Raw genomic sequence first — 55,537 nt, forward strand, 5'->3', positions numbered from 1 at the left:
GTGGCACCGAATTCCGGCGACATGTTGGCGATGGTGGCGCGGTCGGCCAGGGGCAGGTCCTTGAGGCCGTCGCCGTAGAACTCGACGAACTTGCCCACCACGCCGTGGCTACGCAGCATCTGGGTCACCGTCAGCACCAGGTCGGTGGCGGTGATCCCCTCGCGCAGCTTGCCGGTGAGCTTGAAGCCCACCACCTCGGGAATCAGCATCGACACGGGCTGGCCGAGCATGGCGGCCTCGGCCTCGATGCCGCCGACCCCCCAGCCGAGCACGCCCAGGCCGTTGATCATGGTGGTGTGGGAGTCGGTGCCGACCAGGGTGTCGGGGTAGGCCAGGGTCTTGCCGTCCTCCTCCCGGGTCCACACCGTCTTGCCCAGGTACTCCAGGTTGACCTGGTGGCAGATGCCGGTGCCCGGGGGCACCACCCGGAAGTTGTCGAAGGCCTGCTGGCCCCAGCGCAGGAACTCGTAGCGCTCCCGGTTGCGCTCCATCTCGATGGCGACGTTGTCCTTGAAGGCGCTGGGGTTGCCGAACTTGTCGACCATCACCGAGTGGTCGATGACCAGGTCCACCGGTGACAGCGGGTTGATGCGCGACGGGTCCTCGCCCAGGGACTCCACGGCCGCCCGCATCGAGGCGAGGTCCACCACCCCGGGGACGCCGGTGAAGTCCTGCATCAGTACCCGGGCCGGCCGATAGCCGATCTCCCGGGTGGAGGCGGCGTCCTGCTGCCAGTCGACCAGGGCCTGCATGTCGTCGCGGGAGACACCCTCCTGGTCGGCGAAGCGCAGCTGGTTCTCCAGCAGGATCTTCAGCGTCATCGGCAGGCGGTCGATGTCACCGAGCGCCTCGGCGGCCTTCGCCAGGCTGTGGTAGTGGTAGGTCGTGCCGTCGGCCTCGAGGGTCTGCAGGGTATCCGGTGTGGATTCGGTACTCATGGTGTCCTCCTGTCGCGGGGGAGTGAGCGAACCATCCTGGTCCTGATGAGATTACATGGTCATGATAGAAGCCGTTTTCAACGGCTGCGTGACCGGGGCGCGCGGCCGTCCCCTTGAAATGCCGACCGTCACGCCTCATATTCCCAGGCTGTGACACCAGGCCCGGGAGGTCCCGTGCACGAGGAAGAGCTCGACAGCCATACGGTCCGCTGCCCCTACTGCGATACGGCCTTCGACCTGCAGGTCGATGCCTCCCAGGGCAGTCACGCGACCTGGGAGGATTGTCCGCGCTGCTGTGCGCCGATCCAGTTGCGTATCGAGGTCTCGCCGGTCAGCGGCGAACTCGAGTCGGTGACCCTGGGCCGCGACGACGACGTGCTGTGAGCGCCCCTCACCGGGCCATCATCTATCACGATAGTTTTTCACTATCCGCGCCATTGAGTAGTCCTAGTGGCGTGGCGGGTCGACCTATCCTAGCGTAGGTGGCCCTCTTCCCTTCACCATCGGGTATCATCAACCCTCATAGGAGATCTGCATGAGCGTACTGGTTGGACGTCAAGCCCCTGAATTCGAAGCCGCCGCCGTCCTCGGCAACGGCGAGATCGTCGACAACTTCAAGCTCGCCGACAGCAACGGCAAGCTCCGCGTGCTGTTCTTCTGGCCGCTGGACTTCACCTTCGTCTGCCCGTCCGAGATCATCGCCCACGACAATCGTCTGGCGCAGTTCAAGGAGCTCGGTGTCGAGGTGATCGGTGTGTCCATCGATTCCCAGTTCACCCACCACGCCTGGCGCCTGACCGCACCGGAGAAGGGCGGCATCGGCGAGGTCGGCTTCCCGATCGTGGCCGACGTCAAGCACGAGATCACCCAGGCCTACGGCATCGAGCACCCGGAGGCCGGCGTCGCCATGCGCGGTTCCTTCCTGATCGACGAGAACGGCGTCGTCCAGCACCAGGTGGTCAACAACCTGCCGCTGGGCCGCAACGTCGACGAGATGCTGCGCATGGTCAAGGCTCTCAAGTTCCACCAGCAGCACGGCGAAGTCTGCCCGGCCGGCTGGAACGAAGGCCAGGAAGGCATGAAGGACACCGCCGAGGGTGTCGCCAAGTACCTGGGCAGCCACGCCGAGGCGCTCTAAGCGCGGCGCCGGCGTCATGGAGGGCGGCCTGCGGGCCGCCCTCTTCGTCGCTTCACCGCCCAGCGGACTGGGCGATGCCGACCCGGCCGTCGCCATCGCCGAGCCCGTTGCCCCGTTTTCCCCTTCCAGAGTTGTGAGGTCCCCATGAGCGAAGCGCGCCACGAACGCCTGATCATCCTCGGTTCCGGACCGGCCGGCTACACGGCCGCCGTCTATGCGGCCCGGGCCAACCTCAAGCCGCTGCTGATCACCGGTATGCAGGCCGGTGGCCAGCTGACCACCACCACCGACGTGGACAACTGGCCCGGTGACGATATCGGCGTGCAGGGCCCTGAGCTGATGGAGCGCATGAAGCGCCATGCCGAACGCTTCGATACCGAGGTGCTGTTCGACCATATCCACGAGGTCGAGCTGCGCGACAAGCCCTTCACCCTGAAGGGCGACAACGGCACCTATACCTGTGATGCGCTGATCATCGCCACCGGCGCCAGCGCCCGCTACCTGGGGCTGGACTCCGAGCAGAAGTTCATGGGCCAGGGGGTCTCGGCCTGCGCCACCTGTGACGGCTTCTTCTACCGCAACCAGGAGGTCGTGGTGGTGGGGGGCGGCAACACCGCCGTGGAAGAGGCGCTGTACCTCTCCAACATCGCCTCCAAGGTGACCCTGGTGCATCGCCGTGACAGCCTGCGTGCCGAGAAGATCCTGCAGGACAAGCTGTTCGAGAAGGCGGAGAACGGCAACATCGAACTGATCTGGAGCCACACCCTCGACGAGGTGCTGGGCGACAACACCGGCGTGACCGGGGCGCGGCTCAAGTCCACCCGGGACGGCAGTACCCGGGAGCTCGATGCCCCGGGGGTGTTCATCGCCATCGGCCACAGCCCCAATACCGGCATCTTCGAGGGCCAGCTGGATATGGCCGGCGGCTACATCAAGGTGAAGTCCGGCCTCGAGGGCAATGCCACGGCCACCAGCGTGCCCGGCGTCTTCGCCGCCGGCGACGTCATGGATCACGTCTATCGCCAGGCGGTGACCTCGGCGGGCAGCGGCTGCATGGCGGCCCTGGATGCCGAGCGCTATCTGGATGAAATGAGCTAGAAGCGGGAAGAGCGCCGCTTCGCGGCTGGAAGCAGGAAGTCACCCCGGGAAGCGGTAGTGGCTTCCAGCTTCCAGCTGTCGCGAAGCGACTAGTAATGCGGCGGCACCTCATCCTGCGGACGAGGTGCCGCCGCTTCGTCGTCCTGGCGGGCCAGTTGCTGCTCGCGGATCTTCTCCTGCATCAGCGCGCTGAGGTGCTCGAGATGCATCAGGCGGCGCTCCTGCTGGGCGACCGCCCGGTCCAGGGTGTCGAGCCAGTCTTCCTGGTGGGCGATGCGGCTCTCCAGAGCCTCCAGCCGGCTGTCAAGGGTGGAGGGCGTGTCATCTTTGCGCATGATAGAATCCTTATGCTGTGTGCCACCGTTCATCGTGGTACCGGCCTGTCCCGTGCAGTCGGGTCGAGGGCGACGCCAGGCGTCGTCAGGTACCTCGGCCCCGAGACTTCCTTTACTTACTATGACAAGAGAGCATCCAAGGTTTATGAATCGAAAGGTCGTGTTTCGCTGCAGTATCATCAGCCTGCTGCTGGCCGCGCCGGCGCCGCTGCTGATCGCCCTGGGCATCCATCTCACCGGTGGCCAGCTGTCCCGGGAGCTGTTCGCCAGCCTCGAGGTGGGCGGCGTGGCCGTGGTCTATGTCGCCGTGGCGGTGGCCGTCTTCCTGCTGTTGCTGGTCGCTACCCTGGCGGTCAACGCCCTGACTCCGCAACTGGTCAACCTGGCGGAGGTCGAGGACGACGACCGCGAGATCGGCGAGGTCAAGTGGTTCAACGTCAACAAGGGCTACGGCTTCATCACCCGCGACAGCGGCGAGGACGTCTTCGTCCATTTCCGGGCCATCCGCGGCCGTGGTCACCGCACCCTGGCCGAGGGGCAGAAGGTGAAGTACCACGTGTCGCGTAACGAGCGGGGGCTTCAGGCCGACGACGTCACCGTCATTACTTGAAAACCGGCCTGCGCTCGATCATACGGCGTTGGAAGGTCGTCTCGAGGTGCTCATTTAGCAGCCAGTAAACTCCGCTCTCTCGACGACCTTCCGCCTGTGACCCACACGGAAGTGGGAAATGCGAAAGCCCGTAGGGAACGGGCTTAGCCCTGATCTTCGCTCGGCACGGTTTTCCGGCTTGCGTTTGATGATTTGGCAGCAGGCTGCCACCCAACACCGACGCCCCGCTCCGTGCGGGGCGTCGGCGTTTCCGGGACTAGCGGCCCGAGTCCGGCCAGTCGATGGCGCTCTCGCTGCCGTCCGGCAGGACGCGCAGGAAGCGGTCGGGGTCGTCGCCGGGCTGCCAGCCGCCCAGCGAGCAGCGCACCTCGCAGCCCAGGGTCGCGGCGGCCGCGCGGGCGAAGTCGGCGTCGGTAGGCCAGGGGGTGTGGGGGCTGTCGAGCCACAGGCTGGCGAAGCCGTCGGCGGCCTGGGCCACCAGCAGCACCGGGATGTCGTCGTCCCCGCCGTGCCCGCGGGTGCGCCAGCGCTGCTTGCCGGCGGGGGCCAGGGGCTCGGCGCCGAGGGTCTCGCCGAGCCAGCGGCTCAGCGCCTCGAGGTCGGCGGTGGCCAGGTAGATCTCGATGTCGGGGTAGCGTTCCATGGCGACCTCAGGGGCGCGGCGAATCGGCGGCGAACAGTCGCGCCAGGATGGCCTCGTAGACCCGCGAGAGGTCATCGAGGTCGGTGGCGCGGACGCGCTCGTTGATCTTGTGGATGGTGGCGTTGACCGGGCCGAGCTCGACCACCTGGGTGCCCAGGGTGGCGATGAAGCGACCATCGGACGTGCCCCCCGCCGTGGAGAGCGCCGGCCGCCGGCCGAGCACGTCCTCCACGCCGCCCAGGGCGGCGTCCACCAGCTCGCCCTCGGCGGTCAGGAAGGGTTCGCCATTGAGGGTCCAGTCGATGTGGAAGTCCAGGTCATGGGCCGCGAGGATGGCCTCGGTGCGGCTTCGCAGCGTCTCGTGGCTGAGCTCGGTGGAATAGCGGAAGTTGAATACCACCTCCACGTCGCCGGGAATCACGTTGGTGGCGCCGGTGCCCGAGCGCAGGTTGGAGATCTGGAAGCTGGTGGCCGGGAAGAAGGTGTTGCCGCCGTCCCAGTGCTCGCGCACCAGGGCATCTAGGGCGGGGGCGACCTGATGGATGGGGTTGCGCGCCAGGTGCGGGTAGGCCACATGGCCCTGAATGCCCTTGACGTGCAATACCCCGCCCAGCGAGCCGCGGCGACCGTTCTTGATCACGTCGCCGAGGGCCTCGGTGGAGGAGGGCTCGCCGACGATGCAGTAGTCCAGGCGGTCGTGGGCCTCGCGCAGGTGCTCGACCACCGCGCGGGTGCCATCCACCGCCGGGCCCTCCTCGTCGGAGGTGATCAAGAAGGCGATGCGTCCCGGGTGGTCGGGGTGGGCGGCCACGAAGCGTTCCACCGCGGTGAGCATGGCGGCCAGGCTGCCCTTCATGTCCGCGGCGCCACGGCCGCAGAGCATGCCTGCCGCGTCGATGCGGGGCTCGAAGGGCGGGTATTCCCAGTGCACGTCGGGGCCGCTGGGGACCACGTCGGTGTGACCGGCGAAGGCCAGCACCGGGCCGTGGTGGCCATGGACGGCCCAGAAGTTCTCCACGTCGCCGAAGGGCAGGCGTTCCACCTGGAAGCCGAGGCGCTCGAGGCGCTCGATCATCAGTGCCTGGCACCCCAGGTCATCGGGGGTGACCGAGGGGCGGCGCATGAGCTCCATGGCGAGCTCGAGGGTCGGGGACAGGGCGGTAGCGGTCTCGGGTGAGGTCATGCGGGCGTCCGGCAGGCCGGTCCCCGGCGCCCGCAGGCGCCGGGAACGGGGCTCAGTTGTTGGCGTGCAGCGCTTCGTTCAGGGCGATGGCGCTCTTGTTGGTCAGGCACTCGATGCGGCCGTTCTGGGAATTGCGACGCAGCAGCAGGTCGTCCTGGCCGGCCAGCTCCCGGGCGGCCACGGTATCGGCGACCTGGCCCTGATCGTCGAGCACGGTGACCTTGGCCCCGGCGGTGATGTAGAGGCCGGCCTCCACGGTGCAGCGATCCCCCAGCGGGATGCCGATGCCGGCATTGGCGCCGATCAGGCAGCCCTCGCCGACCTTGATGATGATGTTGCCGCCGCCGGAGAGCGTGCCCATGGTGGAGCAGCCGCCGCCCAGGTCGGAACCCTTGCCGACCATGACGCCGGCGGAGATGCGGCCCTCGATCATGCCCGGCCCTTCGGTGCCGGCATTGAAGTTGACGAAGCCCTCGTGCATCACGGTGGTGCCCTCGCCGAGGTGGGCGCCCAGGCGGACCCGGGCGGTGTCGCCGATGCGCACGCCGGTCGGCACCACGTAGTCGGTCATCTTGGGGAACTTGTCGACGCAGTCCACCGACAGGGTGCGCCCCTCCAGGCGGGCCTTGAGGCGCCGCGCCGGCAGTTCCTCGATATCGATCGGTCCCTCGCTGGACCAGGCGATGTTGCGCAGCAGGCCGAACATGCCGGTCAGGTCGACGCCGTGGGGCTTGACCAGGCGGTGGGACAGCAGGTGCAGCTTGAGGTAGACCTCGGGGGCGCTCTGGGGCGGCAGGTCCTCGCTGAGGAAGGTGGCCACCAGGGGGCGCTGGCTCGCGGCCAGGGACTCGGCGAGCTCGGCCTGGGCCTCGTGGCCGGCGGCCTTGAGGGCGGCGGCCAGCGCGTCGCACTGTTCCGGCAGGAAGCTCACGGCGGCGTTGCCGGCGGGGGCGTCGAGGACCCTGGCGGCGGCCTCGACCAGGGCCTCGTCCGGGTTCAGCAGCGGGGCGGGGTAGTAGATCTCCAGCCAGTCGCCCTGGGTGTTCTGGGAGCCGATTCCGAGTGCAAAGCTGAGCATGGGGGTGTGTCCTCTTGCGTGATGGGGAAGGTCGGGCCCGGTGGGCCGCCTAGAGGGTGTCGTAGTGGTCGTCACGGTAGCCGACGAGGATCTCCTCGCCGGTGTCCAGCAACGGGCGCTTGAGCAGGGTGGGGTGGGCGAGCATCAGCGCCCGGGCCCGATTGGCATCGATGTCCGCCTTGTCGGCCTCGTCGAGATGGCGCCAGGTGGTGCTGCGCTTGTTGAGCAGGGTCATCATCGGCACCCGCTCGAGGAAGTGCTCGAGCAGCGGGGCGGACAGGCCGTCGTCGCGCAGGTCATGGGTCTGGAAGGGCAGGCCCCTGGCCTCCAGGGCCTGGCGGGCGCGACGGCAGGTATCGCAGCTCTTGATCACGAACAGCGTCATCATGGGGTCGACCTCCTGGTCAGGCGTGGCGTTCGACGTGGCGCCGCAGCCGGCGGGCCGCCTCGGTGGTGGCCTCCAGCTCGTCCACCAGCGCCAGGCGGATCCGGCCGGCGCCGGGGTTCACGCCGCCGTCCCCGGGGCGGCCCATGTAGCTGCCAGGGAGCACGCTGACGTGCTGCTCGGCATAGAGGTCACGGGCGAAGGCCTCGTCGTCGCCGCCGGGTACCGCCGGCCACAGGTAGAAGCTGGCCTCCGGGGCGGGGAAGTCCAGCACCGGGGCGAGGATCTCGGTCACCGCGGCGAACTTGTCGCGATAGGCGTCGCGGTTGGCGCGCACATGGGCCTCGTCGTTCCAGGCGGCGATGGAGGCATGCTGCAGCGGCAGGGACATGGCGCAGCCGTGGTAGGTGCGATAGCGCCGGAAGGCCGCGATCAGCTCGGCGTCGCCGGCCACGAAGCCGGAGCGCAGCCCCGGCAGGTTGGAGCGCTTGGACAGCGAGTGGAAGACCAGGCAGCGCCGGTAGTCGTGTCGGCCGAGCTCGGCGCAGGCCTGCAGCAGCCCCGCGGGCGGCGCGGCCTCGTCCAGGTAGAGCTCCGAGTAGCACTCGTCGGCGGCGATGATGAAGTCGAATTCATCCGCCAATCGAATCAATTGCTTGAGTTCTTCGGGCGGGGTCACCGCCCCGGTGGGGTTGCCCGGCGAGCAGGTGAAGACGATCTGCACGTCGCGCCAGGTCTCCACCGGCACGGCGTCGAGGTCGGGGCGGAAGTCGTGCCCGGCGTGGCAGTCCAGGGTCAGCGGCGTGCCGCCGGCCAGCAGCGTCGCCCCCTCGTAGATCTGGTAGAAGGGGTTGGGCACCGCCACCCGCGCCGGGCGGGTGCGGTCCAGGGCGGCCTGCACGAAGGCGAAGATCGCCTCCCGGGTGCCGTTCACCGGCAGCACCTGGCGCTCGGCGTCGAGCCCTTCGAGGGCGAAGCGTCGGGCGGCCCAGGCGGCGATGGCGCCACGCAGCTCAGGCGTGCCCGCCGTGGCGGGATAGCGGGCCATCTCGCCGAGGTGGGCCGACAGCGCCTCCAGGGCGCCGGCATAGGGCGCATGGCGCGGCTCGCCGATGGTCAGCGGGAGATGCGTCAGCCCGGCGGGCGGCGTCACGCCGGCCTTGAGGGCGGCGAGCTTCTCGAAGGGGTAGGGCTTCAGAGCGTCGAGATCGGGGTTCATGGGTGTCCAGTAGCGCCGTGCTCGGCGTCGTTGTCGTGCGGTGTCCCGGGCGGGGCAGGACGCCGATTATAGGGAAGCGCCGGGGGAGCCTCAAACGAGGGCCTCAGCCGGTGACGCTGAGGACCTCGATCAGCCGCTCGCGCAGCCGCTGCTGGCGGTCGGGGTCGGTGAGCGGCCGGCCGGCCTTGTCGGTGATGAAGAAGACGTCCTCCACCCGCTCGCCGAGGGTGGCGATCTTGGCCGCCGAGAGCGCGATATCCTGCTCCATGAAGATGCGCCCGACTCGTGCCAGCAGGCCCGGCCGGTCGGGGGCGGTGAGCTCCAGCATGGTCCGCCCGCCCGCGGTGTCCTGCTCGATGGATACCTCGGTAGGCACCCGGAAGTGCTTGAGCTGGCGCGGGGTGTGGCGGGTGACGATCTGCGGGTAGTCGTCGGGATCGTCGAGCTCCTCCACCAGGTGGCGGCGGATCTCCTCCAGGCGTCCCGGATCGCGGATGGCCCGGCCGTGGTCGTCGAGCACGATGAAGGTGTTGAGGGTCCAGTCGTTGCTGGAGGTGGCGATGCGGGCATCGTGGATCGACAGCCCGAGTTGCTCCATGGCCGCCGAGGTGGCGGCGAACAGGTCCTCCACCGAGCGGGTGTGGATGAACACCTTGGTGCCGCCCTCGGCCATGTCGTCGGTGGGCGCGTTGAGCAGGATCAGCGGCAGGGAGCTGCCGTCATGGGCCAGGATGCCCTGGGTCTGCCAGGCGATCTCGCTGGGGGCGTATTGCAGGAAGTAGTCTTCGCCCAGCGATTCCCACAGCCGGTCGACGCGGTCCATGTCGGTGCCCACCGTGGCCAGCAGGGAGTACGCCTCGCTGCGGGTCTCGCGCACCGAATCGTCGCGCTCCAGGGGGTTCTCGAGGCCACGGCGCAGGGCGCGCTTGGTCTCGGCGTGGAGCTGGCGCAGCAGGGCGGCCCGCCAGCCGTTCCACAGGGTGGGGTTGGTGGCGGTGATGTCGGCCACGGTCAGCACGTAGAGGTAGTCCAGTCGGGTTTCATCGCCCACCGTGCGGGCGAACTCGCTGATCACGTCCGGGTCGCTGATGTCGCGTTTCTGGGCGACCATCGACATCAGCAGGTGGTGTTCCACCAGCCAGGCCACCAGGCGGGTGTCGCGCTGCGTGAGGCCATGGCGTGCGGCGAAGGCCTCGACGTCCCGGGCGCCGATCAGCGAGTGGTCGCCGCCGCGGCCCTTGCCGATGTCGTGGAACAGGCCGGCGATCCACAGCAGGTCCAGCTTGGGCAGTTGGTGGATCAGCGAGGCGGCCACGGGGAAGGCCTCCCGGGCCTCGGGCTTGCGAAAGCCGTGGATGCACTTGAGCAGGCGCAGGGTATGGGCGTCCACGGTGTAGATGTGGAAGAGGTCGTGCTGCATCAGGCCGACGGCCTGGCCGAAGACCGGCAGGTACTTGCCCAGCACCCCGTAGCGGTTCATGCGCTGCAGCTGGCGGGCGACGTTGCCGCCGGAGCGCAGCAGCGCCATGAACAGCCGCTGGTGGCGCGGGTCGTCGCGGTAGAGATCGTCGATCAGGTGGCGATGGTCGCGGATCAGGCGGATGGTGTCGGCGCGCACCCCCTCGATCTCCGGGTGTTCCGCCATCAGCAGGAAGAGTTCCAGCAGCGCCGAGGGCGACTCGCGGAACACCGCCCGGGAGCGGGCCTGGATGTAGCCGCCCTTGATCTCGAAGCGCTCGTTGAGCGGCACCCGTTCCAGGGCCTCGCCGCCGCGCAGGATGACCTCGTCGAAGTGCTGCAGCAGCATGTCGTTAAGGCCGGCGAGCGCCGTCACATGCCGGTAGTAGCGCTTCATGAACTGCTCGACGGCCAGCCGCTCCGGGGTGTCGTGGTAGCCGAACAGCTCGGCGATGGTGGCCTGGTGGTCGAACAGCAGGCGATCCTCGGCACGGCCGGTGAGCATGTGCAGGGCGTAGCGGACCTGCCACAGGAAGGCCTGACCCTGGCTGAGGATGCGCAGCTCGGCGTCGTTCATGAAGCCGTTGTCGACGATGTCCTCGTAGCGCTGGGTGTCGAAGTGGCGCTTGGCCACCCAGCCGATCATCTGGATGTCGCGCAGGCCGCCCGGCGAGCTCTTGATGTTGGGCTCGAGGTGGTACTCGGAGTTGTTGAAGCGGTAGTGGCGGGCGATCTGCTCCTGCCACTTGGCCTCGAAGAAGTGGTCCGCGGGCCACAGCCGCTCCGGGGCGACGCGCGCCTGCATGGCCTCGCGCAGCCGCTCGGCCCCGGCCAGGGTGCGCGACTCGATGAGGTTGGTGATCACCGTGACGTCGGCGGCCGCCTCCCGCTCGCAGTCGGACAGCGAGCGCACGCTGTGGCCGATCTCCAGGCCGATGTCCCAGAGGAAGGTGATGAAGGCGCTGAGCGGCTCCCGGTAGGGCGTGTCGTCGTCATGCTCGAGCAGCAGCAGCAGGTCGACGTCGGAGCGGGGGTGCAGCTCGCCGCGGCCGTAGCCGCCCACCGCCAGCAGGGCGATGCCGTCGTCGGGCCAGTCATGCTGCCGCCAGGCGACCCTCAGCAGCTGGTCCAGGCACCAGGCCCGGCCGTGCACCAGGTCGCGGATGTCGGTGCCGGCCCGGAAGCGCTCGTCGAGACGGGCCTGGATCTCGGCCAGCGCCGCCTTGAACGGGGCGATGGGCGAGCGACTGCCGGTCAGCTCGGCCTGGAACGCCTCGACGTCGAACAGTGTCGGGTCGGGCTCGAAACGGTAATGGTGCAGCAGCATGATGGTCGACTCAGCGGTCGAGGAAGGAGAAGTCTTCGTCGCTGCGCGCGGTGAGCACCTCCACCCCGTTGGCGGTGACCAGCAGGGTATGCTCCCACTGGGCGGAGAGGCCCCTGTCCTTGGTCACGGCGGTCCAGCCATCGCGCAGCACCTTGGTGCGATGGTCGCCGACGTTGATCATCGGTTCGATGGTGAAGCACATGCCTTCCTCGAGAGCGATGTCGGCCTCCGGGGCATAGCCGTCGTAGTGCAGCACCTGGGGATCCTCGTGGAAGCCGGCGCCGATGCCGTGGCCGCAGAAGTCGCGGACCACCGCATAGCCGCTGGCCTCGGCGTGCTGCTGGATGGCCCGGGCCAGCTCCGAGAGGCGCGTGCCGGGGCGCACCAGGGCGATGCTCCGGTAGAGGCACTCCTGGGTGACGCGGCACAGGCGCTCGCCCTGGATGGTCTCGCCGACGATGAACATCACGCTGGAGTCGCCATGGTAGCCGTCGGCGGTCTTCACCGTGACGTCCAGGTTCATGATGTCGCCCTTCTTGAGCTTCTTGCCGTCATCGGGGATGCCGTGACACACCACGTGGTTGATCGAGGTGCAGACCGACTTGGGGAAGCCGTGGTAGTTCAGCGGGGCGGGGGTCGAGCCCAGTTCGTCGACGATGTAATCGTGGCAGAGCCGGTCGAGTTCGCCGGTGCTGACGCCGGCCTGGACATGGGGGGCGATCATTTCCAGCACGCTGGCGGCCTGGCGGCCCGCCTCGCGCATCTTCTCGATCTCGTCGGGCGTCTTGATGGGTACGTTCATGGAGTCTCGGAATCAGGGGTGGTGTCGCCGGAACCGGCAGGGAAGGGCGTCGGGCGACTTCATCTCGGAGGGGATCCATGGTATAAAGCTGCGCGCTTTCCTGCAATCGCCGATCCCGTCTCCGCCCGTGCGGCTCGGTGGCGGTGCCGTCAGGAAGCGTCAATGCTAACGCAACGCCTTGAAAACACACATGCACCGGCACATGGTCCCGGGTGCTGCCGGCGCGTCCGGCGGTCGGATCCATGGGGTGCATGGAGGCCTAACCCGATTTTCCAGGAGTCATCCATGGCACACGTCAATATGCGTGACCTGCTGAAGGCAGGCGCTCACTTCGGTCACCAGACCCGCTACTGGAACCCGAAGATGAGCAAGTTCATCTTCGGCGCCCGTAACAAGATTCACATCATCAACCTCGAGCATACCCTTCCGGCCTTGAACGAGGCCATCGATGTGGTCGAGAAGATGGCGGCCGCGAACAACAAGATCCTGTTCGTGGGTACCAAGCGCAGCGCCAGCAAGATCGTCAAGGAAGAGGCCAACCGCGTCGGCCAGCCCTTCGTCAACCATCGTTGGCTCGGCGGCATGCTGACCAACTACAAGACCATCCGCGTCTCCATCAAGCGCCTGGGTGAGCTCGAGGCGATGCACCAGGACGGCACCTTCGAGAAGCTGACCAAGAAGGAAGTGCTGATGGCGACCCGCGAGCAGGAGAAGCTCGAGCGGTCCGTGGGCGGCATCAAGGAGATGGGCGGCCTGCCCGATGCGCTGTTCGTGATCGACGTCGACCACGAGCGCATCGCCATCAACGAGGCGAACAAGCTGGGCATCCCGGTCATCGGCGTGGTGGACACCAACTCCGATCCGGACGGCGTCGATTACGTGATCCCGGGCAACGATGACTCCATCCGCGCCATCCAGATCTACGTCAAGGCCGTTGCCGACGCCTGCGCCCGCGCGAAGGAAGGTCGTCCCGACGAGTTCGTCGAGGTCACCGAAGAGAACCAGAGCGACGCCGCCGCCGAGTGATCGTCGGCCCGTCCGGGATGGCGGTCGTGCCGCGCCTTGGCGCCGGCCGGTCGCCGGGCCGGCATAAGGGGGCCCCGGCCCCCTTCTTGCCCCTCCGGGGCGGGCAAGGTCTCGCCGGGCTGCGGCCCGGCCCCATATTCCAGGTCGAACCATTCAGAGGTAACTACCATGGCAGCTATCAGCGCCTCCCAGGTCAAGGAACTGCGTGAGCGTACCGGGCTCGGCATGATGGAGTGCAAGAAGGCACTCACCGAAGCCGGTGGCGACATCGAGACCGCCATCGAGAACCTGCGCAAGAATTCCGGCCTCAAGGCCGCCAAGAAGGCCGGCCGCACCGCCGCCGAGGGCGCCGTCGTCACTCGCGTCGCCGAGGACGGCCGCTACGGCGTGATGGTCGAGGTCAACTCCGAGACCGACTTCGTCGCCCGTGACGACAACTTCAAGGCCTTCGCCGACAAGGTCGCCGACGCCTTCTTTGCCGCCAAGAGCGAGGACGTCGCCGCCATCATGGAAGGCGAGCTGGAGTCCGCCCGCGAGCAGCTGGTGCAGAAGATCGGCGAGAACATCGGCGTGCGTCGCAGTGTCGTCGTCGAGGCGCCGGAAGGCGCCCGCGTGGGCGAATACGTCCACGGCGGCCGCATCGGCGTGCTGACCGTGCTCAAGGGCGCCACCGCCGAGGCCGCCAAGGACGTGGCCATGCACGTCGCCGCCATCAACCCGGCCGTCGCGCGTCCCGAGGACATGCCCCAGGACAAGCTGGACGCCGAGAAGGCGATCATCCTGGCCCAGCCGGACATGGCCGGCAAGCCCGAGCAGATCGCCGAGAAGATGGTCCAGGGCCGCCTGAAGAAGTACCTGGCCGAGAACAGCCTGACCGAGCAGGCCTTCGTCAAGAACCCGGACCAGACCGTCGCCGAGTTCGTCAAGGCCGCCGGCGGCGAGGTGCTCGGCTTCACCCGCTTCGAAGTGGGCGAGGGCATCGAGAAGGAAGAGGTCGACTTCGCTCAGGAAGTGATGGAACAGGCCAAGCGCAGCTGAGGTCGCAGGTTCCAGTGTGAAGATGGCGTGCGCGAGAGCGCACGCCTTCGCGTATCCGGCCGGTGCATCCGGCCACCCCACGTCGCATTCGTCGAGTTCCCGGGAGACACACCATGAGCAGTGCCGAGCACGCCCCCCTCAAGTCCGACAAGTCCCGCGCCGAGGTGTCGAAGTACAAGCGCATCCTGCTCAAGCTCTCCGGCGAGGCCCTGACCGGGGATGCCGAGTTCGGCATCGACCCCAAGGTGCTGGACCGCATGGCGCTGGAGATCGGTCAGCTGGTCGGCATCGGGGTGCAGGTCGGGATCGTGGTCGGCGGCGGCAACCTGTTCCGCGGGGCCGCCCTGCACGAGGCCGGCATGGAGCGGGTCACCGGTGACCACATGGGCATGCTGGCCACGGTGATGAACGCCCTGGCCATGCGCGACGCCCTGGAGCGCTCCAACATCCGCTCGCGGGTGATGTCGGCGATTCCGATGAGTGGCGTGGTGGAGCACTACGACCGCCGCACCGCCATCCGCTACCTGACCTCCGGGGACGTGGTACTGTTCTCCGCCGGCACCGGCAACCCCTTCTTCACCACCGACTCGGCGGCCTGCCTGCGCGGCATCGAGATCGATGCCGACGTGGTGGTCAAGGCCACCAAGGTGGACGGGGTCTACGACAAGGACCCGGTCAAGCACGCCGATGCGGTCAAGTACGAGCAGCTGTCCTATGATGATGCGCTCGACCAGAAGCTCGGCGTCATGGATTTGACCGCCATCTGCCTGGTGCGGGACCATGACATGCCGGTTCGCGTGTTCAACATGAACAAGCCTGGCGCACTGCTGAACCTGGTGGTGGGCGGCAGGGAAGGCACGCTGATTGATAGAGGGTGAGACAGTGATTGACGACATCAAGAAGGATGCGGAAAGCCGCATGAAGAAGAGCCTCGAGTCTCTTCACCACAACTTCAACAAGATCCGCACCGGCCGGGCGCATTCCAGCATCCTGGACTCGGTGACCGTGGACTACTACGGCGGCCAGGTGCCGATCAACCAGGTGGCCTCGGTCAACGTCGAGGACGCACGCACCCTGTCGGTGGTGCCCTGGGAGCAGAGCATGGTGCCCAAGGTGGAGAAGGCCATCATGACCGCCGAGCTGGGCCTCAATCCGGCCAGTGCCGGCAACGTGATCCGGGTGCCGATGCCGATGCTCACCGAGGAGACCCGCAAGGGCTACATCAAGCAGGCGCGTGGCGAGGCCGAGAATGCCCGCGTGGCGGTCCGCAATGTGCGTCGCGACGCCAACGGTGATATCAAGGCCCTGCTCAAGCAGAAGGACATCACCGAGGACGAGCAGCACCAGGCCGAGGATGCCATCCAGAAGCTCACCGACAAGTTCATCGGCGAGATCGACAAGGCCCTGGAATCCAAGGAACACGACCTGATGCAGGTCTAAGGACGGGCCGGCGGCATCGCCCGCGATGCCGCCGATCATGGAGTGATTCCGCCCCACCCGCCATGCGAGACACCATGACGTCACCGCAGTCTCCCCAGCCCCGTTCCGACGGGGATACCCTGCCACGTCACGTGGCCATCATCATGGACGGCAACAACCGCTGGGCCAAGGCCCGGGGCATGTCCGGCGTGCGCGGCCATCATGCCGGCGTCGAGGCCGTTCGCGCGGTCATCCGGCGCGCCGCCGAGCGGGGCGTCGAGACCCTGACGCTGTTCGCCTTCTCCAGCGAGAACTGGAAGCGCCCGGCCGCCGAGGTGAATGCCCTGATGGAGCTCTTCCTGATGGCGCTCAAGCGCGAGGTCAAGAAGCTCCACCAGCACGATATCCGCCTCTCGGTGATCGGCGATCGCGAGGGATTCTCCGCCTCGATCCAGAAGTACATCGCCCAGGCGGAGGCGTTGACCGGTGACAACCGTGGCCTGCACCTGGTGATCGCCGCCAACTACGGCGGCCGCTGGGACATCGCCCAGGCCACACGGCGCCTGGCGGAGCGCGTCGCGGCCGGCGAGCTCGCCCCCTCGGCCATCGACGAGAACGCCCTGGGCGCCGAGCTCAGCCTCGCCGGCGACGCCCCGGTTGACCTGTGCATTCGCACCAGCGGCGAGCGGCGCATCTCCAATTTCCTGCTCTGGCAGATGGCCTATGCCGAGCTCTATTTCACGCCGACCCTGTGGCCCGACTTCGGGACGGAGGCCTTCGACGAGGCCCTGGCCGACTTCGCCGGTCGCAAGCGACGCTTCGGGATGACCGACGAGCAGGTCGAGGCGCGGGGTGCTTAAGCAGCGCATCCTCACTGCCGCCTGGTTGGCGCCGCTGGCGCTGGCGGGGCTGTTCGGCCTGTCCGGCGATGCCTTCGTCGTCTTCACCGCGATGGTCATGCTGCTGGCGGCCTGGGAGTGGGCCAACCTGGCCGGGCTGAGCGAGGGTACCCGGCGCCTGGCGCCGGTCGCCGGCCTGGCCCTGGTGATGGCGGGGCTCCACGCCGCCGGCATGACCCTCTCGCCCTGGCTGCTGTGGCTGGCGGTCCCGGGCTGGCTGGTCAATCTCTACTGGGTCGTCGGCTATCCCGAGCGGGCCGGCCAGTGGCACGGCACCGGGATGCGCCTGGCCATGGGGCTGTGGGTGCTGCTGCCCGCCTGGGTCGGCTTCAACGTGCTGCGCGAGGCCGGGGCGGCCTGGCTGCTGTTCGTGCTGCTGCTGGTGTGGGGCGCCGATATCGGCGCCTACTTCGTCGGCCGGGCCCTGGGCCGGCGCAAGCTGGCCCCGAGGGTCAGCCCCGGCAAGACCTGGGAAGGGGTCGCCGGCGGCGTCGCCGTGACCGCGCTGCTGGCGGTGGGCTTCGCCACCTGGCAGGGCCTCGGCCTGGTCGCGGGCCTGATGCTGGTGGCGGCCACGGTCGTGGTGACCCTGGCCTCGGTGGTCGGCGATCTGTTCGAGAGCATGCTCAAGCGCCATCGCGGCCTCAAGGATTCCAGCCGGCTGCTGCCCGGGCATGGCGGGGTGCTGGATCGCGTCGACAGCCTCACCGCCGCGGTGCCGCTGTTCGCGCTGCTGCAGGCGGGAGTGCTATGGCCATGAGCGATGCCGCCCCGCGGCGCGTCAGCGTGCTGGGAGCCACCGGTTCCATCGGGTCCAGCACCCTGGACGTGATCGCCCGTCACCCCGACCGCTACCGGGTCCATGCGCTGACCGCCCATCGCTCCCGGGAGGCCCTGCTGGCCCTGTGTCGGCGCCATGCGCCGGCCCTGGCGGTGCTCGACCGGGAACGCGATGCGGCCTGGCTGCGCGAGCGGCTCGGCGAGGCGGGGGTGGCGACCGAGGTGCGTTGCGGCCCCGAGGCGCTGCTCGAGGTCAGCGAGGCGCCCGAGGTCGATGTCGTCATGGCGGCGATCGTCGGGGCCGCGGGCCTGCTGCCGACGCTGGCCGCGGTGCGCGCCGGCAAGCGGGTGCTGCTGGCCAACAAGGAGGCCCTGGTGATGTCCGGGGCGCTGTTCATGGAGGCCGTGGGCCGTTCGGGGGCGACCCTGCTGCCCATCGATTCCGAACATAATGCCATCTACCAGTGTCTACCCGTCGAACATCGCGGCGGGCTCTCCCGTCACGGCGTGACCCAGCTGCTGCTGACCGCCTCCGGCGGCCCCTTCCGCGGCTGGACGGCGAAGGACCTGGCGGCGGTGACCCCGGAGCAGGCCTGCGCCCACCCCAACTGGTCGATGGGGCGCAAGATCTCGGTGGACAGCGCCACCCTGATGAACAAGGGCCTCGAGCTGATCGAGGCCTGCTGGTTGTTCGATGCACGTCCCGACCAGGTCCAGGTGGTGGTGCATCCGCAGAGCGTGATCCATTCCATGGCCGCCTACAGCGATGGTTCGGTGCTGGCCCAGCTGGGCAATCCGGACATGCGTACCCCCATCGCCTATGGCCTGGCCTGGCCGGAGCGCATCGATGCCGGGGTGGCCGCCCTCGACCTGTTCGAGGTGGCCCGCCTGGACTTCGAGCCGCCGGACGAGGTCGCCTTCCCCTGCCTGCGCCTGGCCCGGGAGGCCATGGCCGAGGGCGGCACGGCGCCGGCGGTGCTCAATGCCGCCAACGAGGTGGCCGTCGAGGCCTTCCTCGCCGGCCGGCTGGGCTTCGCCGGCATCGGCGAGCTGGTGGCCCGGGTGCGCGATGCCTGCCCGGTGGAGCCGGCCGGCGAGCTGACAGGCATTCTCGATGCCGATGCCCGGGCCCGGAAGGAGGCAGTCGCCTGCCTGACGCGCCACTGACGCACCCCCTGTCGCCATTCACGAGGAGACTGCCGTGGACCTGATCCAGAACGTGCTGGCCGTGATCGTGGTTCTCGGCCTGTTGATCACCTTCCATGAGTTCGGCCATTTCTGGGTCGCCCGGCGCTGTGGTGTCAAGGTGCTGCGCTTCTCGGTGGGCTTCGGCAAGCCGCTGTGGTCGCGCCATGACCGCCACGGCACCGAGTTCGCCGTGGCGGCGATCCCGCTGGGCGGCTACGTCAAGATGCTCGATGAGCGCGAGGGGCCGGTCGACCCGGCCGAGCGGCATCTCGCCTTCAATCGCAAGTCGGTCTGGTCGCGCATCGCCATCGTGGTGGCGGGGCCGCTGGCCAACTTCCTGCTGGCCCTGGTCGCCTACTGGGCGCTGTTCGTCGCCGGCACCTCCACCGTCGTGCCGGTGATCGGCGAGGTGGCTCCCGACTCGCCGGCGGCCCGGGGCGGCCTCGCCGCCGGTCAGGAGATCACCGCCGTCCAGGGCGAGGCGGTGCGCTCCTGGGAGGAGATCAACCTCAAGCTGGTGGCGGCCATCGGCGTCAGCGGCGAGCTGACGCTGAGCGCCCGGGACGAGAGCACCCCCCGGGCCCGGGAACACCGCCTGCCGGTGGAGGACTGGCTGGTGCGCCAGGATCCCCCGCAGCCCCTGGCGAGCCTCGGCATCACGCCCTGGCGCCCGCCCATGCCGGCGGTGCTCGACCAGGTGGCCGAGGGCGAGGCCGCCGCGGCCGCCGGGCTCGTCCCCGGCGACGAGGTGCTGGCGGTGGGCGGCACAGCGGTGGAGGACTGGTCGCACTTCGTCACGCTGGTGCGGGGCCGCCCCGGGGAGCGCCTGACCCTGACGGTGGCCCGCGATGGCGAGACCCGCGAGGTATCGCTCACTCCCCGGGCCAATACCCTCCAGGACGGCACCACCGTCGGCTACATCGGGGCCGGCGTCGAGCCGGTGGCCTGGCCCGACGCCTATCGCCGCGAGATCCGCTACGGCCCCCTGGCGGCCATGGGGCAGGCCGTCTCCCGCACCGGGGAGATGACCGTGCTGACCCTCGACGCCATCCGCAAGATGATCGTCGGGCTGATCTCGCCCTCCAACCTCTCCGGCCCCATCACCATCGCCCGCATCGCCGGGGATACGGCGCGCTCCGGGCTGGAGAGCTTCGTCAGCTTCATGGCCTACCTGTCGATCAGCCTGGGGGTGCTCAACCTGTTGCCGATCCCGGTACTCGACGGGGGGCACCTGCTCTATTACCTGGTCGAGGCGGCGCGTGGCCGGCCGGTCTCGGAGCGCACCCAGGCCCTGGGGCTGCGCATCGGCCTGGCCCTGGTCGGGACCCTGATGCTGATGGCGCTGTATTTCGACCTGATGCGGCTCTGGTAGCCGGGCCTCGGCTTGTCAGTTACCCGTGCAAATGTATAAGGTGCCTGTCTGGACAGGACGGCAGATCAACGCGAGCGAATCGACTGCATGAAGATCAAGACCATCGGACTGGCGGCGTTGCTGCTCGCCAGTGCCAGTACGGCACAGGCGGAACCCTTCGACGTAACGGACATACGAGTGGAAGGCTTGCAGCGGGTCTCGGCGGCCTCCGTGTTCAATGCCTTTCCTGTCAGCGCCCGCGACCGGGTCGACGATCGTGAACTGGCCGCCGCGGCGCGCCAGCTGTTCGACACCGGGCTCTTCGAGGACATCCGCCTGTCCCGGCAGGGGGGCGTGCTGATCATCGAGGTGGTCGAGCGCCCGACCATCACCCGCCTCAATATCGAGGGCAACAGCCAGATCCCCGACGAGGACCTGCGTGAAGGGCTGCGCGAGGCCGGCCTCGACGAGGGCCAGGTGCTGCAGCTCTCCACCCTCGAGGAGATCGAACGCGAGCTGTCCGGGCTCTACCAGTCCCAGGGACGCTACAGCGCCAGCATCGCGACCGAGGTCGAGGAACTCGGCGAGGGGCGCGTCCAGGTCAATGTCGACATCGACGAGGGCGCGGTCGCCAAGATCCGCCAGATCAACATCGTCGGCAACCAGGCCTTCGCCGACGAGACCCTGCGTGACGTCTTCGAGCTGGAGGACCGCCCGGGCTGGTTCTTCGGCTGGTTCTCCAGCGACGAGTACTCCCGCCAGGCCCTGGCCGGCGACCTCGAGCGGCTGCGGTCCTTCTATCTCGACCGCGGCTACGTCAACTTCAATATCGATTCCACCCAGGTCTCCATCGGTCCGGACAAGTCGAAGATCTTCGTCACCGTCAACGTCACCGAGGGCGAGCGCTATCGCCTCGGCGACATCACCTTCGCCGGGGACCTGCGCATCCCCGAGCGGGAGGCCCGGGAGCTGCTCGAGGTGGAGCCCGGCGAGATCTTCTCGCGCAGCGAGGTCACCGCCTCGTCCGAGGCGCTGCGTTCACGGCTCGGCGCCGAGGGCTTCGCCTTCGCCAACGTCGACGGCATCCCCGAGGTGCGCCAGGGCGGCGATACCGTCGATCTGACCTTCCGGGTCGAGGCCGGGCGCCGGGCCTACGTGCGGCGCATCGAGTTCGTCGGCAACACCACCACCCAGGACGAGGTGCTGCGCCGCGAGATGATCCAGATGGAGGGGGCGCCGGCCTCCACCGAATCGATCAGCCAGTCCCGCCAGCGCCTCGAGCGCCTGGGCTTCTTCAAACAGGTCGAGGTGCAGACCGAGCCGGTCCCCGGGGCGCCGGACCAGCTCGACGTGACCTATACCGTGGAGGAGCAGCCATCCGGGTCGATCTCGGCGAGCATCGGCTTCTCCCAGAGCGCCGGGGTCATCTACGGCGCCTCGCTGTCCCAGAACAACTTCCTCGGCACCGGCAACCGGGTGAACATCGGCGCCCAGCGCAGCGACACCTACACCAGCCTCAACTTCGGCTTCACCGATCCCTACTGGACCCTCGACGGCATCTCCCGCGGCTACAACCTCTTCTACCGCGAGACCGACTACGAGGACTCCGATATCTCGACCTACTCGACGGACGCCTTCGGCGGCGGCATCAACTTCGGCTACCCGATCAATGAGCTGACCCGCCTGAACTTCGGCGCCGACGTCGAGGACCTTACCATCGAGACCTACAGCGACACGGCGTCCGAGATCCAGCGCTACGTCGACGAGCAGGGCGACAGTGCCCAGTCGCTGAAGCTGACCGCCAGCTGGACCCGCAACGACCTCAATCGCGGCGTCATGCCCACTGCCGGCAACTACCAGCGGCTCTCGCTGGAGACCGCGGTGCCGGGCAGCGATGCCGAGTACTACAAGCTGCGGGCGCGGGCCCGCCAGCTCTTCCCGTTCAACGAGGAGCAGACCTGGTCGCTGAAGTTCAGCGGCGAGCTCGGCTACGCCGACAGCGTCGGCGACGATCCCTACCCCTTCTACGAGAACTTCTTCTCCGGGGGGCTCGGCTCGGTGCGCGGCTTCACCGGCAATACCCTGGGGCCCGCCACCACGCCCCGCGGCGACGGCGACGACAAGACCCTGGGCGGTAACGTGCTGGTCGAGGGCAGCGCCGAGCTGATCTTCCCCATGCCCTTCGTCGAGGACAAGCGGTCGGTCCAGCCCTCGCTGTTCCTCGACGCCGGCAACACCTTCCTGACCGACTGCTATCCCGTGCTGGACGAGGATGCCGGCCGCGCCAACTGCGAGTCGGGCGTGGATCTCGGCGAGCTGCGCTACAGCGTGGGGCTGGGGGTGTCCTGGCTGACGGCGGTGGGCCCGCTGACCTTCAGCATCGCCGAGCCGATCAATGCCGAGGACGGCGACGACACCCAGTTCTTCCAGTTCTCGCTGGGTCAGACCTTCTGATCCCCGACACGGAGTCGATGACCATGCGCCAGCTCACAGCCGTCCTCCTGCTGGGCCTCGCCGGGGCCGTCGCCCTGCCGGCCCAGGCCACCGAGGTGGCCATGCTCGACTGAGCGGGCCCTAGACCTTTTCGATACCGGGTTCCCATGACACAAGATTCTCCAACCCTGACGCTCGCCGAGATCGCCGCGCACCTGGGAGCTGGCCTCCAGGGCGACGGCAATCGGCGGGTCCGTGGCCTGGCCACCCTGCGGGACGCCGGGCCGGAGCAGGTGAGTTTCCTGGCCAATCGCGCCTACCTCAAGGACCTGCCGGGCACCCGGGCCGCCGCCGTGCTGCTGCACCCGGACCATGCCGGGGAATGCCCGACCGCCTGCCTGACCCTGGGCAACCCCTACCTCGGCTATGCCGAGCTGTCGCGGTTGTTCGATCCTCTCGCCGGCCGAGAGACCGCCGGCGTCCACCCCTCGGCGGTGGTCGGCGAGGGCGTGAGCCTGGGCGAGGGCGTGGCCATCGGCCCCCAGGCGGTGGTCGAGGCCGGCGTCGTGCTCGGCGGTGACGTCGTCATCGGCCCCGGCTGTGTGGTCGGGGCCGATACCCGGATCGGGGCCGGGTCGCGGCTGCATGCCAACGTCACCGTCTACCATGGGGTGGTGATCGGCGAGCGGGGCATCCTGCACAGCGGCTGCGTGATCGGTGCCGACGGCTTCGGCTTCGCCCACGACGGCGGCGGCTGGCACAAGATCGCCCAGCTCGGCGGCGTGATCCTGGGCGACGACGTCGAGGTCGGCAGCTGCTCGAGCATCGACCGGGGGGCGCTGGGCGACACCGTGATCGGCAATGACGTCAAGATCGACAGCCAGGTGCAGATCGCCCACAACGTACAGATCGGCGATCACTGCGCGCTGGCCGGCTGTGTCGGTATCGCCGGCTCCACCCGGGTCGGCCGTCACTGCATGCTGGGCGGCGGCGTGGGCCTGTCGGGCCACCTGACGATCTGCGACGGGGTCCAGGTCACCGGCATGAGCCTGGTCACCAACTCGATTCACGAGCCGGGAGTCTACTCCTCCGGCACCGGCGCCATGGACAATGCCCAGTGGCGTCGCAACGCGGTGCGCTTCAAGCAGCTCGACGAGATCGCCCGTCGCCTGAGCCGGCTCGAGAAAGCCGGACGCGGCGGTTGAGGCCACCCGCCGGGGCGGTATAATCCCCCGCCCATCCGTCGACCCGGTGTCGACGGCCATGCTCGCCGTGCGGGGCGGGCATCCTGTCATTTCAGAGGTCGCTACGATGGTAATGGACATCAACGAGATTCGTGAGTATCTGCCCCACCGCTATCCCTTCCTGCTGGTGGACCGGGTAACGGAGCTTGCCCTTGGCGAATCCATCGTTGCCTACAAGAATGTCAGCATCAACGAGCCGTTCTTCAATGGCCACTTCCCGCACCATCCGATCATGCCGGGCGTGCTGGTCATCGAGGCGCTGGCCCAGGCCTGCGGCATCCTCGGCTTCAAGACCGTCAACAAGCTGCCCGCCGACGGCTATGTCTACTACCTGGTCGGCAGCGACAACGTGCGCTTCAAGCGTCCGGTGATGCCCGGTGACCGGCTGGAGCTGAGGGCCGACGTCATCCGCGAGAAGCGCGGCATCTGGAAGTTCCGTTGCAAGGCCACCGTGGCCGGCGAGGTGGCCTGCGAGGCCGACATCATCTGTGCCGAGAGGAAGGTCGCTTGATTCATTCCACCGCCATCGTAGACCCCGGGGCGCGCCTGGCCGATGACGTCGAGGTGGGGCCCTTCACGGTGATCGGCGCCGACGTCGAGATCGGCGCCGGCTCGCGCATCGGGCCACACGTGGTGGTCAAGGGGCCCACCGTGCTCGGCGCGCGCACGCGCATCTTCCAGTTCGCCTCGGTGGGAGAAGACTGCCAGGACAAGAAGTACGCCGGCGAACCGACCCGCCTGGTGATGGGCGACGACAACGTCATCCGCGAGGGCGTCACCCTGCACCGCGGCACCGCCCAGGACCGCGGCGAGACCACCATCGGCTCGCGCAACCTGTTCATGGCCTATGTCCATGTCGGCCACGACTGCCTGATCGGCGACGACTGCATCCTGGCCAACCAGGTGACCCTGGCCGGCCATGTCCAGCTGGGCGACTTCGTGATCCTCGGCGGCCTCTCCGCCATCCACCAGTTCTGCCGGTTCGGCGACCACGCCATGGCCGGGGGCGGCTCGATCATCACCAAGGACACCCCGGCCTACGTGATGATCAACGGCAACCCCGCCCAGGTGCACGGCCTGAACCTGGTCGGCCTGCGCCGCCGCGGCTTCGCCAACGAGGCCGTACGGGCCCTGAACGAGGCCTACAAGCTGGTCTATCGCCAGGGGCTGACCGTCGAGCAGGCGCTCACCGAGATCCGCACGCGCTACTCGCTGCCCGAGACCGAGGCCTTCGCCGCCTCCATCGAGGCCTCGACGCGCGGCATCGTGCGCTGAGCCCGGCATCGTGAGCACGGGCATGCGTGTCTATCTCGTGGCCGGCGAGCTGTCCGGCGACATCCTCGGCGCCGGCCTGATGCGAGCCCTGAAGGCGCGTCACCCGGATATCGCCTTTCGCGGCATCGGCGGGCCGCGCATGATCGACGAGGGCATGGACAGCCGCTTCCCGCTGGAGATCCTGTCGGTGATGGGGCTGGTCGAGGTGGTCAGGCACCTGCCCGAGCTGCTGCGGGTGCGCCGCACCCTGAAGCGCGACGCCCTCGACTGGCGGCCCGACATCATGGTCGGCATCGACGCCCCGGACTTCAATCTCGGCCTGGAGCGGGCGCTGCGCGAGGCCGGCATCACCACCGCCCACTATGTCAGCCCCTCCGTGTGGGCCTGGCGCCAGGGGCGCGTCAAGGGCATCGCCCGCTCGGTGGACGCCATGCTCACCTTCCTGCCCTTCGAGGCGGCCTTCTATGCCCGCCACCGCGTGCCCGTGGCCTTCGTCGGCCACCCGCTCGCCGACGAGCTGCCGCTGGTCAACGACCGGCAGGGTGCCCGGGATGCCCTGGGGCTGCCGACGACGGGACCGCTGCTGGCGGTGCTGCCGGGCTCCCGGGCCAACGAGATCCGCTTCCTCGGCGCGACCTTCCTCGACACCGCGGAGCGACTGTGCCGCGAGCGCGAGGCGCTGCGGGTGGTCATCCCCGCCGCCACCCCGGCTCGGCGGGCCGAGCTCGAGGCCCTGCTCGAGGGCCGCGAGGCGCTGCGCGGGCGGGTGACCCTGGTCGCTGGTCGCGCGCGGGAGGCGATGGTGGCCAGCGACCTGGTGCTGCTGGCCTCGGGCACCGCGGCGCTGGAGGCGATGCTCTGCCACCGTCCCATGCTGGTCGCCTACCGCATGGCGCCCGTGACCCACTGGCTGGCCAGGCGCCTGGTCAAGACCGAGTGGATCTCGCTGCCCAACCTGATCGCCCGCGAGACCCTGGTGCCGGAACTGATCCAGGACGCGGCCAGCCCCGTGGCCATCGCCGCCCGGCTCGCCGCGCTGCTCGACGACGCCGAGGGCCGGGCCGCCCTGGAGGCGCGTTTCGCCGAGATGCATGCCGGCCTGCAGCGCGATGCCAGCCGGCGGGCCAGCGAGGCCCTCGAGGCCCTGGTGGCGGGCCGGGCGCTGCCCGCCAGCGTCGCCCCCGAGCCGGTCGGGGGGGAGAGCGCATGAGGGCCGAGGACTTCCCCCCGCTGGTCATCGACTACCGGGGGCGCCTGCTGGCCGGGGTCGACGAGGTCGGGCGCGGCCCCCTGGTCGGCCCGGTGGTGGCCGCCGCGGTGATCCTCGACCCGGCCGCGCCCATCAACGGGCTCACCGACTCCAAGACGCTGAGCGCCGGCCGGCGCGAGGCGCTGGACGCCGAGATCCGCGCCCGGGCGCTGGCCTTCGCGGTGGCCGAGGCCAGCGCCGCCGAGGTCGACGAGCACAACATCTACCATGCGACACACCTGGCCATGCGCCGCGCCATCGATGCCCTCGCGCCCGCGGCGGAGTACCTGCTGGTGGACGGCAATCGGCTCCCGGGGCATCATGTGCCCGGCCAGGCCGTGGTCAAGGGCGACGCCCGCCATCCGGCGATCGCGGCGGCCTCGATACTGGCCAAGGTGGCCCGGGACGCCGGCATGCGGGCCCTGGATGCCCGCCATCCCGGCTACGGCTTCGCTCGCCACAAGGGCTACCCGACCCGCGAGCACCTGGCCGCCCTGGAGCGCCTGGGTGCCTTGCCCGAGCACCGCCGCTCCTTCGCGCCCGTGAAACGCCAGCTGGCCCTGTTCTGACAACTTGCACTCCATCGCGGGGCGCCGGGGGCAGGCCGTAGAGGAGGTCCTACGCCAGGATGGCGTCGGTAGCGCCCAGGGAGGGGTTCACAGCGCCTCCTCGTAGGCCTGCCCCCGGATCAGCTCCGAGCGACAGTGCTGAAGACGGTACTCTGTAGACCCTTCTAGCATCGCCCCACTCACTACCGAACCTCGAGTCCGCCATGACCGCTCCCTTCGTTCATCTCCGCGTGCACAGCGAATTCTCCCTGGTCGACGGCCTGGTGCGTCTCAAGCCGCTGGTCAAGGCGGCGGTGGCCCAGGGCACCCCGGCCCTGGCCCTCACCGACGAGGCCAACCTCTTCGCCCTGGTCAAGTTCTATACCGGCGCCCAGGGTGCAGGCCTCAAGCCGATCATCGGCAGCGACCTGTGGCTGGCCAACCCTCACGACGAGGCCCACCCCTACCGGCTCACCCTGCTGGCGATGAACGACGTCGGCTACCGCAACCTCACCGAGCTGATCTCCCGCGGCTGGGTGGAGGGGCAGCGGCACGGCCAGGCGTTGCTCGACAAGGCCTGGGTGCTCGCCCAGAGCGAGGGACTGATCGCCCTCTCCGGTGGCCGCGAGGGCGAGATCGGCCGGCACCTGCTCACCGATCACCATGACGAGGCCCGGGCCCTGCTCGAGGAGTGGCTGGCCGCCTTCCCCGGGCGGTTCTACCTGGAGCTCACCCGGACCGGCCGGCCACTGGAGGAGGAGTGCGTGCACCTCTCGGTGGACCTGGCCGTGGAGACCGGCACCCCGGTGGTGGCCACCAACGACGTGCGCTTCCTCGCACGCGAGGACTTCTGGGCCCACGAGACCCGGGTGGCCATCGGCGAGGGCAAGGCGCTGGACGACAAGCGCCGCGAGCGCCGCTATACCGAGGAGCAGTACCTCAAGAGCCCCGGGGAGATGGCCGAGCTGTTCGCGGACATTCCCGAGGCGCTCGAGAACAGCGTGATGATCGCCGCGCGCTGCAATGTCGAGGTGCGCCTGGGCGAGATCTTCCTGCCGGAATACGCGATCCCCGAGGGCATGACCCAGGAGGAGTTCTTCCGCAAGATCTCCCACGACGGCCTCACCGAGCGCCTGGACTTCCTCTACCCCGCCGAGCGCTACCCGCGTGACGGGGCCGAGTACGCCGAGATCGACGTCCGCTACCGCCAGCGGCTCGACTTCGAACTCGACATCATCCTGCAGATGGGCTTTCCGGGTTACTTCCTGATCGTGATGGACTTCATCCAGTGGGCCAAGGACAACGACGTCCCGGTGGGGCCGGGGCGCGGCTCCGGCGCCGGCTCGCTGGTGGCCTATGCCCAGAAGATCACCGACCTGGACCCCATCAAGCACGATCTGCTGTTCGAGCGCTTCCTCAACCCCGAGCGGGTCTCGATGCCCGACTTCGACGTCGACTTCTGCATGGAGAAGCGCGACCGGGTGATCGACTACGTCGCCGAGCGCTACGGCCGTGACGCCGTCTCGCAGATCGTCACCTTCGGCACCATGGCCGCCAAGGCGGTGGTGCGCGACGTGGCTCGCGCCCAGGGCAAGCCCTACTCGCTGGGCGACAAGCTCTCCAAGCTGATTCCCTTCGAGGTGGGCATGACCCTGGCCAAGGCCATCGAGGACGAGCCCCAGCTCAAGGACTTCCTCGAGGCCGATGAGGAGGCCCAGGAGATCTGGGACATGGCGAAGAAGCTCGAGGGCATCACCCGCGGCACGGGCAAGCACGCCGGCGGGGTGGTGATCGCGCCGACCAAGCTCACCGACTTCTCGCCGCTGCTGTGCGACGAGGACGGCAGCGGCCTGAGGGTGCAGTACGACAAGAACGACATCGAGGACGCTGGCCTGGTCAAGTTCGACTTCCTGGGCCTGCGGACCCTGACCATCATCGACTGGGCGCTGGAGATGGTCGACAAGGTGCGCGCCGTCGAGGGGCAGGGCCCGCTGGACATCGACGCCATCCCGCTGGACGATGCGCCCACCTTCGAGATGCTCAAGAAGGCCGAGACCACGGCGGTGTTCCAGCTCGAATCCCGCGGCATGAAGGAGCTGATCAAGCGCCTGCTGCCGGACTCCCTGGAGGACATGATCGCCCTGGTGGCGCTGTTCCGCCCCGGCCCGTTGCAGTCGGGCATGGTCGACGACTTCATCAACCGCAAGCACGGCCGGGCCGAGATCTCCTATCCCCACCCGGATTATCAACACGAGCTGCTCAAGCCGGTACTGGAGCCGACCTACGGCATCATCCTCTACCAGGAGCAGGTCATGCAGATCGCCCAGGTGCTGGCGGGATACTCCCTGGGCCAGGCCGACCTGCTGCGTCGCGCCATGGGCAAGAAGAAGCCCGAGGAGATGGCCAAGCAGCGCGTCGGCTTCATGGAGGGCTGCGCCACCAACGGCATCGACAAGGACCTGGCCGGCAACATCTTCGATCTGGTGGAGAAATTCGCCGGCTATGGCTTCAACAAGTCGCACTCCGCGGCCTACGGACTGGTCTCGTATCAGACGGCCTGGCTGAAGGCCCATTATCCGGGGCCCTTCATGGCGGCGGTGATGTCCACCGAGATGGACAACCTCGACAAGGTGGTGCCGCTGATCGAGGAATGCCGCCACCTGGGGCTCACCGTGACCCCGCCCGACGTCAACGTCGGCGGCTACAAGTTCACCGTCGATGCCGAGGCGCGGGTGGTCTATGGCCTCGGCGCCATCCGCGGCGTCGGCGAGGGCCCCATCGGCGCCATCGTCGAGGCCCGCGAGGACGGCGGCGCCTTCCGCGATCTCTTCGACTTCTGCAAGCGGGTCGATCCCAAGCGCATGAACAAGCGCACCCTGGAGGCGCTGATCCGCTCCGGGGCGCTGGACACCCTGGGGCCGAGCCGGGCGGTGCTCGCGGCGGCCCTGGACGATGCCCTGAAGGCGGCGGCCCAGAACCAGACCAACCAGAACCTCGGCATGATGGACATGTTCGGCGAGGCCTTCGGTGCCGCGAACGAGGAAGACGACACCGCCGACGTCTATGCCGACTACCGCCGGGTGCGCGACTGGACGGACAAGGAGCGCCTGGCCGGCGAGAAGGACACCCTGGGGCTCTACCTGACCGGCCACCCCATCGACGAGTACGAGAAAGAGCTCGAGCGCTTCGTGTCGACGCGCATCAGCGAGCTCAAGCCCTCCCGGGAGCCACAACGGGTCGCCGGCCTGGTGGTGGGCATGCGCACCATGAAGTCCAAGCGCGGCGACACCATGGCCTTCGTCACCCTGGACGACCGCACCGGGCGCATCGAGGCCTCGCTGTTCGGCGAGCTGTTCGACGCCGTGCGCGGCCGTCTCGATACCGACCAGGTGCTGATCGTCGAGGGCGAGGTGCAGAGCGACGACTACTCCGGGGGGCTGCGGCTGCGCGGCAAGGAGATCACCCCCATGGTCGATGCCCGCACCCGCTACGGCCAGGCCGTGGAGCTGTCCCTCGACGGCTCCCGGGTCAACGGCCGCCTGGTGGACAGCCTGCGCGACAGTCTATCGCCCCACCGCGACGGCAACGGCCTGCCGGTGCGGCTGCGCTATCGCAACGCCGAGGCCGCCGGCTGGCTGGAACTCGCCGAGGAGTGGAAGGTCATGCCGTCCGACGAGCTGCTGATCGCCCTGCGCGAGGTGGAGGGGCAGGACGGCGTACGCCTCAAGTACCGCTGAGCATGCGAATGTCACTGCCGGGGGCCGTCCGAGGCATCGGGGCTAACCCGTCGACAGGCCCCGAAGTGTCGGACCATCGCGGGTTGCATGCCTGCGTCAGTGAGCTGCCTTGCGTGGGCGTGTCAGGGTGCGATAATGCTTACCGTTTGACGCTTCCCCCCGGTCGCCTCTTCGGCCGACGAGACAAGGCTAGCCCATGAATCCCAACTACCTAGATTTCGAACAGCCCATCGCCGAACTCCAGGCCAAGATCGAGGAGCTGCGCCTGGTCGGCAACGACAGCCAGGTCAACCTCAGTGACGAGATCGGCCGGCTCGAGGAGAAGAGTCGCAAGCTGACCGAGTCGATCTTCAAGGACCTGACCCCTTGGCAGGTCTCCCAGCTGTCCCGTCACCCCCAGCGGCCCTATACCCTGGATTACCTGGAGCACGTCTTCACCGACTTCGACGAGCTCCACGGGGATCGCCGCTTCGCCGATGACGCCGCGATCGTCGGCGGGGTGGCCCGACTGGACGACAGGCCGGTGATGGTCATCGGCCACCAGAAGGGCCGCGACGTCAAGGAGAAGGTGCGTCGCAACTTCGGCATGCCGCGTCCCGAGGGCTACCGCAAGGCCTGCCGCCTGATGGAGATGGCCGAGCGCTTCCGCATGCCGGTGCTGACCTTCATCGACACCCCCGGGGCCTATCCCGGCATCGATGCCGAGGAACGCGGCCAGAGCGAGGCCATCGCCTACAACCTGGGGGTGATGTCGCGGCTCAAGACGCCGATCCTCGCCACCGTGGTGGGCGAGGGCGGCTCCGGCGGGGCGCTGGCCATCGGCGTCTGCGACGAGCTGGCCATGCTGCAGTACTCCACCTACGCGGTGATCTCCCCCGAGGGCTGCGCCTCCATCCTCTGGAAGAGCGCCGAGAAGGCCTCCGACGCGGCCCAGGCCATGGGCATCACCGCCGAGCGCCTCAAGGAGCTGGGTTTCGTTGACACCCTGATTCCCGAGCCCCTGGGCGGCGCCCATCGCCAGCCGGCGGCCACCGCCGAGCGCATCAAGACCTCGCTGCTGGCGAGCCTCGACCGGCTGGAGGGGCTGGACACCGAGACGTTGCTGGCGCGGCGGTATGAGCGGTTGATGAGCTACGGCGCCCCGGTGTGATACCGGGCCTGTCTGCGCTCGATCAGGCGGTGTTGGAGAAGACCTCATCCTGCTCATTTACCCGTAGGTAAACTCCGCGGCTTCGGTCTTCTCCGCCTGGCCTGATCGTCGCTCGAAGAGGCCTCTGGGGGGTGGGCTCCTCCAAAGACGCTCGCTGCTGGGGCCGCCCCCAGGCGGCATGTAGCTTCCCCTGAGCGGTGTTCCTGCCGATGAGCCTCGAGCCCTCTTCCCTGCAAGCCGTGATCGACAACGCCCTGGCCCAGACGCCGCCGGGGCGTTGCGTGTGGGTGGCGCTCTCCGGCGGGCTGGATTCCTGCCTGCTGCTGACCCTCGCCGCGGACGCCTGCCGCCGCCACCCGCGCCCGCTGCGGGCGCTGCACGTGCATCACGGCCTGCAGGCCGCCGCCGACGACTTCGAGCGCCACTGCCGATGGCTGGCGTCGCGGCTCGGCGTGCCCCTGGACGTCGACCACGTCGGCGTCGACCCGGCGGCGGGCCGTGGGCTCGAGGGGGAGGCCAGGGCCGCCCGCTACGCCGCCTTCGCGCGGAGGCTGCGGCCCGGGGAGACCCTGTGGCTGGCCCAGCATCGTGACGACCAAGCCGAGACCTTCCTGCTGGCCGCCCTGCGCGGTGCCGGTCCCCGCGGCCTCGCCGCCATGCCCGAGGTGCGCGGGCTCGGCAAGGGCCTGACCGGGGCGCGCCTGTCACGCCCGCTGCTCGGCGTCTCTCGGGCCGCCCTCGAGGCTGAGGCCGGCCGGCGGGCGCTGGCCTGGGTCGAGGACCCGAGCAATGCCGAGGAGGGGCCGGATCGCAACTTCCTGCGCCACCGGGTCCTGCCGCTGCTGGCCGGGCGCTGGCCCCGGGCGGGAGAGGGCCTGGCCCGCAGCGCGGCGCTGGTCGGCGAGGCCGAGGGGCTGCTCGAGGAACTGGCCGGCGAGGACCTGGCCCGGCTGGGCGGCGACCCCGGCCGGCTGCCCGTCGCCGACCTGCTGGCGCTGTCGGCACCGCGTCGGCGCCTGCTGGTGCGCCACTGCCTGGCCCGGCTGGAGCTGCCGCGGCCGCCGGCCCGTCGCCTGGCGACGCTGCTCGCCCAGCTCGGTGCTCCCCGGGATGCCGTGGTGCGGGTGGCCTGGCCCGGCGCCGAGGCGCGTCGCTGGCGGGAGCGCCTCTACCTGATGGCCCCGCCGCGTCCGCTGGCGCCGGCGTGGCGGGCCGACTGGGATGGCCGGCAGGCCCTGGCGACGCCGCTGGGCCGGCTGAGGGTGTCTCTCGTCCCCCGGGCGGGCGGGCCGGTGGCGCTGCGCCTGGCCCCGCGGTGCGGCGGGGAGCGTCTGCGGCTGGCCGGTCGCGGCCAGCGTGACCTCAAGCGGTTGCTGCAGGAGTGGGGGGTGCCGCCCTGGGAGCGCGACCGGCTGCTGGTCGCCTGGCACGGGGATCGCGTGGTGGCGGTCGGCCAGCCGGGCCGCTGGCTGACCCGTGCCGAGGGCTGGGAGGAGGCCTGAGGCCGGCTCAGTGGGTGGTGAGGGTCAGCGGCAGCCCGACCGCCTGCTGATAGCCGGCCTCCTGCTCCAGGTCGGCGAGTAGCAGGGGCGGTTCGTCGCCCGCGTCGAGGTGCAGATGCAGGGTCTCGCCGTCGGCCTCGAGCACCGGCAGGGCCGGCGGCTGTTCCGGGCGCGAGTGGTTGAGGGTCACCGCCAGGCGCAGCAGGCGGGCGAGCCGGACATGGGAGCGCTGCTCGGCGGCGGGCAGGGCCTGCCACTCCTTGGCCGGGAACTTGCGGCGGTGGGCGCGGACCAGGAAGGCCAGCAGGCGCTGCTCCGGTCGCGAGAAGCCGGCCAGGTCGGAGTGCTCCAGCAGATAGGCGCCGTGGCGATGGAACTGGCTGTGGGAGATGGCCAGGCCGAGCTCGTGGAGGCGACTGCCCCACTCGAGGAAGCGAGCGTGGTCGTCGTCCAGCTCCCAGGCCTCGCGGACCTGGTCGAGCAGGCCGAGGGCCGTGCTGGCCACGTTGTCCGCCTGGCGGCCATCGACCCCATAGCTCCGCGACAGGTTGTCCAGGGTCTTGAGGCGGGAATCCTCGGGGCTGTGGCGGCCCACCATGTCATAGAGCACTCCCTCGCGCAGGGCGCCGTCGGCATAGCGCATCTCCTCCAGCGTGAAGGCCTCGAAGACGGCGCCGAGGATGGCGATGCCGGCCGCGAAGACCCGGGCGCGGTCGGCCTTGAGCCCGGTCATGGCGACCCTGTCCAGGCGCTTGCACTTGAGCAGCCGCTTGCGCAGGTCGAGCAGCCCCTGGCGGGTGATCACCCCCTCGGGGCCCTTGCCGGCGGCGGCGATCACCGCGGCCGCGGCCTTGATGGTGCCGCTGGAACCGACCGGGTCGGCCCAGCCGAGGGTGTGGTAGGGGCGTCGGATGTTGGCGAGCTCCGAGAGGGCCGCCAGCTCGGCACGGCGCATGCGCTTCTCGGTGATCTCGCCGGTGTCGAAGAAGCGCCGGGTGAAGGTCACGCAGCCCATCCGCAGGCTCTCCAGGGCCAGCGGCTCGAAGCGCTCGCCGATGATGAACTCGGTGGACCCGCCGCCGATGTCGACGATCAGCCGTCGGCCGTCCTCGGCCACCGCGTGGGCGGCACCCAGGTAGATCAGGCGGGCCTCCTCGCGGCCGGCGATGATCTCGATGCGGGTCCCCAGCAGGGCCTCTGCGCGCTCGATGAAGGCCTGGCTGTTCTCGGCATCGCGCAGGGCGTTGGTGCCCACCACCCGCAGGTCGCGGCGGCCGATGCCCTCCAGGAAGGGGGCGAAGCGGGCCAGGCAGTCCAGGGCCCGGGTCATGGCGTCCTCAGCGAGGAAGCCGTCGTCGTCGAGTCCGGCGGCCAGCTGCACCTTCTCGCCGAGCCGGGCGACCACCTGCAGCCGGTCGTCCCGGTAGTTGGCGACCAGCAGGTGGAAGCTGTTGGAGCCGAGGTCGATGGCGGCAAGGCGGCGGGGCTCGGGGGCGATCGCGGGTTCGCTCGCGAGGGCGGTGGCGAACCGGTCCGTTGGCGCAGTCATGGCGGGTCCTTGAGGGTGACTGGCCAAAGGTTGCGGGCCCCTCCCGGCCATGTCAATTGCGCCATGGCCGGGGACGCCGCGAGGCTTGCGTTTCCTGACGGCGTTGACTAATATCGAGGCGTTCGCCTGTTCCGAATGCTTTCCGACCGCTCAAGGCGACTGCGCCGCGGTCATTTCCAAGTCGTCAGATAGCCCACTGCATCAGCCCGCGATCCTGGCCCTCGGCCACGAGCCGCTGATTCAGGCGAAAACGAACCTGCTCCCTCGCTCCCGAACTGGCCCGGCATCCCTTCTCAGGCGGTTGTCAGCCCACGGCCATACGATGCACACGACGAGTGGCAGCCTGTCCGGGCTCTGAACGCATCCACGCGGCGTTACCGTCTCGCCTCCTGTCTCATACGGCGCATGACTGCCCGGCTTCCACGAGCAACTTCTGAACACACCGATGAATCTTACCGAACTCAAGCAAAAGCCCGTGCCGGAACTCCTGGAGATCGCCCGTGAAATGGGCATCGACAACCTGGCACGCTCCCGCAAGCAGGACATCATCTTCGCCATCCTCAAGAAGCACGCCAAGAGCGGCGAGGCCATCTACGGCGACGGCGTGCTGGAGATCCTGCAGGACGGATTCGGCTTCCTGCGCAGTGCCGACAGCTCCTACCTGGCCGGCCCCGACGACATCTATGTCTCGCCGTCCCAGATCCGACGCTTCAACCTGCGCAAGGGCGACTCCATCTCCGGCAAGATTCGTCCGCCCAAGGAAGGGGAGCGTTACTTCGCGCTGTTGAAGGTCAGCGAGATCAACTTCGACAAGCCCGAGAACGCCAAGCACAAGATCCTCTTCGAGAACCTCACGCCGCTGTTCCCCCAGGAACGGCTGCGCATGGAGATCGGCAACGGCTCCACCGAGGATCTGACGGCGCGAATCATCGACCTCACTGCGCCCATCGGCAAGGGCCAGCGCGGCCTGCTCGTCTCGCCGCCCAAGGCGGGCAAGACGCTGATGCTGCAGAACATCGCCACCTCCATCACCCGCAACAACCCCGAATGCCACCTGATCGTGCTGCTGATCGACGAGCGGCCCGAGGAGGTCACCGAGATGTCGCGGACGGTGCGCGGCGAGGTGGTGGCCTCGACCTTCGACGAGCCGCCGGCGCGCCACGTCCAGGTGGCCGAGATGGTCATCGAGAAGGCCAAGCGCCTGGTCGAGCACAAGAAGGACGTGGTGATCCTGCTCGACTCCATTACCCGCCTGGCCCGGGCCTACAATACCGTGGTGCCCTCCTCGGGCAAGGTGCTCACCGGTGGCGTCGACGCCCATGCACTGGAGAAGCCCAAGCGCTTCTTCGGCGCGGCGCGTAACATCGAGGAGGGCGGCAGCTTGACCATCATCGCCACGGCGCTGGTCGACACCGGCTCCAAGATGGACGAGGTGATCTTCGAGGAGTTCAAGGGTACCGGCAACATGGAGGCCCACCTGGACCGCAAGCTCGCCGAGAAGCGGGTCTACCCGGCCCTCAACATCCGCCGCAGCGGCACCCGCCGTGAGGACCTCATCGCCTCCGAGGACGAGATGCAGCGCATGTGGATCCTGCGCAAGCTGCTCAACCCCATGGAAGACGTGGCGGCCACCGAGTTCCTCATCGATCGCTTGAAGGACACCAAGACCAACCTCGAGTTCTTCGAGGCCATGAAGCGGCGCTGATGCTGTCCTGCTGCGCTCGACGATACGGCGTGGGAGAACAGCGGGTGCGCCAGTCCGATCGGACTGCTCATTGACTAAAGTCAACGCCGCGCTCGGGGCTCGCGACGTCCCTGTCGCTCGCGCTACGAGCAGCGGAGCTGCCCGAATCGTCCATCCTGACGCTTTGTCGCTGTTTTCCGCCTTGGCCGCGCGCCCCGGTCCGCCTGCGCTCGCGACGGACAGCTCTCCACGTCTGGTTTTTGCATCGTGATGACGAGTGCCGTGCGGCGCTTGTCACCGCAGCATCCTCGAGGGGCGGCATGCTATGCTGCCCCTCTTGTTTTTTGTCGTTCGGGAAACGGGAAGGCCGCATGAAGTACAAGGATCTGCGCGAGTTCATCGCGGCACTGGAGGCGCAGGGCGAGCTCAAGCGCATCACCGCCGAGGTCGATCCCTATCTGGAGATCACCGAGATCTGCGACCGCACCCTGCGGGCCGGCGGGCCGGCGCTGCTGTTCGAGAACGTCAAGGGCCACGACATGCCGCTGCTCGGCAACCTCTTCGGCACGCCGAAACGGGTCGCTCTGGGCATGGGCCAGGACTCCGTCGATGCCCTGCGCGAGGTCGGCGAACTGCTGGCCTTCCTCAAGGAGCCGGAACCGCCCAAGGGCTTCCGCGATGCCCTGGACAAGCTGCCGGTCTACAAGCAGGTCATGAGCATGGGGCCCAAGGTCCTGAAGCGGGCGCCGGTCCAGGAGGTGGTCCTCGAGGGCGAGGATGTCGACCTCGGCCGCCTGCCCATCCAGCATTGCTGGCCCGGCGATGTCGCCCCGCTGGTGACCTGGCCGCTGGTGATCACCCGGGGGCCGCACAAGAAGCGCCAGAACCTCGGCATCTATCGCCAGCAGAAGCTCTCTCGTAACCGCCTGATCATGCGCTGGCTGTCCCATCGCGGCGGCGCCCTGGACTTCCAGGAATGGTGCCGGGCCCATCCCGGCGAGCCCTTCCCGGTGGCGGTGGCCCTGGGCGCCGACCCGGCCACCATCCTCGGCGCGGTGACGCCGGTGCCGGACAGCCTTTCGGAGTATGCCTTCGCCGGGCTGCTGCGCGGCTCGCGCACCGAGCTGGTCAGATGCGGCCATGCCGAGCTGGAGGTGCCGGCCTCCGCCGAGATCATCCTCGAGGGCTTCATCCATCCGGACGACACGGCCCCCGAGGGCCCCTACGGCGATCACACCGGCTACTACAACGAGGTCGAGACCTTCCCGGTGTTCACGGTGACCCGCATGACCCTGCGCCGTGACGCCATCTACCACTCCACCTATACCGGCCGTCCCCCCGACGAGCCGGCGGTCCTGGGGCTGGCGCTCAACGAGGTCTTCGTGCCCATCCTGCGCCGCCAGTTCCCCGAGATCGTCGACTTCTACCTGCCGCCGGAAGGTTGCTCCTACCGCATGGCGGTGGTGACCATGAAGAAGCAGTACCCCGGTCACGCCAAGCGGGTGATGATGGGCGTGTGGAGCTTCCTGCGCCAGTTCATGTACACCAAGTTCGTGGTGGTCCTCGACGACGACGTGGACGCCCGGGACTGGCAGGACGTGATCTGGGCCATCACCACCCGCATGGACCCGGCCCGGGACACGGTGCTGGTGGAGAACACGCCCATCGACTACCTGGATTTCGCCTCGCCGGTGGCGGGGCTGGGCTCCAAGATGGGGCTCGACGCCACCGGCAAGTGGCCCGGCGAGACCGACCGCGAGTGGGGCACGCCCATCGTCATGGACGCGGCCGTCAAGGCCCGGGTCAGCGAGCGGTGGGGCGAGCTGGGTATCGAATCCCCTGACACCGACAAGAGGCATTCATGACGGCAAGGACCCTGACCTGCCAGGTCGTCGAGGTCGAGGACCTCACCCCCGACGTCTTCCGCGTGCACCTGGAGGGCCGCCCCGAGGCCATGGCCCACGCCCCCGGCCAGTACCTCGAGATGCAGCTGGACGACGCGACCTGGGTGCCCTTCTCCATCGCCAACGCCCACGGCGGCGACGGCCGGCTCGAGCTGCATATCCAGCACTGGCCGGAGCGCAGCAACTCCGCCCGGCTGCGCGAGCTGCTGGTGGAGGCCCAACAGCTGACCCTGCGCCTGCCCGGCGGCGACTGCGTGCTGGATCCCGACAGCGAGCGCCCCCTGCTGCTGGTCGCCGCCGGGACCGGCTTCGCCCAGATGAAGGCCATCGTCGAGGCGGCCCTGCACGCCGACCCCTCGCGGCCTGTCGCGCTGTGGTGGGCCGCCCGGGAGCGCCGCGACCTCTACCTGGAGCGCCTGGCCCGGGAGTGGGCGGAGCGGCACGAGGGCGTGACCTTCCATGGCGTCAGCGAGCAGCCGCTGGAGGCCGGCTTCGATGCCGAACGGGTGACCGGCCACCGGGGGCGGATCGACGAGGCCCTGGCCGAGCACCTCGACGACGTCTCCGCCCATGACGTCTACCTCTCCGGCTCGCCGGGCATGGTCTATGCCTGCGTCGATGTCCTGGCCTCGCTGGGGCTGGTGCCGTCCCGGGTGTTCTCCGACGTCTTCGCCTATGCGCCGCGGGACCCGCTGGTGCCGACCGTGGGCAGCCTGGTGCGCGAGCGGCAGGCATGAGTGCCTCGCTCATCCTGATCCCCGACCCCAACCGCGACGTGACCGGGATCAGCCTGCCGGTCGATGGCGGCCGGCATCTTCGCTAGAATGCCGGACATCCTGACGACCACTCCGAGAGGAACATGACATGGCGGGACACGACGAGAACTTCAAGGACGACAGCGGCCTGCTGGCGGTCTTCCTGGGCCTGGCGGTGCTGGTGGGCATGAGCGCGCTGCCGGCGACCATCGGCTGGGTGCAACTGGCCACCGGCTGAGCCGCCGGTGAGCACGTCGCCCTTGCCATCCGCCCCGCGAGACGGCAGGATGGCAGCAGACCTCAGGAGACGACCATGTCATCGAGCCGACCCATGACCCCGTGCGACCCGCAGACCGCCCCCGTGGCGGTGACGGCGGCCCGTGGTCAAGGCAGCGTCGGCGGTATCGATCGCTATTGGCCGGGTGACTGGTTTAGCGCCGGCGTGCCGGCGGCCGTGTCCTGACCCAGCGCCAAGGACCACGCCGCGAGGCACGCCCGCCCAGGGTTGCCTCCGCACACAGAACCCCCGGACGGCAACCCCGCTCGGGGGTTCTGCATTGCAGGCCCCGCAACACGACGACAGGAGACGCCCCATGACCGCACCGCATCGCGCCCACGCCGAGTTCCGCACCCCGGGACGGGACTATTACGGCTATGGTTGGCGATTTAGCGATGCGCGGTCGGGCCAGGGCGCCACCTCCGACCGTGAGACTGCCGGTGGCATGACGACTAGCCGATGTTCCCGCTCACGGAGTTGACCCCCATGAACGCCCCCGTTTCCCTTGCCCGCCCTTCACTGACCGACGCGAGCGAAGGCCGTCGCGACGCCGCCAGCCACCTGCCCACCCCCGAGGCCCTGCACCGAGCGCTGCCGCTCGAGCCAGCCCTGGCCCGAGGCATCGAGGGCCAGCGCCAGGCCATCCGCGAGATCCTCGCGGGCCGCGACGACCGGTTGCTGGTGGTGGTCGGCCCCTGTTCGATCCATGACCCCGAGGCCGCCCTCGAGTATGCCCGGCGGCTGGCGGCCCTGGCCCCGCATATCGAGGATCGCATCCTGCCGGTGATGCGGGTCTACGTGGAGAAGCCACGGACCACCGTGGGCTGGAAGGGGCTGGCCTATGACCCGGACCTGGACGGCCGTGGTGACCTGGCCCGTGGCCTCGAGCTGTCACGCACGCTGATGCGCGAGATCGCCGGGCTGGGCCTGCCCGTGGCCACCGAGCTGCTGCAGCCCATGCTCGCCCCCTATCTGGACGACCTGCTGGCCTGGGTGGCGATCGGGGCCCGCACCACCGAGTCCCAGCTGCACCGCGAGATGGCCAGCGGTCTCGAGGCCGTGGTGGGCTTCAAGAACGCCACCAGCGGCGAACTGCAGGTGGCCATCGATGCCATGCGCGCCGCGGCCCATCCCCACCAGCACTTCGCCATGGCCGCGGACGGCCGGCCGATGGTGCGCGAGACCCCGGGCAACCCGCATACCCATGTGGTGCTGCGCGGGGGGCACGGCGAGCCCAACTACCGGGCGCCCCAGGTGGTCGCCAGCCGGCGGGCCCTGGAGGCCGCGGGCCTGACGCCCCGGCTGATGGTGGATTGCAGCCATGCCAATGCGCGCAAGGACCACCGCCGCCAGAGCGAGGTGATGCTCGATGTGCTGGGCCAGCGGGTGGCCGGCGACACCGCCCTGGTCGGGCTGATGCTGGAGAGCCATATCCACGAGGGCAAGCAGCCCCTGGCCCCCGGCAAGCTGCGCTACGGGGTCTCGGTCACCGATGCCTGCATCGGCTGGGAGACCACCGAGCACCTGCTGACGACCGCGGCGGAGCGGCTGCGGGAGACGGGCGTCGACGAGCGAGCCTGAGGCGGGGCGCCCAGCGACGGCGCCGACTGTACGCAGCCGGACGATGCCGGGATAATCCCGGCATCGTCCACCCTCCGTCAGGGCCCTCCCATGTCGTTTCGCTTCGAGTCCCACGACCCCCACGCCTACCGTCGGACCTCACGCCTGGTCGGCCTGGCCATGGCCGGCCAACTGATCGTCTTCGGGCTGGTCTTCACCCAGCTGCTCGGCACCGCCTTCACCCCCAGTCTCTGGCTCAATGCCCTGGGCGTGCTGCTCGGGCTGGGCGCCACCGGCCTGGTGCTGGCCGGACTGCGCGACCGGCCCTGGCTGGGCCCGGTGCGCTACGGCTGGCGGCTCAAGCAACGGCTCTCGACGGTGAGTGGCTACCTGCCCGCCCTGCGCCGGGGCATGGCCGACGGGGACGAACGGGCCCTGGCGGTGCTGGCCTTCTACCACCAGGGCATGGCCCAACTGGGCGAGCTCGATGGGCGGACCCTGGACGACGATGCCGAGTTGCTGGCCGAGCGCCAGGCGCTGCGCCTGGCCCGACAGGCCCGCCGCCTGCCGGAACGGGTCGACGGCCTCGACGAGGCCGACCTCGCCGATTTCAAGCGAGGCTAGGCAACGGGCCCTAGGCGCGGGCGGCGTAGGCGTAGAGCAGCGTCTCCTGGGCGCTGATGGGGGCGGCATCGCCCGGGGCCTGCTTGACGTAGGTGCCGTCGCCCTGCAGCAGCCAGCTCTGGCAGTTGTCCACCAGGTAGGTCTCCAGGTCCTTGCGCACCCGGGCGGCCAGCTTCTTGTCGAGGAGCGGGAAGCAGGTCTCCACCCGGTGGAACATGTTGCGGGCCATGAAGTCGGCGCTGGACCCCCAGGTCTCGGGCTTGCCGTCGTTGTGGAAGTGGAACACCCGGTTGTGTTCGAGGAAGCGGCCGATGATCGAGCGCACCCGGATGCTCTCGGAGATGCCCGGCAGCCCCGGGCGCAGGCAGCACATGCCGCGGATGATCAGGTCACATTCCACGCCGGCCTGGGAGGCCCGGTAGAGGGCCTGGATCAGCTTCGGCTCGGTGAGCGAGTTGCACTTGATGATCAGGTGGGCGCGCTTGCCCTTGCGGGCATGCTCGGCCTCCCGGTCGATCATCGCCACCAGCCGCTCGTGCAGGGTGAAGGGGGCGTGCAGCAGCTTCTCGATCTGGCGCGCGCGGCCCATTCCGGAGAGCTGCTGGAAGACCTTGTGCACGTCGGCGCACAGGGTGGGATTGGCGGTGAGCAGGCTGTAGTCGGTGTAGAGCTTGGCGGTCTTGGAGTGATAGTTGCCGGTGCCCAGGTGGGCGTAGTGGCGCAGCTGGCCCTTCTCCCGGCGCACGATGTGCATCATCTTGGCATGGGTCTTGTAGGCCATCACCCCGTAGATGACGATGGCCCCGGCTTCCTGCAGCCGCGAGGCCAGGGCCAGGTTGTCGGCCTCGTCGAAGCGCGCCCGCAGCTCGATCACCACCGTGACCTCCTTGCCGTTGCCCGCCGCCTCCACCAGGGCATTGACGATCGGCGAGTCGGCCCCGGTGCGGTAGAGGGTCTGCTTGATGGCCAGCACGTCCGGGTCCCGGGCGGCCTCGCGGAGCATCTCCTCCACCGGCGAGAAGGACTGGAAGGGGTGGTGCAGCAGGATGTCGCCTTCGGCCACGGCCTGGAGCACGCTGTCGCGCTTGCTCAGCGCCTTGGGCAGGCCGGGGGTGAAGGAGCGGTAGCACAGCTCGGGACGCTCCACCTCGCCCAGCACCGACATCATGCGGGTCAGGTTCACCGGGCCGTTGACCCGGTAGAGGTCGCTCGCCTCCAGCTCGAACTGCTTGATCAGGAAGTCGGCGAGATCCTCGGGGCAGTTGTCGGCGACCTCCAGGCGCACACCGCTGCCATAGCGCCGCGACAGCAGTTCGCCGCGCAGGGCCGAGGCCAGGTCCGAGACATCCTCGGGATCCACCGACATGTCGGCGTTGCGGGTCAGCCGGAACTGGTAGCAGCCGCGCACCGTCATGCCGGGGAAGACCTCCTCGGCATGGGCATGGATCATCGATGACAGGAAGACGTACTCGGTGAAGCCGCCCTCGCAGAGGTCGTCGGGCAGCGCGATCACCCGGGGCAGCGAGCGCGGCGCCGGCAGGATGGCCATGCCGCCCTCGCGACCGAAGGCATCCTTGCCCTCCAGCTCGACGATGAAGTTGAGGCTCTTGTTGACCAGCCGCGGGAAGGGATGGGAAGGATCCAGCCCGATGGGGCTGATCACCGGCATGATCTCGGTCTCGAAGTAGTCGCGTACCCAGGCGCGCTGGGCGTCGGTCCAGTCGCCGCGGCGACGGAAACGCAGGCCCTGGGTCTCCAGGGCAGGGATCAGCGCCTCGTTGAGGATGCGGTACTGGCGTTCCACCTGCTCATGGGCGATCTGGGCGATCTCGGCCAGCACCGAGCGCGGCAGGCGGCCGTCGCTGCCGGTGGTCTCGTCGCCCAGGGCCACCTGGTTCTTCAGCCCGGCCACGCGGATCTCGAAGAACTCGTCCATGTTGGACGAGAAGATCAGCAGGAACATCAGCCGGTTGAGCAGCGGGTGCGCCTCGTCCAGGGCCTGCTCCAGTACCCGCACGTTGAACTGCAGGTGCGACAGTTCCCGGTTGAAGTACAGCCCCGGGTCGCCGAGGTCGGCCTCCGGGTCCGGCATCGCCTTGGGCTTGATGCCGGTGCGGGTCTGGTTGAGTCGCGGGGCGGGGACCTCGCTGCCGGGCGCTATCTCGGGGGCGGAGGGCGTGTCGGGGCGGCGCGATTCGTCCATGGGGATTCCTGTCGTGGACCGGAGGCGACTCCCCTCCGGCGGTTAGTCCGCGAGCAGCCTGGCCGCCCGCTTGGCGAAATAGGTCAGGATGCCGTCGGCACCGGCGCGCTTGAAGCACGTCAGCGACTCGAGCATCACGCTGTCGGCATCCAGCCAGCCGTTGTCGAAGGCGGCCATGTGCATCGCGTACTCGCCACTGACCTGGTAGGCGAAGGTCGGCACCCGGAGCTCCTCCTTGATCCGACGCACCACGTCCAGGTAGGGCATGCCCGGCTTGACCATCACCATGTCGGCGCCCTCGGCGAGGTCGAGGGCCACCTCGTGGAGGGCCTCGTCGCCATTGGCCGGGTCCATCTGGTAGGTGAACTTGTCGGCGCGTCCCAGGTTCGTGGCGGAGCCCACGGCATCGCGGAAGGGGCCGTAGTAGCGCGAGGCATACTTGGCGCTGTAGGCCATGATCCGCGTGTTGTGCAACTGCTCCTGCTCGAGCACCTGGCGGATGGCGCCGATGCGGCCGTCCATCATGTCCGAGGGCGCGACGATATCGGCGCCGGCCTCGGCGTGGGACAGCGCCTGCTTGAGCAGCGTCTCCACGGTGCGGTCGTTCTGCACATAGCCGTCGTCGTCGAGGATGCCGTCCTGGCCGTGGCTGGTGTAGGGGTCCAGGGCCACGTCGGTCATGATGCCGAGCCCGGGCACGGCCTCCTTGAGGGCGCGCACGCTGCGCTGGACCAGGCCGCCGGCGCTGTAGGCCTCCTCGGCCAGCTCGCTCTTCAGCGCGGGGTCCACCACCGGGAACAGCGCCAGTACCGGGATGCCGAGGGCATGGGCCTCCCTGGCCTCCTCGACGAGCAGGTCCAGCGACAGCCGCTCCACGCCCGGCATCGACGGCACCGCCTCGCGTTGCCCCTCGCCCTCGAGCACGAACACCGGCCAGATCAGGTCGGCGGCGGTCAGGGTGTGCTCGCGCATCAGGCGGCGCGAGAAGTCGTCACGGCGCATGCGACGCATGCGGGTGGCGGGATACTGGCGAGAGGTCGTGAAACTCAAGGCATCTTCTCCGAAACGGGACCAGGGCCGCCAGCGAAGAGTCTGGTGGCCGGGGATGACAGCATGATGACAATGACCCGAGTATATCAGTGTGGCCGGGCGTCGGAAGACGCGCCTTGTCGCACCCAGGGCGACTCTCTAAAGTGGTGGCTTCACGGTTACCGGCCCTGTCGCCTATCGGCAGGATACGTTCGAGGAGAAGGACATGAGCAAACAGGTGGCGGTCATTCTGTCGGGGTGCGGCGTGCAGGACGGCTCGGAGATCTACGAGACGACCCTGACCCTGCTGCGGCTCGATCAGCTGGGCATCGGCTACCGCTGTTTCGCGCCGGACATCGGCCAGCACCATGTCATCGACCATCGCAGCGGCGAGGTGGCCGACGGGGAGCGGCGCAACGTGCTGGTCGAGTCGGCGCGCCTGGCGCGGGGCGAGATCGAGCCGCTGACCGAGCTCGATGCCGATGACTTCGATGCGGTGATCCTGCCGGGCGGCTTCGGCGCGGCCAAGAATCTCTCCAACTTCGCCGAGGCCGGTGCCGACATGGTGATCCAGGGGGACCTGGTGGAGGCCCTGGCCGCCTTCCACGAGGATCGCAAGCCGATCGGCCTGATGTGCGTCGCGCCGGTGATGGTGCCGCGCCTGCTGGGGCCGGGCATTGCCGTGACCATCGGTCATGACCCGGGCGTGGCCGGGGCGATCAGCAGCATGGGCGGCCTGCACCGCACCTGCAGCGTGGAGGACATCGTGGTCGACTTCGAGCACCGCGTGGTCACCACCCCGGCCTATATGCTGGCCACCCGCATCGGCGAGGCGGCCACCGGCATCTTCAAGCTGGTCGATCGCATCGACGAACTGATGGACTTGTAAGTCGAAAGCTTGAAGAGCGCGGCTGCGCCACTACAAGAGGGAAGACCGGCACTTCGCGCCTGGAAGAGGGAAGAAAAGGACATAGCCTGTCTCCTTCTTCCTTATGCCTCGTCTTCGTCGGCGGCGTCCTTCTCGCGCTTGCGGCGCACCAGTCGCCCGAACAGCAGGCCGACCTCGTAGAGCAGGTACATGGGCACCGCCAGCAGGCTCTGGGAGATCACGTCCGGTGGGGTCAGCAGCATGCCCACCACGAAGCAGCCGAGGATGATGTAGGGGCGCTTCTTCGACAGGCTCTCCACCGTGGTCGCCCCGCTGAGGATCAGCAGGAAGGTGGCGATGGGGATCTCGAAGGCCACCCCGAATGCGAAGAACAGCTTGAGGACGAAGTTCAGGTACTGGTTGATGTCGGTCATCACCGCCACGTTCTCCGGCCCGGTCTGGGTGAAGAACGCGAACAGCAGCGGGAAGACCACGTAGTAGGCGAAGGCCGCGCCGGCATAGAAGAGCAGTATGCTGGAGGCGAGGATCGGCAGCGCCAGGGCCTTCTCGTTGTCGTAGAGCCCGGGGGCCACGAAGGCCCAGGCCTGGTGGAGCACATAGGGCACGGCGATGAACACCGCCACCACCAGGGTCAGCTTGAAGGGCGCCAGGAAGGGCGAGGCGACCTCGGTGGCGATCATCTGGGAGCCTTCCGGCAGCAACGCCATCAGCGGCTCGGCGACGAAGCCGTAGATGTCGTTGGCGAAGGCGTAGAGCCCGAGGAAGATCACCAGGATGGCCACCACGGCCCGCATCAGCCGCGAGCGCAGCTCGATCAGGTGCTCGATCAGCGGGGCCTGGGCCTGCCTGGAGTCCCGGGAATCGTCGGAGTGGCTCATCGCGCGGCAGAGTCCTTGTGGGCGTCGGCGTCTGGCTCATCGGCGGCCGTCTCGCGGGCCCGGGCCAGGGCATCGTCGAGGCGCTGCTCGGGAGGCGGCGAGGAGGGCGCCTCCTCGGCGACGTCCCTGGCGGAGGGCTTGGCGGCGTCCCGCGATGGCGTGTCGGCGAGGCCCTCCACGTCACGCTTGACCCGGTTGACGCCCTCGTCGAGTTTCTTCTGCTGCTCGTCGAGCTTCTGGCGCAGTTCCTCGGCCTCGAGCTGGGCGCTGATCTCGCGCTGCATGCCGGAGACCGTGCGCTTGATCCTGCCGATCCACAGGCCCAGGGTCCGGGCGGCCTTGGGCAGGCGCTCGGGGCCCAGCACCAGCAGGCCCACTACGCCGATGATCAACAGTTCGAGGAAGCCGATGTCGAACATGGCGGCTTACTTGCGCTCTTCCCGTTCCTCGGGCTTCTGCTCGGCCTTGACGTCGTAGGTATGGCCCTCGTCGTCATGGCGCACCTGGGCCTGGGGCTTGTCGTCGGCATCCTCGCCCTTGTCCTCGTCGTGCATGGCCTTCTTGAAGCCCTTCACGGCACCGCCCAGGTCGCCGCCGACGTTGCGCAGCTTCTTGGTGCCGAAGATCAGGATGATGATGCCGAGCACGATCAGCAGCTGCCAGATACTGATACCACCTAACATAGCGACTTCCTCTGGTTCGGGTCCGGGGCCTCGCCCGGAAGGGTCGATTCTAGCGTTTCCTCGCGGCCTTCTCGTCATGGCCGGAGAGGCCGAAGCGACGCGCGAGCTCGTCGAGCACTTGATGGTGGTCGAGCCCCAGATGCGAGAGCATCACCAAGCTATGAAACCACAGGTCGGCCGTTTCGGCGATCACTGCCTGGCGCTGCTCCGGGTCACCGGCCTCGGCATCCTTGGCCGCCAGCAGGGTCTCGGTGGCCTCCTCGCCGACCTTCTCGAGTATCTTGTTCAGGCCCTTGTCATGCAAGCTGGCCACGTAGGAGTCCTGGGGGGCCGCCTGGCGGCGCTGTTCGAGCACGTCATGGAGGCGGTCGAGAATATCGCTCATGGGAGAAGGTTCCATTACAGGGGATCGTCAGTTCCACGCCAGCAACAGGCCGCCCAGCACCACGGCGCCGAGCACCGGCCAGGGTTGACCGCCTGCCCATTCGACCAGCGGTTGCCAGGTGAGTGCCACCGCCACCACAAGAAGGCCCAGGCGCAGCCGGCGGTGACGCCGGCCCTGGCGGTCGAGCTGACGGCGGATGGCGCCGACCGCCTCGACCTGGCGGCGATGCTGGTGATGGCCATGCTCGGCGCGGGCCAGGGCCTGGTGGGCCAGCACCGGCAGTTCCGGCAGCTGGCGGGAGAGTTCCGGCGCCTGGCGCTTGAGGGAGTCCCAGAAGCCGCGGGCGCCGGCCCGCTCCTTCATCCACTGTTCCAGGTAGGGCTTGGCGGTGGCCCAGAGGTCCAGGTCCGGATACAGCTGGCGGCCCAGGCCCTCGATATTGAGCAGGGTCTTCTGCAGCAGCACCAGCTGCGGCTGGACCTCCATGTTGAAGCGTCGTGCGGTCTGGAACAGACCCAGCAGCACCTGGCCGAAGGAGATGTCCTTGAGGGGTTTCTCGAGGATCGGCTCGCAGACGGTGCGTACCGCCGCGGCGAACTCGTTGGCCCGGGTATCCTCGCCGACCCAGCCCGATTCTATGTGCAGCGCCGCCACCTCGTAGTAGTCCTGGTGGAAGAAGGCCAGCAGGTTGCGGGCCAGGTAGTCCTGGTCCTCGCGGGTCAGGCTGCCGACGATGCCGCAGTCGATGGCGATGTACTGGGGGTTCCAGGGCGTTTCCCGGGAGACGAAAATGTTGCCCGGGTGCATGTCGGCATGGAAGAAGTTGTCGCGGAAGACCTGGGTGAAGAAGATCTCCACGCCGCGCTCGGCGAGCGTCTTGAGGTCGGTGCCCTGAGCCGCCAGAGCCGCGGTGTCGGCCACCGGCACGCCGTGGATGCGCTCCTGGACCATCACCCGCCGGCGGGTCAGTTCCCAGTGGATGCCCGGCACGTACAGCAGCGGCGAGCCCTTGAAGTTGCGCTTGAGCTGGGAGGTGTTGGCGGCCTCCTTGGTCAGGTCGAGCTCGTCGAACAGGGTCGACTCGTAGTCGCGCACCACTTCCACGGGACGCAGGCGGCGGGCCTCGGGAATGCGCGCGAGGACGGCGGCGACCCGGTACATCAGCGCCATGTCCTGGCGCATCACCCGGTCGATGCCCGGGCGGATGATCTTGACCACCACCTCCTCGCCTCCGTGCAGGCGGGCGGCATGCACCTGGGCCACCGAGGCCGAGGCCAGCGGCTCGGGCGCGAAGTCGGCGAAGGCCTCGGTCAGCGGCATGCCGAGTTCGTCCTCCACCAGGGCGCGGGCCTCGCGACCGGGGAAGGGCGGGACCTGGTCCTGCAGGCGCCTGAGCTCGTCGGCGATGTCCTCGGGGAAGAGATCGCGGCGGGTCGACAGCACCTGGCCGAACTTGACGAAGATCGGTCCCAGGGTCTCCAGGGCCAGGCGCAGGCGCTCGCCCCGGGGACGGGGCCCGATCGGCACCAGGCGCAGTGGCGACAGGGTCAGCGCCAGGCGCAGCCACCAGGGCAGGCGTTCCAGGGGCAGCAGGGTGTCGAGCCGGTAGCGGGTGATCACCCAGCCGATGCGCAGGAGGCGCGGGATCATGCGCGGCCCTCCTGGCCCGTCAGTCGCCGGCGCAGGCGCTCGAGGCGGGCCTCGAGGCGGTCGGTAGCGACCTCCAGCTCGGTGAGGTGGTCGCGCAGGATCTCGAGCTGGTGGCGGCCCGGCAGCAGCCGGGCCTCCTCGAAGACATACTCCGAGACGTCGGCACACAGCTCCTGGCGGGTGCGCAGGCCCCAGCGGCCCAGGCTGCGGATGCTCTCGGCCAGGCTGTGGGCGGGAATATCGCCGAGCCAGCGGGCTAGCTCGCCCTCCCAGTCCAGGTCCAGGTCCAGCAGCAGGTCCCGGGCCGCCTCCAGCAGGTGGATGCGGCCGCGCACCGCCAGCTTGCCCTGGAACATCAGCCGTTCCACGGGGGCGCCGCCGAGCAGTTCGCCGAGGGTCTCGGCGTCGAGCTCGACGACCACGTCGTAGGCCTCCTCGGGGACCTCGTCCTGGCGCAGCAGGTCCAGGCCCTGGGCATGGAAGTGCACGGCGAGCGCCAGCGGCGGATGCTCGAGGCGCAGCAGGATGCGCTGGCCCGCCAGGCGGGCGAGGCGCGCGGGGGCGGCGGGGTCACGGGCGAGCAGGGCGTTGAGGCTGCGTTCGAGGCCGCCCAGCAGCAGGGTCGGTGTCAGCGCCATCACGACCTCACAGCTTGATGCCGCGGTGCAGGGCGACGACGCCCCCGGTGAGATTGGTGTACTCGACGCGCTCCAGGCCGGCGGCTTCCATCATGCCCTTGAGGGTCTGCTGGTCGGGGTGCATGCGGATCGACTCGGCGAGATAGCGATAGCTGTCGGCGTCCCCGGCGACCAGCTCGCCCATGCGCGGCAACAGGCGGAAGGAATACTCGTCGTAGGCGCGGGTCAGCAGCGGGTTGCCGGGTTTGGAGAACTCCAGCACCAGCAGGCGGCCGCCGGGCTTGAGCACCCGGGCCATGGAACGCAGGGCGGCGTCCTTGTCGGTGACGTTGCGCAGGCCGAAGGCGATGGTGATGCAGTCGAAGGTGTTGTCGGGGAAGGGCAGGGTCTCGGCATTGGCCTGGACGTACTCGACGTTGCCGCCGACCCCCCGGTCGAGGAGCTTGTCGCGGCCGACCCGCAGCATGGACTCGTTGATGTCGGCGAGCACCACGCGCCCGCGGGGCCCGACCAGTCGCGAGAACTTCCACGTCAGGTCACCGGTGCCGCCGGCGATGTCCAGCACGCTGTGGCCCGGGCGCACCCCGGCACGCTCGATGGTCAGGCGCTTCCACAGGCGGTGGATGCCGAAGGACATCAGGTCGTTCATCACGTCATAGCGGGACGCCACGGAGTGGAAGACATGGGCCACGCGGGAGGCCTTCTCGTCGACCGGGACTTCCTGATAGCCGAAGTGCGTGGTGCGCTTGTCGCTGGGGGTCATGCGAGGGAGGCTCCCGAGTCAGCTGCACATGGGAGGCGGAGCCGGATGGCTCCGCCGATGGGGCGCCATTGTAGCGTCCTCCGGTCGCCCTTGTCTTGACGCCGCCCTACAGCTGCTTGATCTCGATGCCCAGCGGCTCCCGCGAGGCACCGGCCTCTTCCAGCCGCCGCAGGTAGTCGGCCCAGTTGGCCTCCCGGTCGCGGATCAGCGCATACAGGTAGTCCCAGCTGTAGAGGCCGCTGTCGTGGCCGTCGTCGAAGTGCAGCTTGAGCGCGTAGCGGCCGGTCTGGGTGATGTTGGCCAGGCCGACGTGCTTCTTGCCGACCTGCAGGGTGGCGGAATCCGGGCCGTGGCCGCGCACCTCGGCGGACGGCGAGAAGACGCGCAGGTATTCCACCGAGAGGCGGTGGCTCTCGCCGCCCTCGTAGCTCAGCTCCAGTTCGCGGGCCTGCTTGTGGTAGTGCACCTTGACGGGAATCGGGGCGGACATAGGCACCTCCGGTGAGAGAAAAGACGGAAGAGGGAAGAAGGAAGAAGGAAGCCTGGATCGAGGTTCCTCTTCTCCCTTCAAGGCGCGAAGCGCCGTTCTTCCTTCTTCAAGCGGCGCAGCCGCGTCTTAGAGAATGTAACGCGACAGGTCCTCGTCCATCGCCAGCTCGCCGAGCTGGGAGTCGACGTAGTCGGCATCGATGGTCAACGGGCTGCCGATGTCGGAGCCCCTGAAGGAGGCCTCTTCCAGCAGGCGTTCCATTACCGTGTGCAGGCGGCGGGCGCCGATGTTCTCGGTGCCCTCGTTGACCTTCCAGGCGATCTCGGCGATGCGCGCGATACCGTCCTCGGTGAACGTGACCTCGAGATCCTCGGTCTTGAGCAGCGCCTCGTACTGGCGGGTCAGCGACGCGGAGGGCTCGGTGAGGATGCGCTTGAAGTCGTCCGGCGTCAGCGCGTCGAGCTCGACACGGATCGGCAGCCGGCCCTGCAGCTCGGGGATCAGGTCCGACGGGCGCGACAGGTGGAAGGCGCCGGAGGCGATGAACAGGATATGGTCGGTCTTCACCATGCCGTACTTGGTGGAGACGCTGGAGCCCTCGATCAGTGGCAGCAGGTCACGCTGCACGCCCTCCCGGGAGACCTCGCCACCGCTGGACTGGCCGCTGCCCTTGGCGACCTTGTCGATCTCGTCGAGGAAGACGATGCCGTTCTGCTCCACGGCCTCGATGGCCCGCTGCTTGATGTCGTCCTCGTTGACCAGCTTGGCGGCCTCCTCGTCGCGCAGCAGGGCGAAGGCGTCGCGCACCGCCACGCGGCGGGTCTCGGTCTTCTGCTTGCCCATGCTGGAGAACAGGCTCTGCAACTGGTTGGTCATCTCCTCCATGCCCGGCGGGGTCATGATGTCGATGCCCTGGCCCTGCTGGGTCACCTCGACGTCGATCTCCTTGTCGTCGAGGTCGCCCTCACGGAGCTTCTTGCGGAAGGTCTGGCGGGTCGAGCTCTCGGCGCGGGGCTGGTCCTCCTGGCCGCGGGGCGGCGGCAGCAGGGCATCGAGGATGCGGTCCTCGGCGGCGTCCTCGGCCCGGTGGCGCACCTCGTCCTTGGCCTGCTCGCGGACCAGCTTGATGGCGGCCTCGGCGAGGTCGCGGACGATGGATTCCACGTCCCGGCCCACATAGCCCACCTCGGTGAACTTGGTGGCCTCGACCTTGATGAAGGGCGCACCGGCCAGCTTGGCCAGGCGGCGGGCGATCTCGGTCTTGCCCACGCCGGTGGGGCCGATCATCAGGATGTTCTTGGGGGTGACTTCCTGGCGCAGCTCGCCGTCGAGCTGCATGCGCCGCCAGCGGTTGCGCAGGGCGATGGCCACGGCGCGCTTGGCGTCCTGCTGGCCGATGATGTACTGGTCCAGGGCGTGGACGATCTCGCGGGGGGTCATCCGGGTCATGGTCAGAGCTCTTCCAGCGTGACGTTGTGGTTGGTGAACACGCAGATGTCGGCGGCGATCTCCAGCGACTTCTCGGTGATCTCGCGGGCCGGCAGCTCGGTGTTCTCGAGCAGCGCGCGGGCCGCGGCCTGGGCGAAGTTGCCGCCGGAGCCGATGGCGATGATGCCGCGCTCGGGTTCCACCACGTCGCCGTTGCCGGTGATGATCAGCGAGGCGTGCTTGTCGGCCACGGCGAGCAGCGCCTCCAGGCGGCGCAGGGCCCGGTCGGTGCGCCAGTCCTTGGCCAGCTCCACGGCGGCCTTGGTGAGGTTGCCCTGGTGCTTCTCGAGCTGGGCCTCGAAGCGCTCGAAGAGGGTGAAGGCATCGGCGGTACCGCCGGCGAAGCCGGCCAGCACCTGGCCGCGGTAGAGGCGACGCACCTTGCTGGCGTTGCCCTTCATCACGGTGTTGCCCAGCGAGACCTGGCCGTCGCCGGCCAGGGCCACCCGGTCGCCGCGACGCACGGAAACGATCGTGGTCATGGAGGGGACTCCTTGTGGAAGCGATAGGCTCCCGATGACTTTCGGCGCCGCGGGTGGCCCGGGCGCCGTGAGTGAACTTCAGGGGAGGTGTGGGCGCCCGGGCGGGAATTCAACCGTGGCGAGCCGTCATTGCAGCTGGAGCAGCAGCGGCTCGATGCCCTGGGTGACCATCAGGTCCTGGGCGCGGTTGAGCTCGCGACGGTCGCTGTAGGGACCCACCTGGACCCGGTGCCAGGTGGCGCCGTCGCCGGTCTGGACCTCGCTGATCTTGGCCAGCAGGCCGAAGTCCTGGAGGCGGCCGGCCAGGCGACGGGCGTCGTCGGAGGCCCGGAAGGAGGCCGCCTGCAGCACGTAGCGCTTGTCGTCTCCGGCGTCGGCGGACGAGGCCGCCTCGGTGGGAGCGCTGTTGGCGGCGATCACCTGGGCGATGGGATCGTCCACGGCGACCGCTGGACGGGCCTCCTCCTCGTCGGCTTCGGCGGGTTTCGGCGGCGGGGTGGCCGTGGATTCCGGCACCTGGCCGCCCGGGGCGATCACCTCGGACTCGGGCAGCAGGGTGTAGAACTCGAAGGTCGGCATGCGCGGCTCGTCCGGCGTCGGCGCGCTCCCCCGGTCGCTCGACCCGTCGGACGAGGGCGCGGGCTTGGGCACCACCGTGGCCAGCGGCGTGATCGGCCCGTCCTGCCAGGGCGCCGTGCCGTGCTGGTGCTGGGAGATCAGGAAGCCGGCGACCAGGCCGGCGAGCCCCCAGAGCCAGCCCGGCAGTCCGTGCCGCTGGGGCCTGGCCGGGCGCCGCTTGCTGCTGGTGGCGCCGCGCTTGCGGTTGGCGGGAGGCTTGCGGCTGGCCATGGCTTACATCTCCTCGGGGGCGCCGACACCCATCAGGTCCAGGCCGTTGCGCAGCACCTGGCGGGTGGCCAGGCCCAGCGCCAGGCGGGCGTTGCGCCGGGCGTCGTCCTCGACCATCACCTTCACCGCGTTGTAGCAGGTGTGGAACTCGGCGGCGAGATCGAGCAGGTACTGGGCGATCTGCTGGGGCTCCCGGGCGGCGGCGGCATGCTCGACCACCTCGGGGTAGCGCGCCAGGCGGTTGAGCAGGGTCTTCTCCTGGTCGGCGTCGAGCAGCGCCAGGCTGTCCATGGCCAGGGCATGGTCGAAGGGCTGGCCCTCGGCCTCGGCCTTGCGCAGCATGCTGCAGACCCGGGCATGGGCGTACTGGACGTAGTAGACCGGGTTGTCGTTGGATTGGGAGCGGGCCAGGTCGATGTCGAAGGTCAGCTGCGAGTCGGCGCGGCGGGCCGCGAGGAAGAAACGGGTGGCATCGCGGCCCACCTCGTCGATCAGGTCGCGCACCGTGACATAGCTGCCGGCCCGCTTGGAGAGCTTCACCTCCACGCCGGAGCGGGTGACCATCACCATCTGGTGCAGCACGTAGTCCGGCCAGCCCTCGGGAATGCCGGCCTCCAGGGCCTGCAGCCCGGCGCGCACCCGGGTCACCGTGGAGTGGTGGTCGGCGCCTTGCTCGTTGATCACGGTGGTGAAGCCGCGCTGCCACTTGTCGAGGTGGTAGGCGACGTCGGGCAGGAAGTAGGTGTAGTCGCCATCGGACTTGCGCATCACCCGGTCCTTGTCGTCACCGAAGTCGGTGGTACGCAGCCAGGTGGCGCCCTCGCGCTCGTAGGTATGGCCCATCTCGGCCAGGCGCGCCGCGGTGGCCGCCACCTTGCCGTCGCGGTACAGCGAGGACTCGAGGGAGTAGACGTCGAATTCCACGCCGAAGGCGCGCAGGTCGAGGTCCTGCTCGCGGCGCAGGTAGGCCACGGCGAAGTCGCGGATAGCGTCCAGGTCGTCCGGGTCGCCCTCGGCGGTGACGTGGCGGTCGTCGGCGTGGACGGTCTCGCCGGCCAGGTAGGCGTTGGCCACGTCGATGATGTAGCCGCCGCGGTAGCCGTCGGCGGGCCAGCCGGCGTCCTCGGGGTCGATGCCCTTGGCGCGGGCCTGCACCGAGAGGGCCAGGTTGCTGATCTGGGCACCGGCGTCGTTGTAGTAGAACTCGCGGGTGACGTCGTGGCCGGTCGCCTCCAGCAGGCGGCACAGGCAGTCGCCGATGGCCGCCCCGCGGCCGTGGCCGACGTGCAGCGGGCCGGTGGGGTTGGCGGAGACGAACTCCACCTGCACCTTGCGGCCCTGGCCGGTGAGGCTGCGGCCGAAGGCGTCGCCGTTGTCGAGGACCTGGCGCACCACCTGGGCGGCGGCGTCGGTAGCGGCGAAGAAGTTGACGAAGCCGGGGCCGGCGATCTCCACCCTGGCCACGGCGTCGCTCTCCGGCAGGGCCGCAACCAGGGCCTCGGCCAGCTCGCGGGGCGTCTTGCCGGCGGGCTTGGCGAGCATCAGGGCCAGGTTGGTGGCGTAGTCGCCGTGGGCCTTGTCCTTGGTCGGGTCGACCTTGATGGTCGGGGCGAGCTCGGAAGGCAGGACGTCCTGGCGCTTGAGTTCGTCCAGGGCGCCCTCCAGCAGGGAGATGATGGTGTCTTTCATGGGGAATCTGATGTC

The 55,537-nt window shown here is 68.9% G+C and carries 53 protein-coding genes; 29 read left to right on the forward strand and 24 right to left on the reverse strand.

The features are described 5' to 3' along the window. The coding region (locus tag FHR97_RS04110) for an aconitase family protein (RefSeq protein ID WP_246403776.1) at window positions 1–938 on the reverse strand (938 nt) is incomplete at its 3' end. A gap of 174 nt (window positions 939–1,112) precedes the next feature. Here FHR97_RS04110 and FHR97_RS04115 point away from each other — a divergent pair. The 3 genes from FHR97_RS04115 to trxB all read left to right on the forward strand — a co-directional run bounded on the left by FHR97_RS04115 (window position 1,113) and on the right by trxB (window position 3,174). Further along, window positions 1,113–1,322: a zinc ribbon domain-containing protein gene (locus FHR97_RS04115; RefSeq protein ID WP_183382509.1), complete on the forward strand. Its 210-nt coding sequence runs from the start codon at window positions 1,113–1,115 to the stop codon at window positions 1,320–1,322. 151 nt (window positions 1,323–1,473) lie between these two features. Further along, the gene (locus tag FHR97_RS04120) at window positions 1,474–2,076 is read left to right on the forward strand and encodes a peroxiredoxin (protein WP_183382510.1); all 603 of its coding nucleotides are present in this window, start codon (window positions 1,474–1,476) and stop codon (window positions 2,074–2,076) included. 144 nt (window positions 2,077–2,220) lie between these two features. Continuing rightward, complete coding sequence (gene trxB, locus FHR97_RS04125; protein ID WP_183382511.1) at window positions 2,221–3,174, forward strand: thioredoxin-disulfide reductase; 954 nt, start codon at window positions 2,221–2,223, stop codon at window positions 3,172–3,174. Window positions 3,175–3,263: 89 nt separating this feature from the next. Here the strand turns inward: trxB and FHR97_RS04130 are convergent, their stop codons facing one another. Next, window positions 3,264–3,509, reverse strand: a complete 246-nt coding sequence (locus tag FHR97_RS04130; RefSeq protein ID WP_183382512.1) for a SlyX family protein — start codon at window positions 3,507–3,509, stop codon at window positions 3,264–3,266. A gap of 145 nt (window positions 3,510–3,654) precedes the next feature. On the opposite strand from FHR97_RS04130, the gene FHR97_RS20475 reads away from it, so the two are divergent. After that, window positions 3,655–4,119, forward strand: a complete 465-nt coding sequence (locus tag FHR97_RS20475; RefSeq protein WP_281380451.1) for a cold-shock protein — start codon at window positions 3,655–3,657, stop codon at window positions 4,117–4,119. A 256-nt stretch (window positions 4,120–4,375) separates the two neighbouring features. Here the strand turns inward: FHR97_RS20475 and FHR97_RS04140 are convergent, their stop codons facing one another. From FHR97_RS04140 to map, 7 genes are all read right to left on the reverse strand, one after another. Then, a complete protein-coding gene (locus FHR97_RS04140; protein WP_183382513.1) occupies window positions 4,376–4,762 on the reverse strand; it encodes a hypothetical protein in 387 nt (128 codons plus the stop codon). 7 nt (window positions 4,763–4,769) lie between these two features. Further along, window positions 4,770–5,945 carry a succinyl-diaminopimelate desuccinylase gene (gene dapE, locus FHR97_RS04145; RefSeq protein ID WP_183382514.1) on the reverse strand — a complete coding sequence of 392 codons (1,176 nt, stop codon included), beginning with the start codon at window positions 5,943–5,945 and terminating at the stop codon, window positions 4,770–4,772. A gap of 52 nt (window positions 5,946–5,997) precedes the next feature. Continuing rightward, the gene (gene dapD / locus FHR97_RS04150; protein WP_183382515.1) at window positions 5,998–7,023 is read right to left on the reverse strand and encodes a 2,3,4,5-tetrahydropyridine-2,6-dicarboxylate N-succinyltransferase; all 1,026 of its coding nucleotides are present in this window, start codon (window positions 7,021–7,023) and stop codon (window positions 5,998–6,000) included. 49 nt (window positions 7,024–7,072) lie between these two features. Further along, the gene (locus FHR97_RS04155) at window positions 7,073–7,411 is read right to left on the reverse strand and encodes a Spx/MgsR family RNA polymerase-binding regulatory protein (protein WP_183382516.1); all 339 of its coding nucleotides are present in this window, start codon (window positions 7,409–7,411) and stop codon (window positions 7,073–7,075) included. Window positions 7,412–7,427: 16 nt separating this feature from the next. Next, entirely contained in the window at window positions 7,428–8,627 is a 1,200-nt protein-coding gene (gene dapC / locus FHR97_RS04160; protein ID WP_183382517.1) for a succinyldiaminopimelate transaminase, read from the reverse strand. Window positions 8,628–8,730: 103 nt separating this feature from the next. Further along, the gene (locus tag FHR97_RS04165) at window positions 8,731–11,412 is read right to left on the reverse strand and encodes a [protein-PII] uridylyltransferase (protein ID WP_183382518.1); all 2,682 of its coding nucleotides are present in this window, start codon (window positions 11,410–11,412) and stop codon (window positions 8,731–8,733) included. A gap of 10 nt (window positions 11,413–11,422) precedes the next feature. Next, complete coding sequence (map, locus tag FHR97_RS04170; RefSeq protein ID WP_183382519.1) at window positions 11,423–12,214, reverse strand: type I methionyl aminopeptidase; 792 nt, start codon at window positions 12,212–12,214, stop codon at window positions 11,423–11,425. Window positions 12,215–12,499: 285 nt separating this feature from the next. On the opposite strand from map, the gene rpsB reads away from it, so the two are divergent. The 17 genes from rpsB (at window position 12,500) to tilS (ending at window position 33,053) form a co-directional block, all read left to right on the forward strand. Next, a complete protein-coding gene (rpsB, locus tag FHR97_RS04175) occupies window positions 12,500–13,240 on the forward strand; it encodes a 30S ribosomal protein S2 (RefSeq protein ID WP_183382520.1) in 741 nt (246 codons plus the stop codon). A gap of 168 nt (window positions 13,241–13,408) precedes the next feature. After that, on the forward strand, window positions 13,409–14,278 hold the full coding sequence (gene tsf, locus FHR97_RS04180) for a translation elongation factor Ts (protein ID WP_183382521.1): 870 nt from the start codon (window positions 13,409–13,411) through the stop codon (window positions 14,276–14,278). A 113-nt stretch (window positions 14,279–14,391) separates the two neighbouring features. Next, window positions 14,392–15,156, forward strand: a complete 765-nt coding sequence (pyrH, locus tag FHR97_RS04185) for a UMP kinase (RefSeq protein WP_183382522.1) — start codon at window positions 14,392–14,394, stop codon at window positions 15,154–15,156. A gap of 4 nt (window positions 15,157–15,160) precedes the next feature. Continuing rightward, the gene (gene frr, locus FHR97_RS04190) at window positions 15,161–15,718 is read left to right on the forward strand and encodes a ribosome recycling factor (RefSeq protein WP_183382523.1); all 558 of its coding nucleotides are present in this window, start codon (window positions 15,161–15,163) and stop codon (window positions 15,716–15,718) included. 74 nt (window positions 15,719–15,792) lie between these two features. Next, window positions 15,793–16,557 carry a polyprenyl diphosphate synthase gene (uppS, locus tag FHR97_RS04195; protein ID WP_183382524.1) on the forward strand — a complete coding sequence of 255 codons (765 nt, stop codon included), beginning with the start codon at window positions 15,793–15,795 and terminating at the stop codon, window positions 16,555–16,557. Continuing rightward, the gene (locus FHR97_RS04200) at window positions 16,550–17,356 is read left to right on the forward strand and encodes a phosphatidate cytidylyltransferase (protein WP_183382525.1); all 807 of its coding nucleotides are present in this window, start codon (window positions 16,550–16,552) and stop codon (window positions 17,354–17,356) included. The genes uppS and FHR97_RS04200 overlap by 8 nt, the downstream gene beginning before the upstream one ends. Then, window positions 17,353–18,543, forward strand: coding sequence for a 1-deoxy-D-xylulose-5-phosphate reductoisomerase (gene ispC / locus FHR97_RS04205; protein WP_183382526.1), 1,191 nt, complete (start codon window positions 17,353–17,355; stop codon window positions 18,541–18,543). The genes FHR97_RS04200 and ispC overlap by 4 nt, the downstream gene beginning before the upstream one ends. Before the next feature lie 34 nt (window positions 18,544–18,577). Then, window positions 18,578–19,936, forward strand: coding sequence for an RIP metalloprotease RseP (gene rseP, locus FHR97_RS04210; RefSeq protein WP_183382527.1), 1,359 nt, complete (start codon window positions 18,578–18,580; stop codon window positions 19,934–19,936). An 87-nt stretch (window positions 19,937–20,023) separates the two neighbouring features. Then, window positions 20,024–22,369: an outer membrane protein assembly factor BamA gene (gene bamA, locus FHR97_RS04215; protein WP_183382528.1), complete on the forward strand. Its 2,346-nt coding sequence runs from the start codon at window positions 20,024–20,026 to the stop codon at window positions 22,367–22,369. Between the two features lie 146 nt (window positions 22,370–22,515). Next, on the forward strand, window positions 22,516–23,553 hold the full coding sequence (gene lpxD / locus FHR97_RS04220) for a UDP-3-O-(3-hydroxymyristoyl)glucosamine N-acyltransferase (RefSeq protein WP_183382529.1): 1,038 nt from the start codon (window positions 22,516–22,518) through the stop codon (window positions 23,551–23,553). Between the two features lie 106 nt (window positions 23,554–23,659). Beyond that, a complete protein-coding gene (fabZ, locus tag FHR97_RS04225) occupies window positions 23,660–24,103 on the forward strand; it encodes a 3-hydroxyacyl-ACP dehydratase FabZ (RefSeq protein WP_183382530.1) in 444 nt (147 codons plus the stop codon). Continuing rightward, window positions 24,100–24,867 carry an acyl-ACP--UDP-N-acetylglucosamine O-acyltransferase gene (gene lpxA / locus FHR97_RS04230; RefSeq protein ID WP_183382531.1) on the forward strand — a complete coding sequence of 256 codons (768 nt, stop codon included), beginning with the start codon at window positions 24,100–24,102 and terminating at the stop codon, window positions 24,865–24,867. Before fabZ ends, lpxA begins: the two co-directional genes overlap by 4 nt. A 22-nt stretch (window positions 24,868–24,889) precedes the next feature. Next, window positions 24,890–26,077 (forward strand): lipid-A-disaccharide synthase, encoded by a 1,188-nt coding sequence (lpxB, locus tag FHR97_RS04235; RefSeq protein ID WP_183382532.1) that lies wholly within the window; start codon window positions 24,890–24,892, stop codon window positions 26,075–26,077. Further along, complete coding sequence (gene rnhB, locus FHR97_RS04240; protein ID WP_183382533.1) at window positions 26,074–26,685, forward strand: ribonuclease HII; 612 nt, start codon at window positions 26,074–26,076, stop codon at window positions 26,683–26,685. Before lpxB ends, rnhB begins: the two co-directional genes overlap by 4 nt. Before the next feature lie 203 nt (window positions 26,686–26,888). Continuing rightward, complete coding sequence (gene dnaE, locus FHR97_RS04245) at window positions 26,889–30,401, forward strand: DNA polymerase III subunit alpha (protein ID WP_183382534.1); 3,513 nt, start codon at window positions 26,889–26,891, stop codon at window positions 30,399–30,401. A gap of 196 nt (window positions 30,402–30,597) precedes the next feature. Beyond that, entirely contained in the window at window positions 30,598–31,551 is a 954-nt protein-coding gene (accA, locus tag FHR97_RS04250) for an acetyl-CoA carboxylase carboxyl transferase subunit alpha (RefSeq protein ID WP_183382535.1), read from the forward strand. A gap of 209 nt (window positions 31,552–31,760) precedes the next feature. Further along, window positions 31,761–33,053 carry a tRNA lysidine(34) synthetase TilS gene (gene tilS / locus FHR97_RS04255; protein WP_183382536.1) on the forward strand — a complete coding sequence of 431 codons (1,293 nt, stop codon included), beginning with the start codon at window positions 31,761–31,763 and terminating at the stop codon, window positions 33,051–33,053. A 7-nt stretch (window positions 33,054–33,060) separates the two neighbouring features. Here tilS and ppx read toward each other — a convergent pair whose 3' ends face one another. Next, complete coding sequence (gene ppx / locus FHR97_RS04260; protein WP_183382537.1) at window positions 33,061–34,602, reverse strand: exopolyphosphatase; 1,542 nt, start codon at window positions 34,600–34,602, stop codon at window positions 33,061–33,063. Window positions 34,603–35,047: 445 nt separating this feature from the next. Between ppx and rho the strand changes: the two genes are divergently transcribed. From rho to FHR97_RS04290, 7 genes are all read left to right on the forward strand, one after another. Beyond that, window positions 35,048–36,307: a transcription termination factor Rho gene (gene rho, locus FHR97_RS04265; RefSeq protein WP_183382538.1), complete on the forward strand. Its 1,260-nt coding sequence runs from the start codon at window positions 35,048–35,050 to the stop codon at window positions 36,305–36,307. Between the two features lie 350 nt (window positions 36,308–36,657). After that, entirely contained in the window at window positions 36,658–38,151 is a 1,494-nt protein-coding gene (gene ubiD, locus FHR97_RS04270; protein WP_183382539.1) for a 4-hydroxy-3-polyprenylbenzoate decarboxylase, read from the forward strand. Continuing rightward, the gene (locus tag FHR97_RS04275) at window positions 38,148–38,927 is read left to right on the forward strand and encodes an NAD(P)H-flavin reductase (RefSeq protein WP_183382540.1); all 780 of its coding nucleotides are present in this window, start codon (window positions 38,148–38,150) and stop codon (window positions 38,925–38,927) included. The genes ubiD and FHR97_RS04275 overlap by 4 nt, the downstream gene beginning before the upstream one ends. 127 nt (window positions 38,928–39,054) lie before the next feature. Further along, a complete protein-coding gene (locus FHR97_RS20480) occupies window positions 39,055–39,183 on the forward strand; it encodes a hypothetical protein (RefSeq protein ID WP_263591145.1) in 129 nt (42 codons plus the stop codon). Between the two features lie 75 nt (window positions 39,184–39,258). Further along, window positions 39,259–39,408 (forward strand): hypothetical protein, encoded by a 150-nt coding sequence (locus FHR97_RS04280; protein ID WP_183382541.1) that lies wholly within the window; start codon window positions 39,259–39,261, stop codon window positions 39,406–39,408. A 300-nt stretch (window positions 39,409–39,708) separates the two neighbouring features. Then, complete coding sequence (locus tag FHR97_RS04285; RefSeq protein WP_183382542.1) at window positions 39,709–40,803, forward strand: 3-deoxy-7-phosphoheptulonate synthase; 1,095 nt, start codon at window positions 39,709–39,711, stop codon at window positions 40,801–40,803. A gap of 90 nt (window positions 40,804–40,893) precedes the next feature. Beyond that, window positions 40,894–41,406 (forward strand): DUF3087 family protein, encoded by a 513-nt coding sequence (locus tag FHR97_RS04290; protein WP_183382543.1) that lies wholly within the window; start codon window positions 40,894–40,896, stop codon window positions 41,404–41,406. 10 nt (window positions 41,407–41,416) lie between these two features. On the opposite strand, the gene ppk1 is transcribed toward FHR97_RS04290, so the two are convergent. Together ppk1 and hemB are read right to left on the reverse strand one after the other, a co-directional pair. Beyond that, window positions 41,417–43,609 (reverse strand): polyphosphate kinase 1, encoded by a 2,193-nt coding sequence (gene ppk1 / locus FHR97_RS04295; protein ID WP_183382544.1) that lies wholly within the window; start codon window positions 43,607–43,609, stop codon window positions 41,417–41,419. 42 nt (window positions 43,610–43,651) lie between these two features. Next, complete coding sequence (hemB, locus tag FHR97_RS04300; protein WP_183382545.1) at window positions 43,652–44,659, reverse strand: porphobilinogen synthase; 1,008 nt, start codon at window positions 44,657–44,659, stop codon at window positions 43,652–43,654. Between the two features lie 205 nt (window positions 44,660–44,864). Here hemB and elbB point away from each other — a divergent pair, with 205 nt between their 5' ends. Continuing rightward, the gene (gene elbB / locus FHR97_RS04305; RefSeq protein WP_183382546.1) at window positions 44,865–45,527 is read left to right on the forward strand and encodes an isoprenoid biosynthesis glyoxalase ElbB; all 663 of its coding nucleotides are present in this window, start codon (window positions 44,865–44,867) and stop codon (window positions 45,525–45,527) included. A gap of 101 nt (window positions 45,528–45,628) precedes the next feature. On the opposite strand, the gene tatC is transcribed toward elbB, so the two are convergent. From tatC to argS, 12 genes are all read right to left on the reverse strand, one after another. Next, complete coding sequence (gene tatC / locus FHR97_RS04310; protein ID WP_183382547.1) at window positions 45,629–46,405, reverse strand: twin-arginine translocase subunit TatC; 777 nt, start codon at window positions 46,403–46,405, stop codon at window positions 45,629–45,631. Continuing rightward, window positions 46,402–46,824, reverse strand: a complete 423-nt coding sequence (gene tatB / locus FHR97_RS04315; protein WP_183382548.1) for a Sec-independent protein translocase protein TatB — start codon at window positions 46,822–46,824, stop codon at window positions 46,402–46,404. Before tatB ends, tatC begins: the two co-directional genes overlap by 4 nt. Before the next feature lie 6 nt (window positions 46,825–46,830). Further along, window positions 46,831–47,088 carry a Sec-independent protein translocase subunit TatA gene (tatA, locus tag FHR97_RS04320; protein ID WP_183382549.1) on the reverse strand — a complete coding sequence of 86 codons (258 nt, stop codon included), beginning with the start codon at window positions 47,086–47,088 and terminating at the stop codon, window positions 46,831–46,833. A 49-nt stretch (window positions 47,089–47,137) separates the two neighbouring features. Then, window positions 47,138–47,473, reverse strand: a complete 336-nt coding sequence (locus FHR97_RS04325; RefSeq protein ID WP_183382550.1) for a phosphoribosyl-ATP diphosphatase — start codon at window positions 47,471–47,473, stop codon at window positions 47,138–47,140. Window positions 47,474–47,500: 27 nt separating this feature from the next. Then, on the reverse strand, window positions 47,501–49,123 hold the full coding sequence (gene ubiB / locus FHR97_RS04330; RefSeq protein ID WP_183382551.1) for a ubiquinone biosynthesis regulatory protein kinase UbiB: 1,623 nt from the start codon (window positions 49,121–49,123) through the stop codon (window positions 47,501–47,503). Then, window positions 49,120–49,761 (reverse strand): ubiquinone biosynthesis accessory factor UbiJ, encoded by a 642-nt coding sequence (locus FHR97_RS04335; protein WP_183382552.1) that lies wholly within the window; start codon window positions 49,759–49,761, stop codon window positions 49,120–49,122. Before FHR97_RS04335 ends, ubiB begins: the two co-directional genes overlap by 4 nt. Window positions 49,762–49,768: 7 nt before the next feature. Next, entirely contained in the window at window positions 49,769–50,524 is a 756-nt protein-coding gene (gene ubiE, locus FHR97_RS04340; protein ID WP_183382553.1) for a bifunctional demethylmenaquinone methyltransferase/2-methoxy-6-polyprenyl-1,4-benzoquinol methylase UbiE, read from the reverse strand. 106 nt (window positions 50,525–50,630) lie between these two features. Further along, complete coding sequence (locus FHR97_RS04345; protein ID WP_183382554.1) at window positions 50,631–51,014, reverse strand: gamma-butyrobetaine hydroxylase family protein; 384 nt, start codon at window positions 51,012–51,014, stop codon at window positions 50,631–50,633. A 126-nt stretch (window positions 51,015–51,140) separates the two neighbouring features. Next, the gene (gene hslU, locus FHR97_RS04350; protein ID WP_183382555.1) at window positions 51,141–52,463 is read right to left on the reverse strand and encodes an ATP-dependent protease ATPase subunit HslU; all 1,323 of its coding nucleotides are present in this window, start codon (window positions 52,461–52,463) and stop codon (window positions 51,141–51,143) included. A 2-nt stretch (window positions 52,464–52,465) separates the two neighbouring features. Further along, the gene (gene hslV, locus FHR97_RS04355) at window positions 52,466–52,984 is read right to left on the reverse strand and encodes an ATP-dependent protease subunit HslV (RefSeq protein WP_183382556.1); all 519 of its coding nucleotides are present in this window, start codon (window positions 52,982–52,984) and stop codon (window positions 52,466–52,468) included. 126 nt (window positions 52,985–53,110) lie between these two features. Next, window positions 53,111–53,833, reverse strand: coding sequence for an SPOR domain-containing protein (locus FHR97_RS04360; RefSeq protein ID WP_183382557.1), 723 nt, complete (start codon window positions 53,831–53,833; stop codon window positions 53,111–53,113). A gap of 3 nt (window positions 53,834–53,836) precedes the next feature. Continuing rightward, a complete protein-coding gene (gene argS, locus FHR97_RS04365; protein WP_183382558.1) occupies window positions 53,837–55,522 on the reverse strand; it encodes an arginine--tRNA ligase in 1,686 nt (561 codons plus the stop codon). Window positions 55,523–55,537 lie beyond the last annotated feature (15 nt).

It is taken from the genome of Halomonas stenophila, from assembly GCF_014192275.1.
GTDB classification, from domain to species: domain Bacteria; phylum Pseudomonadota; class Gammaproteobacteria; order Pseudomonadales; family Halomonadaceae; genus Halomonas; species Halomonas stenophila.

What these genes read in the sequence shown, in the direction of transcription:
- map (WP_183382519.1), bottom strand. Translation starts at nt 12,214, where the DNA reads ATGAACGTACCCATCAAGACGCCCGACGAGATCGAGAAGATGCGCGAG.
- ubiB (WP_183382551.1), bottom strand. Translation starts at nt 49,123, where the DNA reads ATGATCCCGCGCCTCCTGCGCATCGGCTGGGTGATCACCCGCTACCGG.
- FHR97_RS04155 (WP_183382516.1), bottom strand. Translation starts at nt 7,411, where the DNA reads ATGATGACGCTGTTCGTGATCAAGAGCTGCGATACCTGCCGTCGCGCC.
- FHR97_RS20475 (WP_281380451.1), top strand. Translation starts at nt 3,655, where the DNA reads ATGAATCGAAAGGTCGTGTTTCGCTGCAGTATCATCAGCCTGCTGCTG.
- ispC (WP_183382526.1), top strand. Translation starts at nt 17,353, where the DNA reads ATGAGCGATGCCGCCCCGCGGCGCGTCAGCGTGCTGGGAGCCACCGGT.
- ppk1 (WP_183382544.1), bottom strand. Translation starts at nt 43,609, where the DNA reads ATGGACGAATCGCGCCGCCCCGACACGCCCTCCGCCCCCGAGATAGCG.
- accA (WP_183382535.1), top strand. Translation starts at nt 30,598, where the DNA reads ATGAATCCCAACTACCTAGATTTCGAACAGCCCATCGCCGAACTCCAG.
- rpsB (WP_183382520.1), top strand. Translation starts at nt 12,500, where the DNA reads ATGGCACACGTCAATATGCGTGACCTGCTGAAGGCAGGCGCTCACTTC.
- rnhB (WP_183382533.1), top strand. Translation starts at nt 26,074, where the DNA reads ATGAGGGCCGAGGACTTCCCCCCGCTGGTCATCGACTACCGGGGGCGC.
- fabZ (WP_183382530.1), top strand. Translation starts at nt 23,660, where the DNA reads ATGGTAATGGACATCAACGAGATTCGTGAGTATCTGCCCCACCGCTAT.
- FHR97_RS04360 (WP_183382557.1), bottom strand. Translation starts at nt 53,833, where the DNA reads ATGGCCAGCCGCAAGCCTCCCGCCAACCGCAAGCGCGGCGCCACCAGC.
- dnaE (WP_183382534.1), top strand. Translation starts at nt 26,889, where the DNA reads ATGACCGCTCCCTTCGTTCATCTCCGCGTGCACAGCGAATTCTCCCTG.
- ubiE (WP_183382553.1), bottom strand. Translation starts at nt 50,524, where the DNA reads ATGACCCCCAGCGACAAGCGCACCACGCACTTCGGCTATCAGGAAGTC.
- lpxB (WP_183382532.1), top strand. Translation starts at nt 24,890, where the DNA reads ATGCGTGTCTATCTCGTGGCCGGCGAGCTGTCCGGCGACATCCTCGGC.
- ubiD (WP_183382539.1), top strand. Translation starts at nt 36,658, where the DNA reads ATGAAGTACAAGGATCTGCGCGAGTTCATCGCGGCACTGGAGGCGCAG.
- dapD (WP_183382515.1), bottom strand. Translation starts at nt 7,023, where the DNA reads ATGCTCAGCTTTGCACTCGGAATCGGCTCCCAGAACACCCAGGGCGAC.
- FHR97_RS04280 (WP_183382541.1), top strand. Translation starts at nt 39,259, where the DNA reads ATGTCATCGAGCCGACCCATGACCCCGTGCGACCCGCAGACCGCCCCC.
- FHR97_RS04290 (WP_183382543.1), top strand. Translation starts at nt 40,894, where the DNA reads ATGTCGTTTCGCTTCGAGTCCCACGACCCCCACGCCTACCGTCGGACC.
- tsf (WP_183382521.1), top strand. Translation starts at nt 13,409, where the DNA reads ATGGCAGCTATCAGCGCCTCCCAGGTCAAGGAACTGCGTGAGCGTACC.
- dapE (WP_183382514.1), bottom strand. Translation starts at nt 5,945, where the DNA reads ATGACCTCACCCGAGACCGCTACCGCCCTGTCCCCGACCCTCGAGCTC.
- FHR97_RS04140 (WP_183382513.1), bottom strand. Translation starts at nt 4,762, where the DNA reads ATGGAACGCTACCCCGACATCGAGATCTACCTGGCCACCGCCGACCTC.
- FHR97_RS04165 (WP_183382518.1), bottom strand. Translation starts at nt 11,412, where the DNA reads ATGCTGCTGCACCATTACCGTTTCGAGCCCGACCCGACACTGTTCGAC.
- tilS (WP_183382536.1), top strand. Translation starts at nt 31,761, where the DNA reads ATGAGCCTCGAGCCCTCTTCCCTGCAAGCCGTGATCGACAACGCCCTG.
- FHR97_RS04345 (WP_183382554.1), bottom strand. Translation starts at nt 51,014, where the DNA reads ATGTCCGCCCCGATTCCCGTCAAGGTGCACTACCACAAGCAGGCCCGC.
- lpxD (WP_183382529.1), top strand. Translation starts at nt 22,516, where the DNA reads ATGACACAAGATTCTCCAACCCTGACGCTCGCCGAGATCGCCGCGCAC.
- FHR97_RS04275 (WP_183382540.1), top strand. Translation starts at nt 38,148, where the DNA reads ATGACGGCAAGGACCCTGACCTGCCAGGTCGTCGAGGTCGAGGACCTC.
- FHR97_RS20480 (WP_263591145.1), top strand. Translation starts at nt 39,055, where the DNA reads ATGGCGGGACACGACGAGAACTTCAAGGACGACAGCGGCCTGCTGGCG.
- FHR97_RS04325 (WP_183382550.1), bottom strand. Translation starts at nt 47,473, where the DNA reads ATGAGCGATATTCTCGACCGCCTCCATGACGTGCTCGAACAGCGCCGC.
- tatB (WP_183382548.1), bottom strand. Translation starts at nt 46,824, where the DNA reads ATGTTCGACATCGGCTTCCTCGAACTGTTGATCATCGGCGTAGTGGGC.
- uppS (WP_183382524.1), top strand. Translation starts at nt 15,793, where the DNA reads ATGACGTCACCGCAGTCTCCCCAGCCCCGTTCCGACGGGGATACCCTG.
- hslU (WP_183382555.1), bottom strand. Translation starts at nt 52,463, where the DNA reads ATGACCCGGATGACCCCCCGCGAGATCGTCCACGCCCTGGACCAGTAC.
- tatA (WP_183382549.1), bottom strand. Translation starts at nt 47,088, where the DNA reads ATGTTAGGTGGTATCAGTATCTGGCAGCTGCTGATCGTGCTCGGCATC.
- tatC (WP_183382547.1), bottom strand. Translation starts at nt 46,405, where the DNA reads ATGAGCCACTCCGACGATTCCCGGGACTCCAGGCAGGCCCAGGCCCCG.
- FHR97_RS04335 (WP_183382552.1), bottom strand. Translation starts at nt 49,761, where the DNA reads ATGGCGCTGACACCGACCCTGCTGCTGGGCGGCCTCGAACGCAGCCTC.
- hslV (WP_183382556.1), bottom strand. Translation starts at nt 52,984, where the DNA reads ATGACCACGATCGTTTCCGTGCGTCGCGGCGACCGGGTGGCCCTGGCC.
- FHR97_RS04130 (WP_183382512.1), bottom strand. Translation starts at nt 3,509, where the DNA reads ATGCGCAAAGATGACACGCCCTCCACCCTTGACAGCCGGCTGGAGGCT.
- trxB (WP_183382511.1), top strand. Translation starts at nt 2,221, where the DNA reads ATGAGCGAAGCGCGCCACGAACGCCTGATCATCCTCGGTTCCGGACCG.
- pyrH (WP_183382522.1), top strand. Translation starts at nt 14,392, where the DNA reads ATGAGCAGTGCCGAGCACGCCCCCCTCAAGTCCGACAAGTCCCGCGCC.
- dapC (WP_183382517.1), bottom strand. Translation starts at nt 8,627, where the DNA reads ATGAACCCCGATCTCGACGCTCTGAAGCCCTACCCCTTCGAGAAGCTC.
- FHR97_RS04285 (WP_183382542.1), top strand. Translation starts at nt 39,709, where the DNA reads ATGAACGCCCCCGTTTCCCTTGCCCGCCCTTCACTGACCGACGCGAGC.
- bamA (WP_183382528.1), top strand. Translation starts at nt 20,024, where the DNA reads ATGAAGATCAAGACCATCGGACTGGCGGCGTTGCTGCTCGCCAGTGCC.
- FHR97_RS04120 (WP_183382510.1), top strand. Translation starts at nt 1,474, where the DNA reads ATGAGCGTACTGGTTGGACGTCAAGCCCCTGAATTCGAAGCCGCCGCC.
- elbB (WP_183382546.1), top strand. Translation starts at nt 44,865, where the DNA reads ATGAGCAAACAGGTGGCGGTCATTCTGTCGGGGTGCGGCGTGCAGGAC.
- argS (WP_183382558.1), bottom strand. Translation starts at nt 55,522, where the DNA reads ATGAAAGACACCATCATCTCCCTGCTGGAGGGCGCCCTGGACGAACTC.
- ppx (WP_183382537.1), bottom strand. Translation starts at nt 34,602, where the DNA reads ATGACTGCGCCAACGGACCGGTTCGCCACCGCCCTCGCGAGCGAACCC.
- rho (WP_183382538.1), top strand. Translation starts at nt 35,048, where the DNA reads ATGAATCTTACCGAACTCAAGCAAAAGCCCGTGCCGGAACTCCTGGAG.